This window comes from Gluconobacter thailandicus F149-1 = NBRC 100600 (assembly GCF_000964465.1).
In the GTDB taxonomy this organism is placed as follows: Bacteria; Pseudomonadota; Alphaproteobacteria; order Acetobacterales; family Acetobacteraceae; genus Gluconobacter; species Gluconobacter thailandicus.
In genome coordinates this window covers 1-45806 of the sequence record NZ_BANH01000001.1, presented here as the reverse complement: position 1 = coordinate 45806, position 45806 = coordinate 1, and the positions used below count along the sequence as shown (strand labels likewise).

43 protein-coding genes and 2 tRNA genes are annotated in these 45806 nt (G+C 56.8%); 14 read left to right on the top strand and 31 right to left on the bottom strand.

The window, feature by feature from the left end:
- Positions 1 to 832: 832 nt before the first annotated feature.
- Positions 833 to 907: transfer RNA gene (locus B7444_RS00230), tRNA-Val, on the bottom strand.
- A 77-nt stretch (positions 908 to 984) separates the two neighbouring features.
- Between B7444_RS00230 and B7444_RS00225 the strand changes: the two genes are divergently transcribed.
- From B7444_RS00225 to B7444_RS00215, 3 genes are all read left to right on the top strand, one after another.
- Positions 985 to 1866 carry an N-formylglutamate amidohydrolase gene (locus B7444_RS00225; RefSeq protein WP_007281940.1) on the top strand — a complete coding sequence of 294 codons (882 nt, stop codon included), beginning with the start codon at positions 985 to 987 and terminating at the stop codon, positions 1864 to 1866.
- A 111-nt stretch (positions 1867 to 1977) separates the two neighbouring features.
- Positions 1978 to 3438 (top strand): xylulokinase, encoded by a 1461-nt coding sequence (xylB, locus tag B7444_RS00220; RefSeq protein WP_007281939.1) that lies wholly within the window; start codon positions 1978 to 1980, stop codon positions 3436 to 3438.
- Positions 3439 to 3503: 65 nt separating this feature from the next.
- Complete coding sequence (locus tag B7444_RS00215; protein WP_007281938.1) at positions 3504 to 4103, top strand: nucleoside 2-deoxyribosyltransferase; 600 nt, start codon at positions 3504 to 3506, stop codon at positions 4101 to 4103.
- A 325-nt stretch (positions 4104 to 4428) separates the two neighbouring features.
- On the opposite strand, the gene B7444_RS00205 is transcribed toward B7444_RS00215, so the two are convergent.
- Positions 4429 to 5901 carry an MFS transporter gene (locus B7444_RS00205; RefSeq protein ID WP_007281936.1) on the bottom strand — a complete coding sequence of 491 codons (1473 nt, stop codon included), beginning with the start codon at positions 5899 to 5901 and terminating at the stop codon, positions 4429 to 4431.
- A 384-nt stretch (positions 5902 to 6285) separates the two neighbouring features.
- Here B7444_RS00205 and B7444_RS00200 point away from each other — a divergent pair, with 384 nt between their 5' ends.
- Positions 6286 to 7731, top strand: a complete 1446-nt coding sequence (locus B7444_RS00200) for a sensor domain-containing diguanylate cyclase (protein WP_007281935.1) — start codon at positions 6286 to 6288, stop codon at positions 7729 to 7731.
- A 17-nt stretch (positions 7732 to 7748) separates the two neighbouring features.
- On the opposite strand, the gene B7444_RS00195 is transcribed toward B7444_RS00200, so the two are convergent.
- The 3 genes from B7444_RS00195 to B7444_RS00185 form a co-directional block, all read right to left on the bottom strand.
- Positions 7749 to 8363: a YitT family protein gene (locus tag B7444_RS00195; RefSeq protein ID WP_007281934.1), complete on the bottom strand. Its 615-nt coding sequence runs from the start codon at positions 8361 to 8363 to the stop codon at positions 7749 to 7751.
- Positions 8364 to 8638: 275 nt separating this feature from the next.
- Positions 8639 to 8860 (bottom strand): hypothetical protein, encoded by a 222-nt coding sequence (locus B7444_RS00190; RefSeq protein WP_224777792.1) that lies wholly within the window; start codon positions 8858 to 8860, stop codon positions 8639 to 8641.
- Between the two features lie 257 nt (positions 8861 to 9117).
- A tRNA-Val gene (locus B7444_RS00185) sits at positions 9118 to 9192 on the bottom strand.
- 122 nt (positions 9193 to 9314) lie between these two features.
- Here B7444_RS00185 and B7444_RS00180 point away from each other — a divergent pair.
- The gene (locus B7444_RS00180) at positions 9315 to 10439 is read left to right on the top strand and encodes an acyltransferase family protein (RefSeq protein WP_231502972.1); all 1125 of its coding nucleotides are present in this window, start codon (positions 9315 to 9317) and stop codon (positions 10437 to 10439) included.
- Here B7444_RS00180 and B7444_RS00175 read toward each other — a convergent pair.
- Together B7444_RS00175 and B7444_RS00170 are read right to left on the bottom strand one after the other, a co-directional pair.
- Positions 10421 to 12295, bottom strand: coding sequence for a hypothetical protein (locus tag B7444_RS00175; RefSeq protein ID WP_007281931.1), 1875 nt, complete (start codon positions 12293 to 12295; stop codon positions 10421 to 10423). The two genes, B7444_RS00180 and B7444_RS00175, sit on opposite strands and share 19 nt — an antisense overlap.
- A gap of 11 nt (positions 12296 to 12306) precedes the next feature.
- Positions 12307 to 13239: a mitochondrial fission ELM1 family protein gene (locus B7444_RS00170; RefSeq protein WP_007281930.1), complete on the bottom strand. Its 933-nt coding sequence runs from the start codon at positions 13237 to 13239 to the stop codon at positions 12307 to 12309.
- On the opposite strand from B7444_RS00170, the gene B7444_RS00165 reads away from it, so the two are divergent.
- A complete protein-coding gene (locus B7444_RS00165; protein WP_007281929.1) occupies positions 13223 to 14476 on the top strand; it encodes a DEAD/DEAH box helicase in 1254 nt (417 codons plus the stop codon). The two genes, B7444_RS00170 and B7444_RS00165, sit on opposite strands and share 17 nt — an antisense overlap.
- Here the strand turns inward: B7444_RS00165 and B7444_RS00160 are convergent.
- Positions 14473 to 15540: a glycosyltransferase gene (locus B7444_RS00160; RefSeq protein ID WP_007281928.1), complete on the bottom strand. Its 1068-nt coding sequence runs from the start codon at positions 15538 to 15540 to the stop codon at positions 14473 to 14475. The two genes, B7444_RS00165 and B7444_RS00160, sit on opposite strands and share 4 nt — an antisense overlap.
- Positions 15531 to 16775: a glycosyltransferase family 4 protein gene (locus tag B7444_RS00155; RefSeq protein ID WP_007281927.1), complete on the bottom strand. Its 1245-nt coding sequence runs from the start codon at positions 16773 to 16775 to the stop codon at positions 15531 to 15533. Before B7444_RS00155 ends, B7444_RS00160 begins: the two co-directional genes overlap by 10 nt.
- A 129-nt stretch (positions 16776 to 16904) precedes the next feature.
- Here B7444_RS00155 and argE point away from each other — a divergent pair, with 129 nt between their 5' ends.
- Positions 16905 to 18080 (top strand): acetylornithine deacetylase, encoded by a 1176-nt coding sequence (argE, locus tag B7444_RS00150; protein ID WP_007281926.1) that lies wholly within the window; start codon positions 16905 to 16907, stop codon positions 18078 to 18080.
- Positions 18077 to 19126 carry a M14 family metallopeptidase gene (locus B7444_RS00145; protein WP_007281925.1) on the top strand — a complete coding sequence of 350 codons (1050 nt, stop codon included), beginning with the start codon at positions 18077 to 18079 and terminating at the stop codon, positions 19124 to 19126. Before argE ends, B7444_RS00145 begins: the two co-directional genes overlap by 4 nt.
- Here the strand turns inward: B7444_RS00145 and glyA are convergent.
- Positions 19123 to 20427 (bottom strand): serine hydroxymethyltransferase, encoded by a 1305-nt coding sequence (gene glyA / locus B7444_RS00140; RefSeq protein ID WP_007281924.1) that lies wholly within the window; start codon positions 20425 to 20427, stop codon positions 19123 to 19125. The genes B7444_RS00145 and glyA overlap by 4 nt on opposite strands.
- A gap of 92 nt (positions 20428 to 20519) precedes the next feature.
- On the opposite strand from glyA, the gene B7444_RS00135 reads away from it, so the two are divergent.
- From B7444_RS00135 to B7444_RS00125, 3 genes are read left to right on the top strand one after another with little or no spacing between them, the layout of a single operon-like run.
- Positions 20520 to 21962 carry an APC family permease gene (locus B7444_RS00135; protein ID WP_007281923.1) on the top strand — a complete coding sequence of 481 codons (1443 nt, stop codon included), beginning with the start codon at positions 20520 to 20522 and terminating at the stop codon, positions 21960 to 21962.
- Positions 21963 to 21978: 16 nt separating this feature from the next.
- Positions 21979 to 22977 (top strand): porphobilinogen synthase, encoded by a 999-nt coding sequence (gene hemB, locus B7444_RS00130; protein ID WP_035730466.1) that lies wholly within the window; start codon positions 21979 to 21981, stop codon positions 22975 to 22977.
- Positions 22974 to 23345 (top strand): YraN family protein, encoded by a 372-nt coding sequence (locus B7444_RS00125; RefSeq protein ID WP_081603763.1) that lies wholly within the window; start codon positions 22974 to 22976, stop codon positions 23343 to 23345. Before hemB ends, B7444_RS00125 begins: the two co-directional genes overlap by 4 nt.
- Positions 23346 to 23348: 3 nt before the next feature.
- Here the strand turns inward: B7444_RS00125 and B7444_RS00120 are convergent, their stop codons facing one another.
- From B7444_RS00120 to purB, 9 genes are all read right to left on the bottom strand, one after another.
- The gene (locus tag B7444_RS00120) at positions 23349 to 23648 is read right to left on the bottom strand and encodes a hypothetical protein (protein WP_007281920.1); all 300 of its coding nucleotides are present in this window, start codon (positions 23646 to 23648) and stop codon (positions 23349 to 23351) included.
- Between the two features lie 191 nt (positions 23649 to 23839).
- Positions 23840 to 24175, bottom strand: coding sequence for a Grx4 family monothiol glutaredoxin (grxD, locus tag B7444_RS00115; RefSeq protein ID WP_007281919.1), 336 nt, complete (start codon positions 24173 to 24175; stop codon positions 23840 to 23842).
- A 90-nt stretch (positions 24176 to 24265) separates the two neighbouring features.
- Positions 24266 to 24496 (bottom strand): BolA family protein, encoded by a 231-nt coding sequence (locus B7444_RS00110; protein ID WP_035730452.1) that lies wholly within the window; start codon positions 24494 to 24496, stop codon positions 24266 to 24268.
- 3 nt (positions 24497 to 24499) lie between these two features.
- Positions 24500 to 26704, bottom strand: coding sequence for a phosphoribosylformylglycinamidine synthase subunit PurL (purL, locus tag B7444_RS00105; RefSeq protein ID WP_007281917.1), 2205 nt, complete (start codon positions 26702 to 26704; stop codon positions 24500 to 24502).
- A complete protein-coding gene (gene purQ / locus B7444_RS00100) occupies positions 26701 to 27402 on the bottom strand; it encodes a phosphoribosylformylglycinamidine synthase subunit PurQ (RefSeq protein WP_007281916.1) in 702 nt (233 codons plus the stop codon). Before purQ ends, purL begins: the two co-directional genes overlap by 4 nt.
- Positions 27399 to 27788: a Rap1a/Tai family immunity protein gene (locus tag B7444_RS00095; RefSeq protein WP_007281915.1), complete on the bottom strand. Its 390-nt coding sequence runs from the start codon at positions 27786 to 27788 to the stop codon at positions 27399 to 27401. The genes purQ and B7444_RS00095 overlap by 4 nt, the downstream gene beginning before the upstream one ends.
- Positions 27785 to 28027: a phosphoribosylformylglycinamidine synthase subunit PurS gene (gene purS, locus B7444_RS00090; RefSeq protein ID WP_007281914.1), complete on the bottom strand. Its 243-nt coding sequence runs from the start codon at positions 28025 to 28027 to the stop codon at positions 27785 to 27787. Before purS ends, B7444_RS00095 begins: the two co-directional genes overlap by 4 nt.
- Entirely contained in the window at positions 28024 to 28788 is a 765-nt protein-coding gene (purC, locus tag B7444_RS00085) for a phosphoribosylaminoimidazolesuccinocarboxamide synthase (RefSeq protein WP_007281913.1), read from the bottom strand. The genes purS and purC overlap by 4 nt, the downstream gene beginning before the upstream one ends.
- Before the next feature lie 143 nt (positions 28789 to 28931).
- Complete coding sequence (gene purB / locus B7444_RS00080) at positions 28932 to 30263, bottom strand: adenylosuccinate lyase (RefSeq protein ID WP_007281912.1); 1332 nt, start codon at positions 30261 to 30263, stop codon at positions 28932 to 28934.
- Positions 30264 to 30344: 81 nt separating this feature from the next.
- On the opposite strand from purB, the gene B7444_RS00075 reads away from it, so the two are divergent.
- From B7444_RS00075 to B7444_RS00065, 3 genes are read left to right on the top strand one after another with little or no spacing between them, the layout of a single operon-like run.
- Positions 30345 to 30956, top strand: coding sequence for a YjbE family putative metal transport protein (locus B7444_RS00075; RefSeq protein WP_007281911.1), 612 nt, complete (start codon positions 30345 to 30347; stop codon positions 30954 to 30956).
- Positions 30937 to 32814 carry a lytic transglycosylase domain-containing protein gene (locus B7444_RS00070; RefSeq protein ID WP_035730449.1) on the top strand — a complete coding sequence of 626 codons (1878 nt, stop codon included), beginning with the start codon at positions 30937 to 30939 and terminating at the stop codon, positions 32812 to 32814. Before B7444_RS00075 ends, B7444_RS00070 begins: the two co-directional genes overlap by 20 nt.
- Positions 32801 to 33286, top strand: coding sequence for a CinA family protein (locus B7444_RS00065; protein WP_007281909.1), 486 nt, complete (start codon positions 32801 to 32803; stop codon positions 33284 to 33286). Before B7444_RS00070 ends, B7444_RS00065 begins: the two co-directional genes overlap by 14 nt.
- Positions 33287 to 33346: 60 nt before the next feature.
- On the opposite strand, the gene B7444_RS00060 is transcribed toward B7444_RS00065, so the two are convergent.
- The 12 genes from B7444_RS00060 to B7444_RS00005 form a co-directional block, all read right to left on the bottom strand.
- Positions 33347 to 33667, bottom strand: coding sequence for a hypothetical protein (locus B7444_RS00060; RefSeq protein ID WP_007281908.1), 321 nt, complete (start codon positions 33665 to 33667; stop codon positions 33347 to 33349).
- Positions 33668 to 33749: 82 nt separating this feature from the next.
- On the bottom strand, positions 33750 to 34232 hold the full coding sequence (locus B7444_RS00055; protein WP_007281907.1) for a type II toxin-antitoxin system RatA family toxin: 483 nt from the start codon (positions 34230 to 34232) through the stop codon (positions 33750 to 33752).
- Positions 34232 to 35200: a lipoyl synthase gene (gene lipA / locus B7444_RS00050; RefSeq protein ID WP_007281906.1), complete on the bottom strand. Its 969-nt coding sequence runs from the start codon at positions 35198 to 35200 to the stop codon at positions 34232 to 34234. The genes B7444_RS00055 and lipA overlap by 1 nt, the downstream gene beginning before the upstream one ends.
- Positions 35201 to 35205: 5 nt before the next feature.
- The gene (gene lpdA / locus B7444_RS00045; protein WP_007281905.1) at positions 35206 to 36612 is read right to left on the bottom strand and encodes a dihydrolipoyl dehydrogenase; all 1407 of its coding nucleotides are present in this window, start codon (positions 36610 to 36612) and stop codon (positions 35206 to 35208) included.
- A 3-nt stretch (positions 36613 to 36615) separates the two neighbouring features.
- Entirely contained in the window at positions 36616 to 37848 is a 1233-nt protein-coding gene (locus B7444_RS00040; RefSeq protein ID WP_007281904.1) for a pyruvate dehydrogenase complex dihydrolipoamide acetyltransferase, read from the bottom strand.
- A gap of 6 nt (positions 37849 to 37854) precedes the next feature.
- Positions 37855 to 39222, bottom strand: coding sequence for a pyruvate dehydrogenase complex E1 component subunit beta (locus tag B7444_RS00035; protein ID WP_007281903.1), 1368 nt, complete (start codon positions 39220 to 39222; stop codon positions 37855 to 37857).
- Between the two features lie 5 nt (positions 39223 to 39227).
- Positions 39228 to 40232, bottom strand: a complete 1005-nt coding sequence (gene pdhA / locus B7444_RS00030) for a pyruvate dehydrogenase (acetyl-transferring) E1 component subunit alpha (RefSeq protein WP_035730447.1) — start codon at positions 40230 to 40232, stop codon at positions 39228 to 39230.
- A gap of 171 nt (positions 40233 to 40403) precedes the next feature.
- Positions 40404 to 41327, bottom strand: a complete 924-nt coding sequence (gene trpC / locus B7444_RS00025; RefSeq protein WP_007281900.1) for an indole-3-glycerol phosphate synthase TrpC — start codon at positions 41325 to 41327, stop codon at positions 40404 to 40406.
- The gene (gene trpD, locus B7444_RS00020; protein ID WP_007281899.1) at positions 41324 to 42415 is read right to left on the bottom strand and encodes an anthranilate phosphoribosyltransferase; all 1092 of its coding nucleotides are present in this window, start codon (positions 42413 to 42415) and stop codon (positions 41324 to 41326) included. The genes trpC and trpD overlap by 4 nt, the downstream gene beginning before the upstream one ends.
- Positions 42412 to 43008 (bottom strand): anthranilate synthase component II, encoded by a 597-nt coding sequence (locus B7444_RS00015; RefSeq protein ID WP_007281898.1) that lies wholly within the window; start codon positions 43006 to 43008, stop codon positions 42412 to 42414. Before B7444_RS00015 ends, trpD begins: the two co-directional genes overlap by 4 nt.
- A 48-nt stretch (positions 43009 to 43056) precedes the next feature.
- On the bottom strand, positions 43057 to 44469 hold the full coding sequence (trpE, locus tag B7444_RS00010) for an anthranilate synthase component I (RefSeq protein ID WP_035730444.1): 1413 nt from the start codon (positions 44467 to 44469) through the stop codon (positions 43057 to 43059).
- On the bottom strand, positions 44469 to 45806 hold a 1338-nt coding region (locus tag B7444_RS00005; RefSeq protein ID WP_048855099.1), incomplete at its 5' end, for a peptidyl-prolyl cis-trans isomerase. The genes B7444_RS00005 and trpE, both read right to left, overlap by 1 nt.

The following is a 45806-nucleotide window of genomic DNA, read 5'->3' as shown; positions in this document are numbered from 1 at the left end:
CTTGTGCTTGTGCTTGTGCTTGTGCTTGTGCTTGTGCTTGTGCTGGTCGGGGCCGGATGATAGGTTTGGCCTATGAAGGACAGTGCTGATACAACAGCGCAAAAAGCCTGTCGGTAAGCCGTTTAAGGAACTGCGATACGGTAGAAGTCCAGGCAGCTCTCGTCGGTCTGGCTGGCAATATCGCTTCCCTCGTCACGGTGCTGGAGGGAAAAACCGAAACGGTTGCGACTGCTTGAGCCAGCACGTTTACATCGGCGGGGGCGTCATTGCTCTCACCTTTGTTGGCCTGGCTGATCTGGTTCTCGTACCGGCCCGGAAAAAAACGCGTCCGTAACCATGGCAGAGGCCGCGACTGATAGCGCAAAGGTAATCACTGAGAAGGTCAAAGCGATGGCGCAGGCTCAGGCAAACAAGTCTGCGCCTGAGGATGGCGTGCTGGCGCGGCTTGATGGAACGGATGCAGAAGTGGGTGATTTCTCACCGGCTGCCTTCCCCCTCTCCGCATCCGGCTTTGGGTCAACAGGCATACATCTCTCGCAAGATGCTTGGCCTACTACCTTAATGTTTTAAGGCTTAGGAAGGCACCCCACAGTCGCATCTCCATCCACGCTGTTGCAGCCCAAGAATCCTACGGCACGCATCAAATCCCGTGCAAGCGAGAAACAATTCGGGCAGAACTCAATTTCTGCACGGATTTTACCGGTGAGTCGCGACACTATTCGGTCGAAAACGACACTTAGCGGCAGCCTGCTCACAGCGATGACCGATGATACGCAAGGTCGAAGTCGCTTGATTGACTAAGATTTCTTAGGGAAATTCTGACCGGATCGGGTGGTGGGCGCAACAGGGATTGAACCTGTGACCCCTACCATGTCAAGGTAGTGCTCTACCGCTGAGCTATGCGCCCCCGATCCGGTGAGGCGGTGTTTAGCTGTATCAGCTCGGGGTGACAACCCCCCAAAATGAAAAAAATGCATTGAGGTTATGACGACCCTTTCCCCCTATCCTGCTGTTATCATTAAAAAACCTCAGAAAACCGCCGTCCCGATCGTGGTTTCTTCTCCTCATTCCGGAGAAAAATATTTTCCTGATTTTCTGGAGACGACCCGGCTGTCTTTAAGGGAGCTTCAACAGACGGAAGACAGGTTTGTTGATCGACTGTTTGAGCGCGCTCCCGAAATGGGAGGGACGTTGCTTACAACAGAATTTCCGCGCGTCTGGTGCGATGTGAACAGGGATTGCCGGGAACTGGACTCAGGTATGTTTCGCCCCGCCCTTTTGAATGAAGGGTTATTGCGAAGTGCGAAAGTCAGAGCAGGATTTGGTGTCATTCCGCGATGTGCTTCCCAAAGCCGCCCGATCTATACTCACTGTCTTCCTGCGGAAGAGGTTCATCGGCGGTTGCAGTTGGGATGGCTTCCCTATCATGAAGCCCTCAATCAGTTGTTGGAAGGGTTGAGGCAGCAGTTTGGTGTGGTGATTTTGCTGGAAGCACACTCCATGCCTCGCCTTCCCCAGGCGCGTGCATGCGATATGGTGATTGGAGATGTGCATGGAAAATCCTGCTCTCCGGATCTTACAGAGGCTGTGGAGCATTATCTGCTTCAACTTGGATATGAGGTTCGCCGGAATGTCCCTTATGCAGGTGGTTACATCACAAGTCATTATGGCCATCCAGCAGAAGGGATACATGCCTTTCAACTGGAGATCTGTCGCTCACGCTATCTGAACGCAGCGACCTTACAGCCATCGCGGGGTTTCCAGCAGGTTCAGAACGATATGTCCGGCTTGCTGGAGACACTGGCGTGTTTTGCTGAAGAACGCCTGTATTCCGCGATTTCATCACAGGTCTCATCACTGTCCTGATGGCTTTTTTATGGCCTTTTGTCCGCTGGAATAGTCACTTAAATTTGCGGTGAGTGCTTTTGGGAAATGTGCCCTAAGGTGATGGTTTTGAATCTGAGTTTGGACAAGTGCATGTTTCTGGGAATTGACGTTGGGACATCCGGAATCAAGGCTCTGCTGGTGGATGAAAACCAGCGGGAAGTCGCGTCCCACACGGAAAGCCTTACGGTTAGCCGACCTCATGCGGGATGGAGCGAGCAGGATCCGGAGGACTGGTGGAAAGCAACCTGTCGCGCCATTGACGTGCTGCAAAGTCAGCACCCTGAAGCTGTCGCAGCGATCCGGGGCATTGGTCTCTCTGGCCAGCAGCACGGCGCGGTTCTGGTAGACACGTCGGGGCATGTTCTGCGGCCCTGCATTCTCTGGAATGACACCCGTGCAGAAGCGGAATGCGCGCTTTTTGAAGAGCGGTTTCCGCTCAGTCGCGAAGTGACAGGCAATATTGCCATGCCGGGCTTTACCGCTCCAAAGCTCCTTTGGATTGCCCGGCACGAGCCTGAAATTTTCGCACGGATCAGGCATGTTCTGCTTCCGAAAGCATGGCTACGCTATCGGATGACTGGCGAGATGATCGAGGACATGTCGGACGCATCCGGCACGCTCTGGCTCGATGTCGGAAAACGCGCATGGTCGGCTGAAGCATTGAAGGCGACCGGTCTGACGCTGGCGAACATGCCTGCGCTCTGTGAAGGTACGGCTCCCGCCGGGTATCTGAGTAAAAACCTTACAAACCGTTGGGGCATGGCGTCCCCGCCTGTTTTTGCTGGAAGTGCTGGAGACAACGCGGCCGGAGCAGTGGGGCTGGGGGCAATCCGCAACGGCGATGCCTTTATTTCTCTGGGAACGTCTGGCGTTGTTTGGGTGACGACGAATGAGTTCAGGGCTGAACATCAGTCCGCCATTCATGCTTTTTGCCATGCTGTACCGAAAACCTGGCATCAGATGGGGGTTACGCTTTCTGCAGCAGCATCCCTCGCGTGGTGGGCAAAGGTATGTGGCGTGACAGAGCGTGAACTTTTGGCCGAACTGCCAGAGCGCCCTGCCCGTCCTTCGTCAGTGCTTTTTGCTCCCTATCTGTCGGGTGAAAGAACGCCTCACAATGACGGAACCATTCGGGGCGGATTTATCGGGTTGTCTCACGATACGAGCCGCGCGGAACTGACGCAGGCTGTTCTTGAAGGTGTGGCGTTTTCTTTCCGTGATGCTCTGGAAGGACTGATTGCTTCTGGCTCCTTGATCACGGAGGCGGATGTGATTGGCGGCGGATCGCGTAGTCCGTTCTGGATCTCCGTTCTTGCTTCAGTTCTCGGATTGCGGCTGCATAGTCTTGCGCATGGGGAACATGGAGGTGCGTTTGGTGCCGCACGTTTGGCCCGAATTGCGGCAACGGGTGAAAGCGTGGAGAGCGTGTGCACGGCGCCTGAGCGGATTTCCGCCACTGATCCTGACCCGGAACTGCAGGTTGCCTACAAAAAGGCTTATAGCCGTTATCGTCGTATCTATCCGGCACTCCGTGATATTCAGGATGCTTGAGCGCGAAACTCAGGTTTGAAAGAAGATGTTTTGCCTGCGACGCTGGCATGGTAAGGGCCGGTCTTATGCAGGCAAAACTTCCTTCCGTTTATCTGGCTGGTGATCTGGTCTTTCGCCCGAACGCCTTGGCTCTCTTTGATCGCCTGAAGGTCATTTGTGCTGAGGTCGGGCTTGAGGGGGTTGCTCCATTTGATGGGCAGGCAGAGGCGAAGCTCATGCCGCCAGGGCGTGACACTATTCTGGCGTTCGTTCGTGCAGATCGGGAACTGATGGATCAGTGTGAGGCAGGATTGTTCTGCGTCGACCCTTTCCGCCGTTCGGCTGACATGGACCCCGGCACTGCGGTTGAAATTGGCTACATGCACGGCCTGGGTAAGCCTATGGAGGGCTACACCGTGGATGGACGCCTCTATCCTGAAAAAGTCGAAGCGTATTGGCGCGATGCCTGGCGGGAACCTCTACGGGCCCGGAGTGAAGATGGAGCCCCGGCCTCGGGTAGCATGGAAGACCCGGATGGGATGCTGGCTCACTCCGAAGGTCTGTATCAGAATGGCATGATTGACGGGTTCATTGGATTTTCCGGTGGCGAAATTTCAGTCGATGCCGACTTTTATGAAGCGTTTCGAAAGGCGGCAAAACGTCTCTCCGAGCGTCTGGGCCGTTAAGGCGCCTCATCCATTCTGTTAAAAACAGGTCCTTGCTTTTGCATGGAGGATTTTGGGGTGCGTTCTTACGGTTTGATGCTGGTTGCGATACTGGGTCTGTCTGCCTGTGCGGATCACAAGAGGCCAGACACTCGGGCAGATCTTTTGAGGCCAGTCAAAGGCGATCATTCGGGAGCAAACGATTTCTCGACCCTTTCAAAGAGCGGAAAAGTGCACGGCTCCATGTCGATGAGCTCCGGCTTTGGCGCAGGTTCGGGGGTGAGAAACGGGCTGCGAAATTCGTCTCCAGGCAGCCCGGCCGGAGGATGGTGACAGCCCTCTGTTGTCAGTTTGATCGAAAGCTCGACAGTGGCGGAGCCACTTCTTCAAGGGATTTGTTCTCGGCATCGATGCCAAAGATCCAGGCGACAATACTTGCGCCGAGCATGAGAACCGCTGCAAACGCATAACCTGCCACGACGGAATCAATGTTGCCCGTCTCGATCAGGTATCCAAAGAGGACTGGTGCCGCCGCTCCTCCGAAGAGTGTACCCAAGGCATAGAAAACGGCGATAGCGAAAGCGCGCATTTCCAGCGGGAAAAGCTCGCTGGCAGTCAGGTAGGCAGAAGACGCTGCGGCTGAGGCGAAAAAGAACACTGCACTCCAGCCCAGTGTTTGGGTTAGCGCAGTCAGCATATGGGCGTGCATGGCCAAGGCGACGACAATCATGAGCACCCCCGAGATTGCGTAGCTGGTTCCAATCATGCGACGGCGCCCGATCGTGTCGAACCAGCGTGCCAGGAGGAAGGGCCCCAGAAGGTTTCCAAGCGCCAGAGGCAGGATATACCAGCCGACATGCCCCGTAGGTACGGAGAGGTAGTTGGTCAGAACCATGCCATAGGTGAAGAAGACCGCATTATAGAGAAACGCCTGCGCGATCATCAGGACGAGAACATAAAACGTTCTGCCCCGATAATCCTGTAGCATGATCCGGATCATATCCAACGGCATGAAAACACCTGCCGGATAGATGAGGACTTTCGGAAGTACGCTGTTGCTCTCCAGCCCTGGGGAATGGGCCTCCATTCTCGAAACGATAGCGTTTGCCTCCTGTATGCGACCATGTGTCATCAGCCAGCGGGGACTTTCAGGAACAAATGCCCGCAGGAAAAGAATGACAATACCCAGCATGGCTCCGATGGCGAAGGATACCCGCCACGCTATGGAAACAGGAAGAAGGCTGTTGTTCAGAAGAGCAATAGACCCTAAAGCCCCGAGGGCGGCTCCTGCCCAGAATGTTCCATTGACCATGAGATCCACGCGGCCACGTAGACGCGCGGGTACAAGCTCATCAATGGCAGAGTTGATCGCAGCATATTCTCCCCCGATGCCAAGGCCAGTCACCATACGGGACAGAGCAAAACTGACTGTACCCCACGCACAGGCAGACGCACCCACACCGAGCACATACAATCCAAGGGTAAGGAAGAAGATCTGTTTGCGTCCCAGGCGATCAGTCATCCACCCGAAGACAAGAGCACCGAGTACGGCGCCTGTCACATAGGCAGAAGATGCAAGACCTACTCCTTCTGCGCTGAGGTGAAGAGTATCTGCTCTTTGGAGTGAGGGTCCGAGTGAGCCAACAACGGTTACTTCAAGCCCGTCAAGGACCCAGGTGATGCCCAGAGCAATGACGATGAGCATATGGAACCGGGACCAGGGTAGTCGGTCCAGTCGTGCAGAAATATCCGTTTCCAGTGGTTTCCCATCCTGGAATGCCCGGATGGAAGAATGGAAGTCCTGGACATGTTTCTGCAAGGCCGTCTCCTTTTTGCCCGTTTTGAGCTTTAGAGGTGCTGTAGGAAACGCAGGGAGTTTGACGTTGCCGTGGCAAAAACAGGTTTACGACGCTCACATTTTCTTGATTACATTTGGAGTGATATGTATCCGTTCAGTCAGCTCCTGATTAGGTGGAGCAAAAGAAAACGGAATATGTCTTTGCATCTGGCTATACAGGCCTTATGAAATTATGCACTGTTTGTTACGATTTACTTCTTAGGTCTTTGTTTCGTCTTGAATTACCATAAAGCACGAGAGAATCCTTATTCAGGATTTGTTAATATTTTAAGGTTTTAGAGCAAGTTACTGAGGCAGATTTTACTGGGTCTGTTACTCGCCATCCCAGGAATAATCCGGAATCATATGTTTTCCCGTATCGCAAAAAATTACTTTCCTGCACTTGTCGTTGCGGGGGTTGTGTTTTTTGCAGCAGTAACAGGCATTTATTCCAGACACTTTGGTCAGCTTGCGCAGATATGGCCTGCTAATGCCCTGCTTCTCTGGCTCATGATTACCTATTCCCGATTTGCCAGAGCGTCTGGCTGGCTTGGGGCCTGTACCGGCTATTTTCTGGCAGGCTGGGTGATGAATGACACCCTTATAATCAATGTCTGGCTTGGAGCTGCCAATCTGGCGGGTGTGGGTGTCGGCTATATACTCTTCAAGGCTTTGAAGCGGGACAATGAAGGGCTTATCGGTCCTAAGTCTGTTCTTTACCTTCTGCTTATCTGTAGTGGTGCGGCGGGAGCATCTGCCTTGGTCGGAACGGGTCTTTCCAAGCCCATTCCCGGGAGTACGGCGTGGAGCCGCTTCATCCTGTGGTTCAGCAGTGAACTCAATCGACATCTTGTTCTTCTGCCTGTGTGTTTTGCCGGCTGGGAATGGTTTTCCAAACAGCGTCTCTCTCACTGGCGCAGTATTTTTAATATCTGGAAGGTGAATATTGCCCCTGCAGGCAGCCTGGCCGCCTCAGTGGGCCTTGCCGCCATTACGGGTGGTCCTGGCGCCATAGCGTTTCCGGTTCCTGCACTTTTGTGGTGTGCCTTGAGCTATACGGTTCTGCCGCTTTGTCTCATTGTGCTTGTTTTCAATGCAACAGTCATGGGTATGGTCGAAACGGGAATTCTGCATTTTGACCAGATGAACCAGCGGACAGGCGTGATTGTCTCTTTTCGCCTGGGGTTATCTTTTCTGGTTCTGGGACCATTGACCGTAACCGCCATTATGACAACGCAGCGAGCTCTTGTAGAGCGTCTTAACCAGTCAGTTACATGGGATAGTCTGACGAAAGTTCTGAGCCGGCAGGCGTATCTGGAGCAGAGCCTGTCTTTTATTGAGAATGGAAAACAGGGTCATACGCCAAGTATTGCCATTCTCATGCTGGATATTGATCACTTCAAAAGGATCAATGACACGTACGGGCATTTTATTGGTGACAGTGCTCTGGTGGCGGTTGCAGAGGCGATGTCTAGCCTCCTCTCGGAGGGGCAGATCTGTGGGCGTCTTGGAGGAGAAGAGTTTGCTCTCACCCTATCGGGTCTGACCTTGGAAGAGGCGGTTTGTTTTGCTGAAAAGATCAGGCTCGCTGTCGAGAAAATATCCATTCCGCTGAATGAAGACATTTTCATTCAGATGACGGTTAGCATCGGTTTGGCATACCATCCGTTTGCGGATGATGTGAGACTTCGTGTTCTTTTGGCGCAGGCGGACGCGGCTCTCTATCAGGCAAAGGCTAACGGACGAAATCGGGTTGAACTTTCGCCATTCTTGTCCGGGCAAGGCAAAATGAATCCGTCCGCAGTCCTTTAAGGACGATTGTTTCCGGCCTAGTGCCCAATATAACGGCCCGGCCTGTGAAACACCATCAGAACGCTGCTCATGGCCAAAGCGCTAAGGGCGGAGAGCAATGCTTTTTCCCAGGGAAGGAAGAAAGCAGATGTTGCCACAATGGCAGCATCAATCATGATCTGGACCCGTCCTGCATTGATCCCCCGACTTTTCTGGAGCCAGAGGGTCATGACGCCCGTTCCACCTACGCCTGCCTGATGACGTGCCAGAGACAGAATGCCCATGCCGATGACTGTCCCTCCGAACAGGGCCGCAAAGAGCGGCTCAACGTATGACAGGTTCATAACGCTTGGAAGCACGCTGGCGAATGCCGTGATGCCGAAGCTCGCAATGGTTGTCTTGAGCGCGAACTGCGGTCCCATCGCTCTGATGGCAAACAGAAGAAATGGAATGTTGATGAGTGTGAAAAGATTTCCGGGCGTCAGGGGCACCAGGTAAGACAGCAGCAGGGCAATGCCCGCCACGCCCCCTGTGACCAGGCCTGCTTTGTGAAGACACATCAGGCCCATGACAATCAGGGAACAGCCGATCAGAAAGGCGTAGACATCTTCTGCGTGAGAATGGCGCAGGCCAGGCCCGTATGGCGAAGTCATATTCGGAAAATCCAGCCGTTCATCAGAAAATTCCCGTCTGTCGCAGTGGAGCAGATTTATGGGAATTCGAGCCAGATAGTTCAGCTAGGTCTCACTGCCCAGCCTCTTTCATCAGAGGAAAATATTGTTTCAAGAATGCCATCTCAGCCTTGCTTGAAGCTGCTTTTGACATGCCGCGATCGGGTGTTTGAGAAGGCGTGACTACGCAAGCTACGATTCTCGGAACCGCTTACTGGCAAGGCAAAAGAAAACCCGGCCTGAGCCGGGTTCCCAAATCACATTCTCCCTCCAGGGCCGCCGTTGCCCATGCCGCCCATATTGCCGCCTGGGCCGCCGCCTCTGCCACCACCTTGGCTATAACCGCCTGGGCCACCCTGGCCACCACCATGATGACCGTGATGTCCACCGCGCCCCATACCATCGGGACCAGGCCCCCAGCATGCGGACAGAGCGAGGGCCAGACTGATGCCTGTGCCAATTTTAATGATTTTGTTCATATATCCCTCCTGCTGTTCGTAACGCAGGATTGAAACAGTAAGATCATGGCAATATTGAAACAAAAAGAAACGAGCTCGTAGAGACGCAGAAAAATACCTAAAAAGAGCCCTCTGTGCGGGCGTCTGCAAATATATGTAATAATGCAGCCCACAGACATTTCTGTATCTATAGCAACTTAAGGCCTGAAGTTTTCTATTGATACAGCTCGGAAATTGGGATTTCTGGAAGAGTGCTGTAGATTTTCAGGAAGATCGAATGGTGGGCACGACAGGGATTGAACCTGTGACCCCTCCCGTGTGAAGGGAGTGCTCTACCGCTGAGCTACGCGCCCATTCGATGGACGGGCTTTTATCAGTGGGCCAACTCCCTGACAAGACGCTTTTTTCGCCATCCCCTCGCCTTTCTTTGAACTCATTGCGTCTTCAGAAACACTTTGTCTGACAGGGGATGGCAATGAAACGGAATGCGGCTCTGGATTGTATGCGCGGTGCTGCAATCCTTCTCGTGCTTGGCAACCATCTCGGGATCCGTATTCCCCTTGCTCATACGGTACTAGGGAATGTTCTGCCGCACTGGCTTTTGGTCGGCATGAATTATAATGGTGGTGAGGCTGTCAGCATCTTTTTTGTGCTGTCGGGCTTCCTTATTGCATCGCGCGTCATTCAGAGATTTGGGTCGCTGGATCAGATCCAGCCCCTGCCCTTTATTGCTCATCGAGCCGCACGTATTCTGCCATGCCTTGTGGCGCTGGTCACAGTGTTGGGGCTGCTTGATTATATCGGTTTCGAGGACTATCGCTTCGTTAAGCCGGGTCAGACCTTTTCCGGTGCGGCAATGGCTGCGTTCGGTCTGTACTTTAATGTCTGGCAGGCACGGCATGGCTGGAGCGTGGCAGGCTGGACCGTGCTTTGGTCGCTCTCGATTGAAGAGTTGTTCTATCTGTTCTTCCCGTTCTTCTGTCGCCTGAACAGTCGCATTCGGGTGGGGCTCCTTGTTGCTCTCGCCATTACCGCGCCGATCTACCGTGCAACATTGCATGGTAACGAAATCTGGCGAGAACAGGCGACGTTGACTGGCGTCGGAACCATTGCAATGGGTGTGCTCATGGCAATCGTCGCTGCCAACTATCGGCCTCGAGGGCACTGGCCGGTTGTCATGGGGGCTGTCGGCTTACTGATGATGTTGGCGGAGATGGGGGGCCCGATGTCCTTGTGGCACCTGCTGCCGAATGGTCTGATCGCCATCTTCTACGCCGGCATCGCCATGCTGGTTCTGGCCTGCGGCTGGCGGTCTTTTGAAGGAGGCTCAGGAAGCTGGTGGGTCCGCCGGATAGGGCAGTTGTCCTATGAAATCTATCTGACCCACATGTTCGTTGTCATGGCCGCTGTGCGGATCTGGAAACACAACCATTGGCCACAAAGCATGGGCTGGATCGTCTATCCGATCTGTCTGGTGCTGATCTGGGGGCTGGGAGAAGTCGTGTCCCGTTTCTTCTCCCGCCCGGTTGCCTTCCTGCTGGACCGGGAAGTGGCCTCCCGGTTCCGGCGGACGGTGCTGGTTCAGAACCCGAACATGTGATCGAGGGAGAAGCCGCCCTCGTCGTTTTCGAGACCGTGATAGCCGAACAATCTGCACGTCAGATCGCGGATCAGAACATATCCGCCAACACCGGCCTGCTCCAGATGCGCGCCTTCGAAAAGTTCGTGTGGACGCACCATGAAGGAGCCTGATGGCTGGATGTGAATGGTGGTCTCAGCGATGAGATGCCCATCTGCGGCATAGAGCAGCAATACCGTCTCGGATGGGCTTGTGCCTTCGATGGAGGCTGGATGAATCAGGCAGCAGAAACTCCGCAGTGCATCATGGCCGAGCTTGAGGAACAGTCGGGTCGTCAGGCCCGGCGGTGGCCCGGAATAGGACTGTGGCTCGGAACGCCACGTCATTAGTGTGTTGAAGATGTGGGCGCCAAAGCTGGTTTCGGCGGCATGATCCGTATTGCGGTTGCGATAGCGCATCAGGGCGTGAAGCCAGCCGTCAGCCTCCCCGCCATCACGGAAATCATAGACAAGATCTGCGTGGCCTGGACGATCGGTCAGGTCATGAAGGGCAATCGCCGTAGAATGATCGCGGGGTAGATTGCCGAGGAAATGCGAGCCGACGGGCTGACCGGTTTCGTCGAAAATATCCAGCCGGACAGGCAGTGTTTCCAGAGCTTCGGACATTGGGTTGGGTTGAACGAAGCTCTCGAACTTTGCCGGGTCCAGAATGGGGAATGGTAGAAGGAATCCCCGGCCCAGCGATGGGGCGAAGTTCCGGATAGCCGGGTCTGGGCGAATATTGTCCCGCTCAACGTTCAGATGAGCAATACGCGTCCGGCCACGCTGCTCAATTTCATAGCGAGGCCGTACCAGATGACGGCCTGAACGCATTTCAAGCTGGGATGGCCAAGCCAGATCCGGGAAAAGGGCTCCGACATTGACGGCCACTGTCTCAAATGGCCCGATCGCATGATCTACGCTCCGATGATCGTCCACGCCCATTGGATTGAACGTAATGGCACCCGCCGGAATGGTCGTGGCGTGGCTGTTCTGAACCCAGACCGTCAGGGTTTCATCGGCTTCGGGAGCAGGAAGTGTCGCATACCGCACGGATGGCCAGGCGTTGGCATCATGTGTGACGGAGAGGCTCGGATCGCCGTTCTTGCCCCACATGTCGAGCGCATATTTCACGACGTCATGTCCGCGGGCACCGATGACGTGAATGAATAGCTGCCCCATGAAAGCAGGCAAACCGAAGCGCTTGCGGACATCCGCACTGTCGATGGTGATGCCAGCGCCTGCATGTTCAACCGGCTGTTCCCACTGGGCGATGATCTGACCTGTTCCGTCATAGAGACGCAGCCAGTATCGCAGGTTCTGTGTCCCATAATTGGACCAGTAGTTTGCTGTCACGATCCGCGTGGAAAAGCGGTCGTCATCGCGGAAAAATGCGAAATTTGTCGCGAAATTGAGCTTGTCGAGATATGGCCGGCCACGAACGATCATGTCGTCCGGCAGGCGTGCGGGAGCGAGGGTATAAAGGTCACGACCGTTTAGAAGCGACGCTAGGCGGCCCCGCATTTTTGCGTCGTCGAAAGACAGCGCAAGGATAATGTCCGCATCCACATGTGGCAGGTCCACGAGGGCTTTCCGCTCACCGCCAAACCCGTCCGGCTGGCCGACCTGTTCCGTATCGTGAACCAGAACGACGGAGGGGCGCAGGCCGGGATAAAGGGCCACCAGCGTCCGGACCGTATCTTCCGGATCATAAAGAGCGATACTCTGCCCGGCGAAGTCCTGCTCCATACGCGTCAGCGCTTCGGCGGCAAGCGGGTGGGCCAGCGCCTTGTAGAGCACATTGCCACCCTGTGGACCGAACGTGCGGATATCGAGCATAGAGGGCCCTTTCAGAGCTTCAGTCGTTGGCGCATTTCTCTCGCCGCAGTAGGGGTGTCGTCAAGCGGGTGGACGGACCAGGGTTCAAGGTCGAGGCTGAAGGGCCGGATACGCCCGGCGTCCTGAAGGGTTTCGACAAACCTGCCAATCCGGGTGGACTTTCCGGGAAGCGGCAGGATCATGACCGGTGCGGTCGTGGCCGCAGCTTCCGAAATCATCGAAACACTATCTGTCGTGACCGCAATGACGTCCGCACAGGCCAGCATCCCGAGATAAGGGTTATCGCTGCCCTGCCCTTCAAGAATCCGTATTCCGGCCGGGATCAGCTTTTCCTTCAGGACAGCAAGCGCGGCGGCATCCGTCCTGCGGGATGGCGTCAGCACCGCCTGCATACCATTGCGGCTGGCAAAAGCGATCAGTCCATCAGCCATTTCTGCTGCTTCGGCGGCTCCAAGAGAAAAACGTCCATTCGTTCCGCCGATCAGGATGGACAGCAAGGGTCTGTCATCCTGTTTCAGGCGGCCTTCCCACGTGGCGCGTGCGACATCCAGTTTCTGCGGCGTTACGGGATGCAGCGCATTGCGAGAAATCAAAACATTCTCGCCGGTGATGCCATCATGGGTATTTGCGATCACGAGATCGAACTTTGACAGTGCTGTTCTGGGGTTCTGGATCTGGACGACCGGTAGCCCTTCCCGTCTGGCAACTGCCGCGCCGGCAACCCCGCCCGTTCCGCCAATGCTGATGATGAGCCGGCTGTCGGGCGAAATGCTGATTGGCGCGATGCGCTTTAGAGGAGACGGCCAGTAGCGGGCAGGAAAATGGTTCCAGGGTTTGCGGATCAGGACGGGGCGGAACTCCCACTCAAGACCAGCCTTTTCGGCAAGGCCTGCCCCCTGTGCTCGCATGCCGGCGAAGTCTTCTGCGATGATTGTCGCCTTCATGGCGGGCCTCCTTAAAAAAGAGCTATTTCCCGAAACGGAAGAAATTTGGCAAGAAGCGCATATGACGATGCCTGAAACACCCTCGACTGACACACCTTCGACCGACGCTCCTAACGGCTTTGCCGCATTTGGTCTGATCTCTCCTCTTCTGGCTACGCTGGAACAGGTGGGACACAAGCGGCCCAGCACGATTCAGGTTCAGGCAATTCCGCCTTTGCTGAAGGGTCGGGATGTTCTTGTCGCATCCCAGACGGGAAGCGGCAAAACGGCTGCTTTTGTTCTCCCCATGCTTCAGATCCTGTCCAAGGGTGAGAGTGTCCATGGCCCGCGTGCCCTGATTCTGGAGCCGACCCGTGAACTGGCTGCCCAGACAGCTGCGGTCTGCCGCCAGCTCGGCCGTCGCCTCTCCCTGAAGACACGTGTGATCTGTGGCGGAACATCACGTGAGCAGCAGGTCCGTTCCATTGTCGATGGCGTTGATATCGTTGTCGCAACGCATGGTCGTTTGCTGGACCTCGTCACGCAGGGCGAACTGGTTCTTGAATATCTGACATATCTTGTTCTGGATGAGGCTGACCGTCTTCTGGATGAAGATTTTTCGGAGAGCATGACTGCTCTGACGCCTTACTTCCCGGACGTTCCGCCCCAGACGGTTTTCTGCTCCGCTACGCTCCCTGAGCCAGTTATGGATCTGGCCAAGCGTGTGACGCGTGATCCTGTTCGCGTCGAAGTGGCTGCGGAGACTTTTACGCCCAAGAAGATCCGCCAGCGTGCGATGTTCGTGGAAAAGGAAGACAAGCCTGAGACTGTTGCACGTATCCTGCAACGCTTTCCCGGCCGCAGTATGGTGTTCACCCGTACGAAGGCAAATGTCGATTTGCTGGCGAGGATCCTGCGCAAGCACAATATCAGGTCTGAGACTCTGCATGGTGACCGTACTCAGGGCGCGCGGAACAAGGCGCTTGATCTGTTCCGTCAGGGACGCGTGCCGGTTCTGGTTACGACGGACATTGCGTCCCGCGGGCTGGATATTTCCGATGTGGATCTCGTGATCAACATGGATATGCCTGAGACACCCGAAGCTTACGTGCACCGCATTGGACGGACGGCTCGTGCGGGTAAGAAAGGGGCTGCTTTCTCGCTCATCAATATCGATGAGCGTCTGTCCCTTCGCGATATTGAGAAGCATATTGGTTACCGGATCCGCATTGCGACGGAAGACGCTCTCGATACCTAATTGCTTGCTGCATTCAGGATTTTCTGCCCCAGTTCCTGCCATGCCCCGGCGCTGTCAGGAGCCGGAGCAATGGGTGGCGGGGAGTTCAGAAGCTGGATGATGGCTATCGCGATTGAGCGTGCGTCTGGCTCGCAGAGCACAGCCTGAGGATTGGCGGAAAACTGCTCAGACAGTCCGCCGACAGTGGTTGCCACCACATATCGCCCCCCTGCGGCTGCCATTGCGCCTACACCGCTCTGGGATGCTTCCCGGTAAGGCAGGAGCAGCACATCTGCCCAGGCGATCAGCCGCGACAGTTCGTCTTCCGGCACCCATCTGTTTTCGACGGTTACATCCCGTATTTCGGAAAGGCGAAGCAGTTCCGGGCTTTGCGGCCCTTTGCCGATGATCCTGCAATCGATCGCAAATTCCAGCTGAGGAAGGGCATCTGCCAGTAGATCGAGCCCCTTGTAGGGGAGCAGTCGCCCGAACATCAGCAGTCTTGGTTTCCCTCCATGGCTGAAAGGTGGCGGCGCTTCCGTCCCTACAAAAGGCGGATGCGAAAGAGAAAGAACCGATTTCCCCCGACAGATGGCGTCTCCTGACAACACATTGGCGACGTGCTGGCTGAACGTCACCAGAAGGGATGACTGACTGATGAGTGCTTTCTGCAGGAGCATCTGAAACGGATAGCCGTCTCCCGGATGTGCTCGGGCATCATGAACAATTGTCACGACCTTTACGCCTGCCCGCCGCAGGGCATGGGCCATCAGAACATCAAGCGGGGCCGGCATTGCACAGATTGCGACGTCTGGCCTGTTACGGAGCATCGACAGGAACAGCTGCGTGATGATCAGCGGAGCCTGTAGAAACCTGCCAAACAGCCCCAGGGCAGACTTGTAGGTTTTGAACACCAGAGCATCTTGCGGTGCGTGGTGGCTGTGAAGAATTTCAGCCTCTTCCGAAAGCGAAAGCCGTACACAGACATCCGGTAAGGATGCCAGCCCATTCGCGAGATCAACCGCTATGCGCGGCCCTGCCCCTCTTTTTCCCCATTGCCAGACGAGGACAGTCTTTACCGCCACGTTTCAACTCCTGCGGCGTTAATGGCGTTCAGAAGGCTCGCCCCGTGAAGATGTTCTGCAATGCGGTCCTGACCGGCTTTGCCCAACCGTTTCCGAAGATCAGGATTGTCTGCTGCCAGACGAAGGACCTGCACGGCTGCGTGCCTGTCCGGAAGCGCCCAGCATGTCTGGGGCATTTCCAGAACGCCTCTCGGGTCATGAGCAGGCACGAGGCTATAAGCAACAGGGAGCCCGCAGGTGCTGTCCATGAATTCGGCTGTGGCAGACCAGTTGGTCGCGATCACACATCGCCCCAGAGCCATCGCCTCGGCCACAACAAGGCCAAATCCCTCGCTGCGATGCAGGGACAGCACGATGTCGCAGCAGCCCATCAGGGCCAGTCGATCGGCACCGCTGTAATGGTGCATATCTATGCGGATATTGGTGGCATTTCCAACGGTGTCCCGGATGGCAACCATGTCTTCGGGATAATTTTCCGTATGGCCGATCTTCAGAAGCAAAAGGCGGTCCTCGCTGTCACCAAACGCTTCGCGGAATGCCAGAATCGTATCGATCGGGTTTTTGCGCACCATGCTCGATGCCAGATTGAAAGAGACCAGAACAATGACAGCCTTTTCTGGGAGTCCGAAAGACGTACGATCGCGCGCGGATGGGGTCTGGTCTGCCAGTCCGACGGGGTGTTCCACGACGCGTACGGGACGTCCCAAGGGGATCAGAGCATCAGCAGTAAAGCGGGACGGCGCCCAGATTTCATGAACATGCCGTCGTGCATGTCTCCATGTGTCTGGCACAACCGGGAGTTCCCAGGCCCAGTAGCCGATGACTTTCCGTTCGATTTTGAGCGTACGCGGCATTCTGAGCAATGCAGCGGGAAGCATGGGCGCGTTGACATGCATGATCAGTGGTGCGCCCGGACCGACAGCCTCTCCGTCCAGGCGGCATGTATCAATGTCCCATGTGGCACACAGGATGCCGAGCTTGCGAAGGGCCGCCACCATAAGGCGTGCACCTTCCCCCATGCCGGAGCCTCGGCTGAACTCGCCCGCAACAATAACGCCGGACGCATGTCGGGGGTAACTTGATCGGACGCCGGGCGTTATGCCTGCTGTAGCCCAGGCAAAGAAGCAGCGTCTCTGTTGCTGGGGAAATTTTCGCCACACCTTGTGAAAAAACGATAGGCCCGTACTGCGCTTCACAGAAATTCCTTCAAGGCGTCTTTTGGAACAGACGAACACTGTCAGAAATTAAAACCACAATTTTCGTGTCTTATTTTTTACAACATGTTGCAGGCGGACACATTGCTACGCTGCTATCCTTCAAAGTCTCTATGATCAGGGGCGCGGAACGTGCTTACAGTGCAATCTATGACGGATCAGCGCCCTATTCCCCTCAGTGCAGAAACGATTCTTTCGGTATTGATATCGTTTGATACAACGAGCAGCCGATCCAACCTGCCGATCATCGAATGGATTGAATCCTACCTCGCGTCCCAAGAGGTCTTTTTCGTTCGCTATCCGGGGGGAGATAACGGGAAATGGAACTTGCATGCCATTATCGGCCCTCAGACTGCCGGTGGCATAGCATTCGCCGGGCATGTGGATTGTGTTCCGGTCGATGGGCAGGACTGGTCATCTGATCCCTTCGTTCTGCGTGAAGAAAATGGTCTTCTTTACGGGCGTGGCGCAGCGGACATGAAAGGTTATGTAGCCTGTATGTTGGCAGCCATCCCTGACTTCAAGGCCATGGAACTTCCCAAGCCAGTTCATCTTCTTTTCACCTGTGACGAGGAAATCACCTGCGATGGCGCGCGGTCTCTGATTGCAGATATTCGTCGTGCGGATCTGTTGCCGGAGCTGTGCATTGTCGGTGAGCCGACCATGATGAGCCCGGTGATTGCTCACAAGGGGCGTTTTGCCGTGCGGGTTCGGCTGACCGGGAAACCCGGCCACTCCTCCCTTCCTGAAGGTGGCCGAAACGCGCTGCATGCCATGGGGCGTGCCATTGCATTATGCGCTGATGAAGCAGACCGGTTTGCTCGTGAGGGCCGCCGGATCGAAGGTTTCACGCCTCCCTACACCACCATGCAGGTCGGGCTGGCGTCAGGGGGAAGTATTCTCAATATCATTCCCGAGCATGCGCAGTTTGATGTGGAATGGCGGAACGTGCCGGGAGATGAAGGCGCTGAAGAGTTTGAGAAACTCAAGGAAACTCTTGCGCCTTTGGACAAGGATCTCAAAAAGGATAATCCCGAGGGCGGGATCAGTTATCTCCAACTTGTAGATCTTCCGCCGCTCGCTTTGCCTATGGATCATCCGCTGACAGATCTGACCTGTCAGATCACTGGCCGAAACACGACAGGCATGGTTTCATACGGCACTGAAGCTGGCATCTATCAACGGGGCGGTATGAACAGCATCGTCTGCGGACCGGGCGACATCGCGCAGGCGCATCGTCCCGATGAGTTTGTTGCCAGGGAGCAACTGGAGCGTTGTGAAAAGGCGCTTCGGGACTTTGCACGGAGGGTGAGCGGGACGGCATGAGTTGCAAGGCTGGTCAGAGACATCATCCGATCAGGATTCGCCAGCCTCGCCTGACGGAAGACCTGCCCGGATGTGGTCGTCCGGCTTATCCTTTGAATGTTTGCCTGGACCCTCCCGACCTTTCCGCCTGGCGTAATCCTCCGTCAGGCATTCCCGGCGTCCAGATTTTTGACTCTGGTCAGAGCGGGCCGGATCTCGTGATTACGGGTATGGTGCATGGCAACGAGTATGCTGGTGGCCATGCTCTGGAAATTCTGCGCCAAAGTCATCCCGTCCCCCTTACCGGGCGGCTCACACTGATCCTTGCCAATCTGGAGGCTTTCGATCGCTTTGATCGGACGGCTCCGATGACGTCCCGCTACCTGACCGAGGATCTGAATCGCCTGTGGCATTCGTCACGACTGAAAAGTGATGAACACTCCAGTGAACTGGATCGGGCCCGTGAAATTCTTCCTTTTCTTGAGCGAGCGGACCTGCTGCTGGATCTTCACTCCACGCTCTGGCCGTCCGATTCTGTTTTTATCGTTCCGCCACGTCGACGTTCCAGCGACTTTGCCTGTATCCTGGCCTCGGAAGAGGATCCGGCCGCGCTGGTTCTGACAGATCTCGGACATCATGGCGGTTCACGGCTGATTGAGCATTCCCGGTTCATGGCGATTGGTGGAACCGGCCGAGCCTGTCTTCTGGAAGCCGGTCTGCACTGGCAGCCAGAGACCGTGGACATGATGGTCAGGATTTCCGAGCGTTTTCTGAAAGACGCGATGCGAATTCATTTTCAGGGGCGTGGAACGGACACAAAGCAGCCAGCGGAAATGGCTGTCGTGACGGATAACGTCATGGCGCGGAGTGCAGATTTCAGATTTGTGGAGCCATGGATTGGCAATACCTGCATTCCAAATGCGGGAACCGTTATTGCCCGGGACGGGCATGATCTGATCTGTACACCTTATGACAAGTGTTTGCTGATCGTCCCGAATTTGTGCCCCAGACAGGGGCAGCTTGCGGTGCGTCTGGCCAGACGCACCGCAGTCCACCTCAACTCTTAGGCCGAAGCGCGATCATAGATCGGGAAGCGACGGCAGAGCGCCTTCACTTCTTCATGGACACGTGTGGTCGTGTCATTGACGTCGCCCTCTTCCAGAGCCGCCGTCAGAACTTCGTCCATCATGCGGGCAATGGTGCGGAATTCTTCTTCGCCGAACCCACGTGCCGTTGCAGCAGGGCTGCCCAGACGAATGCCAGACGTGACGAACGGCTTTTCCGGATCAAACGGGATGGCGTTCTTGTTAGCCGTGATGCCGGCGCGCTCCAGAATTTCTTCCGCAAGCTTACCCGTCACTTTCTTGGGGCGCAGATCCACGAGAACGAGATGGCTGTCCGTGCCACCTGTCACAATGTCGAAGCCACGCAGTTGAAGTTCGTCGGCCAGCGCCTTCGCATTGGCCACAACGCGCTTCTGGTAGTCGCGGAAGTCTTCCTTCAGCGCCTCACCAAAAGCAACGGCCTTGCCTGCAATGACGTGCATCAGCGGGCCGCCCTGAAGGCCTGGGAACACGGCAGAGTTGACCTTCTTTGCCAGCTCGGCGCTGTTCGTCAGGATGATGCCACCGCGCGGGCCGCGAAGGGTCTTGTGCGTCGTGGACGTCACGATATCAGCGTATGGCAGCGGGCTCGGATACAGGCCAGCCGCGACCAGACCGGCAAAATGTGCCATGTCCACCATCAGATAAGCGCCAACTTCGTCAGCAATCTTCCGGAAGCGTGGGAAGTCGATTACGCGTGGATAGGCGGAGCTGCCTGCGACAATGATCTTTGGCTTGTGCTCACGGGCCAGCTCTTCCATCTGATCGTAATCGATCAGGCCGTCCTGCGCGCGTACGCCATACTGAACGGCGTTGAACCACTTGCCGGAATAGTTCGGAGCGGCACCGTGGGTCAGATGTCCGCCAGCCGCGAGGCTCAGACCCAGAATGGTGTCACCTGGCTTTGCCATCGCCATGAAGGCGGCCTGATTGGCATTGGCGCCGGAATGCGGCTGCACGTTTGCAAATTCGGCGCCAAACAGCTTTTTAAGGCGCTCGATGGCGAGGGTTTCAACGCGATCCACGTCCACGCAGCCACCATAGTAGCGCTTGCCCGGAAGACCTTCAGCGTACTTGTTGGTCAGAACAGAGCCCTGCGCTTCCATCACGGCAAAAGATGCCATGTTTTCGGACGCGATCAGCTCGATACCATCCTGCTGACGGGTCAGTTCGTCGTTCAGGATGGAGGCAACTTCGGCATCAGCCTCTTTCAGAGGCGCGTGGAAAAAAGGATTCAGCGTGGACTGGCTGGCGTGTTCCGACATCGTGGTCCATTCTCCAGGGTGAGTTCGCCCCGTCACTACCGCAGAATGCGCGCGGCGGCAAAAACAATCCGTGTTTCCAACGAGGATCTTTCATGACCAATCCGCTCTGGCGGACCAAGCCTGTGTCTTCCGCTGCGTCTGACAATACAGGCCTGAAACGTGTTCTTGGCCCCTGGCACCTGATCGCACTCGGGGTCGGCGTCACCATCGGTGCCGGCCTGTTCTCGCTGACAGGCGTTGCGGCTGGCCAGAATGCAGGCCCTGCCGTCACGCTGTCCTATCTTATTGCCGCCCTCGCCTGCGGATTTGCTGGCCTCTGTTACGGCGAACTGGCTGGCATGATCCCGTCTGGCGGGTCTGCCTATTCCTACGCTTATGCGTCTATGGGCGAGCTGATCGCATGGATTATTGGCTGGGATCTTGTGCTGGAATATACGGTGGGGGCGGCCGCTGTAGCTTCAAGCTGGTCGGGCTATGTATCATCCCTGCTGTCAGGGTGGGGCATTACGATTGATCCGCGGCTCCTAGCGACACCCATGACACCCGTGACCCTTGCTGACGGGTCAGTCGTCACTGCCTGGTTTAATTTCCCGGCTGTTCTGGCCATCTGGATCGTGACGGCGCTGCTGATGCGGGGTGTCAGTCAGTCCGCCGCAGTGAATAATGCCATCGTGGTGGTAAAGCTGGCAGTCATCGCGTTGGTGCTGGTGTTCTGCATCCCGCATATCAAGCTGGCCAATTATCATCCCTATATTCCGCCGAATGACGGCACCTTCGGGCATTTCGGCTTTTCTGGCGTGATGCGTGCCGCGGGGATGGCATTCTTTGCCTATCTGGGATTCGATATCGTCTCCACAACCGCGCAGGACAGCAAAAATCCGGCCCGGGATATTCCCGTGGGCATTATCGGAAGTCTGCTGATCTGTGGTGTCGTCTATGCTGTGTTCTCGGCGGTTTTGACGGGGGTTGTGAACTATAAAGGCATGGCGAATGATCCAAGCCCGGTTGCAACGGCGATTGATGCTGCTGGTGCGCCCTGGCTCGCCAGCCTTGTGAAGCTGGGGATTACGGTAGGGTATGTCTCTGTCCTGTTCGGGCTTCTTTTGGGTCAGGCGCGCGTATTTCTGGCCATGTCGCATGACGGGCTGCTCCCGAAAGTCTTCGCGAAGCTGAACACGCGCACGCATACACCCTGGACGTCCCATCTCTGCTTTGCTGCCCTGACAAGCGTTCTGACCGCAGTGCTGCCCATCGGTGAGCTGGGCAACATGACATCCATCGGAACCCTGCTTGCGTTCATCATTGTCTGCGTTGGCGTTCCGCTCTTACGGATGCGGGAGCCTCAGGCGCCACGTCTCTTCCGTGTGCCCGGTGGGCCGATCATTCCGGTTCTGGGCGTGCTGTCCTGCGGTGCGGTCATGGTGTCTCTGGACCTGCTGACCTGGGTTCGGCTGGTAGTATGGCTCGTGATCGGGCTGGGGATCTATTTCTGTTACGGAGTACGTCACAGCCTGCTTTCCAGACAGAAAATATAGGCGCATGATTGGGGGCATGACGAACGCATCATTCCCCCTCTTCCGCCCGCGGCGTAATCGCCACGATGCCTTTACACGTCGGCTGGTTCAGGAAAATCGCCTGCACGTCGATGACCTGATCTGGCCGATTTTCGTTTGTGAAGGCGAAAACCAGCGGCAGAAAGTCTCCTCCATGCCCGGTGTTGAGCGCGTCAGCCTCGACAACCTCGTGGAACATGTCCGCCCGGCTGTTGAACTTGGCATCCTGGCTGTTGCCATTTTCCCGATCACGCCAGTCGAACTGCGTGATGCCACAGGGACTGAAGCCCTGAATCCGGACAATCTGATGTGCCGCGCGTCCCGCGTCATCAAGGAGGCCTTTCCTGAGCTTGGTGTCATTGGTGACGTGGCGCTCGATCCTTACACGGATCATGGCCATGACGGCGTTATCAAGGATGGTCGTATCCTTAATGACGAGTCCGTCGAAATCCTGCGTCAGCAGGCGCTCAATCAGGCACGTGCCGGAAACGACATTATTGCGCCGTCCGACATGATGGACGGGCGTGTGCAGGCAATTCGCGAGACGCTTGATGCCAACGGCTTCGAGACTGTTCGCATTATGGCTTACACCGCAAAGTATGCTTCTGCCTTCTACGGCCCATTTCGTGATGCGCTGGGATCAGGTGGCCTTCTGACCGGGGACAAGAAAACCTACCAGATGGATCCGGCCAATTCGGACGAAGCTCTGCGTGAGGTTGAGCAGGATATTCGTGAGGGTGCGGACATGATCATGGTCAAGCCCGGCATGCCGTATCTGGATATCATCCGCCGTATTCGTGACCGTTTCTCTGTCCCGACCTTCGCTTATCAGGTGTCTGGTGAGTATGCGATGCTGGCCGGTGCCATCCAGAATGGCTGGCTGGATCGGGATCGCACCATCATGGAAAGCCTGATTGCTTTCAAGCGCGCAGGCTGTAACGGCATCCTGACGTATTTTGCGATTGATGCTGCCCGTCTTCTGAAAGAAGAGCGCTGATTAACCGTCGGGCGAAAGGCGTCCAGGCTTATTACGGAGGCCTGAACGCCGAAGAGATCGCTAAGCGCCATATGGTGGAGGCAGGGCTGGACATTCTGGCTCAGAGGCTCAGGACACCCTATGGCGAAATTGATCTGCTTGTCGCGGATGAAAACTGGATTATTGGGGTAGAAGTCAAAAGCCGCGCTACGCTTCGGGACGGCGCAGACGCTCTTGCTCCTCGTCAGGCAGAACGCCTGATGGCGTCATTCGGTTATGTTCTGGAAACCAAACCCGAATGGTGCCGTCCTAACACGAGGTTCGACGTTATTGTCGTCGATCGCGAAGGACAGGCGCGACGCATCATGGATGCGCTACGCCTAACATAGAAATCAGGTGCGGCGGCTGCGTGTGTGACGATGAGCCGTCGTCGCAACAGAGGCGTGCGGACGGTAAGCCACGTTGCGGATCACGGCGCGATGTCCGCTCCATGCCATGGAATGGCTTGCAGGATGGCGTGCAAAGTGAACGACAGGGCGATGGTAGACTGGTGTTGCAGTCAGCGCGTCGAATGTCAGCTTGCTGGCTTCAAAATCAGTAATTGCTGCACGGGCATGAGCTTTTCCGGCCCCCATGCAAAGACCAATTCCCATAATGCCGAGAGCAATTCGGCCAGCCCACTGTCGCGCCATTGACGTGATCCCATCCCTGTTCTGATGGGTTTACCGTATGACGTAAACGCAGAGTTCGACAACCCCGTTTGGGTAAGTTTTAGAAAAAATCAAGGTCTTGCCATTTTTGGGCACAACATGGCTGAATTGTGGCAGTCGCAGACCTTGTAAAAAGTTGAATTCCGGCCATTTTACAGGCCGGAATTAACAAATCAGGCGTTCGCCGTAGCGATTCCCTTTTCGGTCAGCAGCGTCTCAAGTTCACCGCTCTGGTACATGTCCGTGACGATATCGCAGCCGCCAACGAACTCACCCTTGACGTAGAGCTGAGGAACGGTCGGCCACTGGGAGAAATCCTTGATGCCCTGACGGAGTTCAGCGCTTTCAAGAATGTTGCAGGTCTCGAACGGAACACCAAGATGCGTCAGGATCTGCACGACACGCGCAGAAAAGCCGCATTGTGGGAAGAGCTTGTCACCCTTCATGAACAGCATGACCGGGTTTGCGTCGATCAGGTTCTGGATGTGCTGGAACACGGTCTCGGACATTGGGTTTTTCCTCTTATGGGCAGAAGAGAGAGGTCACACCTCTCTCCCACTGTCGGCGGTCACTTCAGAAGGGAATGATTTCCCCGGAGTTCAAGGGGTCAGGGTTTTGAGAGCCATTGCGTGCAGCTCTGTTCCCATTCGATTTCCGAATGCATCATAAACCAGTTTGTGCTGGCGTACACGGGAAAGCCCCTGAAAGGCTTCACTGATAACCGTGCAGGCGTAATGATCGCCATCTCCGGCAAGATCCTGGATTGTAATTTCAGCATCCGGGATCGCAGCAAGAATCGTACGTTCGATTTCAGCGGCACTCATTGGCATAACTCAGGCCTCCTCACCCATGAATTTCGGGAAAAAGGCAGCGTTGATCTTGCGCAGCCTGCTGGCCTCCAAGGAAATCCTGTCAGCAAGGTTCAATGCTGTACCGCCCGAACGGCCCAGCTTGCGTGCTGGAACATGAGCTTTTTCAGCCGCAGCGAGAAGCTTCTGGGAATCTGGCGTTGCGACAACGTAGCAGGCCTGATCTTCACCAAACCAGAACGCATGCAGCGGAAGATTGGATGGAGGCGGATTCAGCGTGCAGCCGACATTCCCTGCCATCACCATCTCGGCAATCGTGACCAGAAGTCCACCGTCCGCGATGTCATGACAGGCCGTTACGGCTCCTGCTTCGATCTGACCACGGACGAAATCGCCATTCCGGCGTTCGGCCACGAGATCAACATGCGGTGGTGCGCCCTCTTCCCGATGGCAGATTTCACGCAGCCACAGGGACTGCCCCAGTTCGCCACGGATTTCACCAATCAGGACAAGGCCGTGTGCATCAGGCATCGCAAGCCCGATCGAACGTGAGGCATCTGCCAATACGCCAAGGGCACCAATGGCCGGCGTCGGAAGAATAGCTTGTGCCAGACCCGTCGGGGAGCGCGTCTCGTTATAAAGCGATACGTTGCCACTCACGACCGGGAAGTCGAGCGCGCGGCAGGCATCACCCATACCTTTGATGGCTTCTGCGAACTGCGCCATGATTTCCGGGCGTTCCGGGTTGCCGAAGTTCAGGTTATCCGTCACGGCAAGCGGCTTGGCGCCTGTTGCCGTGATGTTGCGCCATGCTTCAGCAACAGCCTGTGCGCCACCTACTTTCGGGTCAGCCTGACAATATCGTGGTGTGCAGTCCGTCGTCAGAGCCAGACCCAGACGGGACCCTTCCACGCGAACAACCGCAGCATCGGCTGCACCAGGGCGACGCGCTGTGTTGCCACCCACGGAACCGTCATACTGGTTCCACACCCATGCACGAGAGGCCAGGTCAGGGCAGCCGATCAGCGTCAGAAGGGCATGCTCTACCCCTACAGGATCAGCCGGAGGCTGAATGTAGCGTGGCTTTTCGAGAGGCACGGTCGGACGATTGTAGATCGGAGCCTCATCGGCCAGCGGTGCCAGCTCGATGTCAGCTTCGATCACGCCCTTGTGCTTGACCGTGATGCGTCCGGTATCGGTCAGATGCCCGACAACAGCGAAATCCAGCTCCCACTTCTCGAAGATGGCGCGGGCCTGTTCGGTGCTTTCCGGCTTGAGGACCATGAGCATCCGCTCCTGGCTCTCGGACAGCATCATCTCATAGGCGGACATGTTGGGTTCGCGTTGCGGGACCGCATCAAGATCCATCTCGATGCCAACGCCACCCTTGCCTGCCATTTCCACGGCGGAAGACGTCAGGCCAGCAGCGCCCATGTCCTGAATGGCGACGATTGCATCGGTTGCCATCAGTTCGAGGCAGGCTTCAATCAGAAGTTTCTCGATGAACGGGTCCCCAACCTGCACGGTCGGACGCTTGGACGCGGCCTCTTCGTCAAACTCCGCGGACGACATGGTGGCGCCATGAATGCCATCACGGCCCGTCTTGGACCCGACATACACGACCGGATTGCCCACACCCGCAGCAGCAGACAGGAAGATCTTGTCCTGCTTGGCCACGCCAACCGTCATGGCATTGACGAGCGGATTGCCGTCATAGGCCTTGTGGAAGTTGACTTCGCCACCCACAGTCGGAACGCCAACGCAGTTGCCGTAGCCACCCACGCCGCGAACCACACCGTCAACAATCCGGCGCGTTCCCGGTGTTTTCGGATCACCGAAACGCAGGGCATTCAGGTTGGCAACCGGACGGGCGCCCATGGTGAACACGTCACGCAGAATACCGCCTACGCCTGTTGCAGCGCCCTGATAAGGCTCGATGAAAGACGGATGGTTGTGGCTTTCCATCTTGAAGACGGCTGCCAGACCTTCGCCGATATCCACCACGCCCGCGTTCTCACCAGGCCCATGGATGACCCATGGTGCCTTGGTTGGCAGCGTCTTGAGGTGGATGCGGGACGATTTATAGGAGCAGTGCTCCGACCACATCACCGAGAAAATTCCCAGCTCCGTAAAGCTTGGCGTCCGGCCCATAATGGTCAGGACCTTCTCATATTCCTCGACCGTCAGACCAAAGGACTGAGCCAGTTTGGCGTCGATTGTCACACTCATCCGACGAGAGCCTCCACAAGGCCTTTGAAGAGCGGCACACCATCAGTGTCACCGATTTCCGGGTCAGTCAGGTTTTCCGGATGCGGCATCAGGCCACAGACACGGCCGTTTTCGCTTAAAATACCAGCGATAGAGCGAGCGCTGCCATTGGGGTTCACATGACGGTCATCATGCGAAACCTCACCTTTGGCGCCACAGTAGCGAAAGGCTACCCGGCCCTCGCCTTCAAGGCGCGCAAGCGTCTCGTCAGAGGCTGTATAATTGCCGTCACCATGCGCCAGGGGTGCACGGAAGACATCACCGGAAGACCAGCCCTGAGTGAAAGGGGAAGACGCGTTTTCGACCTTCAGATGGCAGTCCTGCGACAGGAAGCGAAGACCGGCATTCCGAAGCAGTGCACCCGGCAGAAGATGGGATTCCGCCAGGATCTGGAAACCGTTGCAGACACCCAGAACGTGACCGCCCTTCTCTGCGAAGGCTTTGACTTCGCGCATGATGGGTGAATGAGCGGCCATGGCGCCACTGCGCAGGTAGTCCCCGAAGCTGAAGCCACCCGGTAGAACCACGAGATCCAGATCACCGAGAGAGGTCTCACGATGCCAGATCATTTTCGGGGCCTGACCGGAAACCAGCTTCAGGGCATGCACCATGTCGCGCTCCCGGTTCGTGCCGGGAAATACGACGATACCTGCCTTCATTTCTGGCCCTCCGAAGCAGCGTGGCACGGATAAGCCTCGTGCAGCGCGCGATAAACGGCCTTGCCACCCGGCTGCGTCAGAGCATCAGTGTGAGCGTGCAGCCATGAAATCAGTTTGCCGCGAACCTGCGTAGTGGTCTCACCCGTCGGAACGCAGAACGCGACTGGAGCACCAGCATCATCCGCGTAGCTGTCGTATTTCTTGGCCCAGACTTCGCTGTCCATCACCCCAGCGAGGTAAGCATCGCACAGAGCGGTGGACTTGCTGGCCGAGCACATATTGCCGAGGGCCTTGCCGGAGACCTTGGAGACGCGTTGCGCGTGAGCAGGAACGGCAGTCGCGGCCAGAAGACCGGTTGCCAGAAGGGCTGCGGAGAAGAGCTTCATGCTGCCACCTCGACGCTGAAATCCTCGATCACTTCGTTGGCCAGCAGTGCGCGGGCCATGTCTTCGCCCTGCTTGACAGCTGCGGCCTTGTCCGTTGCAGGAACGTCCAGCTCGACAACGCGGTTCACGCGGACTTCACCAACACCTTTGAAGCCAAGAGACTCAAGCGCATGGCCAACAGCCTTGCCCTGTGGATCAAGAACGCCGTCCTTCAGGGAAACAAAAACGCGGATCTTCACTGTACTGCCTCCGGACCCTTGAGGTCTCCATTGCTGGCTTCGGGAAGAATCCCGAGACGCCGTGCGACTTCCTGATAAGCTTCCTCGACGCGGCCCATGTCCCTGCGGAACCGGTCCTTGTCCATCTTCTCGCTGGTTTTGGCGTCCCACAGGCGGCAGTTGTCCGGAGAGATCTCGTCAGCGACGATGATCCGCATCTCCTCGCCTTCCCACAGACGGCCGAATTCCAGTTTGAAATCAACGAGCGTAATGCCGACACCCATGAAAACTCCCATCAGGAAATCATTGGTCCTGAGAGCAAGGGTGTTCATGTCATCCAGATCCTGCGGAGAGGCCCAGTCGAATGCGGCGATATGCTCCTCCGAGACCATCGGGTCTCCAAGGGAATCATTCTTGTAATAATATTCGATGATGGTGCGTGGCAGGCGCGTTCCCTCGGGAATGCCCAGGCGCTTGGCGATGGAGCCAGCTGCCACGTTGCGGACGACAACTTCCAGCGGGATAATCTCGACTTCCCGGATCAGCTGCTCGCGCATGTTAAGACGGCGAATGAAGTGCGTGGGGATGTTGATGTCATGCAGCTTCATCATCAGATGTTCGCTGATACGGTTATTCAGCACACCCTTCCCGGTGATGATACCACTTTTCGCGCCGTTTCCGGCGGTGGCGTCATCCTTGAAATACTGCACGAGCGTTCCGGGCTCTGGTCCTTCAAAAAGAACCTTGGCTTTGCCTTCGTAAAGCTGGCGGCGGCGGGCCATGAGCAATCCTTACTGCGTTGCGCCGTCCCGGTTCGTAGGGATGCGGAAACGGCTGGTCCAGCGACGGTTTTCCGGTTCCATAGCATTACGGAACCGGAACCGCGAGAGTGCGGGAAAACTATTCCCGCCCAGATTTGTCCAGATTAGCCGAAAACGCGGCTGTAGATACGATCAATCTGCTTGAGATGCTGTGCCGGATCGAATGCGCGGTCCAGAACCTCTGCGCTCACACGACCTGACACTTCCGGGTCGGCCTCCAGATTTTCGCGGAACGTGCGGAAGCCCGGCTTACCCAGCTTCGTCCATGTCTCCATGGCGTTGCGCTGCACAATCCGGTAGGCGTCTTCACGGGAAATGCCGGCACGGGCCAGAACCAGCAGAACTTCGCCGGAATGCACCACGCCACCGAGGCTTTCCATGTTGGCAATCATCTGATCCGGATAGATCACCAGCTTTTCCATCATGCCAGCCAGACGGATCAGGGCGAAATCAAGCCCGATTGTTCCGTCCGGGCAGATGTTCCGCTCTACGGAAGAGTGGCTGATGTCCCGCTCGTGCCACAGCGCCACGTTCTCAAGCGCCGGAACGACATGCGAGCGGATCAGACGGGCAAGGCCGGTCAGGTTTTCGGAAAGAACCGGATTCCGCTTGTGCGGCATCGCGGAACTGCCCTTCTGGCCCTTGTGGAAGAACTCTTCCGCTTCCCGGACTTCCGAGCGCTGGAGGTGACGCACTTCGACGGCCAGACGCTCAATGCCGCTTGCAATGACGCCGAGCGTGCAGAAGAAAGCAGCGTGGCGGTCACGCGGGATGACCTGCGTGGAAACGCTCTCGGCAACAAGCCCGAGCTTGTCAGCAACATACTCTTCAACAGCCGGGTCGATATGCGCGTAGGTACCCACGGCGCCGGAAATGGCACAGACGGCGATTTCCTTGCGTGCCTGCAGCAGACGCTCCTTGTTACGGGCAAACTCAGCGTAGTGGCCAGCCAGTTTCAGGCCAAAGCTCGTCGGTTCAGCATGAATGGCGTGGCTGCGGCCGATCGTGACAGTCAGCTTGTGCTCATAGGCGCGTGTCTTGAGGGCGTCCAGAACGCGATCCAGATCTTCAAGCAGAAGGTCGGCGGCCTGTGTCATCTGAACGGACAGGCAGGTGTCAAGCACGTCGGAAGACGTCATGCCCAGATGCACGAAGCGGCTGTCCGGACCGACCTTTTCTGCAAGCCAGGTCAGGAACGCAATCACGTCATGGCGCGTTTCGGCCTCGATCTCGTCAATCCGGGCCAGATCAGCATCGGAGAACGCAGCCATTGCGGCGTCTCCCTTTTCGCGGATCGTTTTGGCTGATTCGGCAGGCATGGCGCCCTGCTGAGCCATGGCTTCACAGGCCAGGGCTTCGATTTCGAACCAGATCCGGTAGCGGTTGGCGGGCGACCAGATTGCGGTCATCTGGGGGCGGCTGTAACGCGGAACCATGAGAACTCCGGGAGCGAGTGGGGCTTTACGGAGGCTGCTTAGACCAAATACGAAGAGATTGCACGGACCCCTTTTGGAAGAATGACAACCTTGTTCCCAGATAACTTCACGCATGCCCTGATCGCTCTGGCGCAGGTTACGCTCATTGATATCACTCTCGCCGGAGACAACGCGGTTGTCATCGGGATGGCCGTTCGGCGCCTTCAGGGGCAGCAGAGGCGTCTGGCCATTCTTATTGGGACCGCATTCGCAGCACTGCTGCGTATCGCTCTGGCCCTTGTCGCAGCCCGCCTTCTTGCAATTGTGGGACTGACACTCGCCGGTGGCTGTCTTCTTTTGTGGGTGTGCTGGAAGATGTACCGGGAATTGCGGTATAGCCAAGGGGAAGCCGAGGTTGATGCCCCTGCCCGGCTTGGTCCTGCCATTCTCAAGATTATCATTGCCGATCTCTCCATGAGCCTTGACAATGTTCTGGCCGTCGCGGGAGCGGCTGTGGGTCATCCGTGGATTCTTATGGGCGGTCTGTCATTCTCGGTGCTGCTGATGGGTGTTGCAGCGTCTTTCATTGCGGGGCTTCTCGCCCGTTACCGCTGGATCGCGTGGTGTGGTCTGCTTGTTGTACTGGCCGTGGCGATAGAACTCATCATCCGCGGTGGAGGAGAAATCTGGCATCATGTTGTGCTGCCGAGCTAAACGCCCCGTTCTTCTTGCTGTTGCCCTGTGTCTGGGCGCAGCAGCTCCGCCTCCGAACCTCGCACCACCTGTTCGGGAGAGGCTCGTTCAATGGTTGCAACTGGTGGCTCCCGGTGCGAGTAATCTTCCTGCTGAGAGCTACGAATCCTTTCTGATCCAGACGCCTGTATGGCCGCAGCGGACGAAAATCATGTGGCGGTATCAGGCCGCCCTTTCCCACACGTCTGATTCGGGCACGCTGGACCAGCTCTGTCCGACATTGCCGCTGACAATGGTTTCAGCGTTCCTTGCTTGTGCGGATCACCTGCCTGATGCTGCGGCAATGGCTCGTAACCTTTGGATTTCAGGGGTTGGTAATGCGCAGGAAGAAGCCACGCTACTGGGCCTCTACGGCACGGCCTTCACGCCGGATGACCAGTGGCGTCGATATGAGCGTCTTGAAAGCTCGGGTCAGATCTCGGCAGCGAGCCGGCAGATTGATCGCCTTCCCGCTGATCGTCAGCCTTTGGCGGAAGCCCGACTTGCCGAGCGCGCTGCATCTCCGGACGCTGATATGGCTTTTAATGCCTTGTCCGCTACGGAGCGGTCGGACCCCACGCTGATACGCTATCGTTTGAAAGCGCTGCGTCGTGGCGATCGTCTGGATGAGGCGTTGGCCCTATGGACGTCCGCGGGTTATGCCCTTCAATCAAATGCACCGTCTCACGACTGGTCGAGTGAGCGTGCCAGTCTTGCCCGAGCCTTTCTTCTGGCGGGCCGCGTGCAAGACGCCTACGCACTTGCTCAGGATATGACGCTCCCCCTCACCGAGATTGATCGTCAGGAAGCACAGAACCTGTCTGGCTTCATTGCTTTGCGGCTGCTTGATAATCCCCAGAAAGCCGAACAGTTTTTTGTCCCGTTACAGCAGGCGACGTCCCTCTCCATGCAGGCGCGTGGCTGCTACTGGGTCGGGCGTTCCCGTCAGGCTGCGGGCGATGCAAGTGGTGCACAGGCTGCCTTCCAGCAGGCAATACGCTTTCCCACGACTTTTCATGGTCAACTTGCTCAGGCAGCGCTGACCGGAGAACAGTCTTTTCTTGTCTCTGGCGCGTCTTCACCAGATTTCGATCATGCTCTTCAAAAGGACCTGCAGGGTCTTCCGTCTCTTTCAACCGGCACCTTGCAACGTCAGGATCTTGTCGAAGCCGCCACAGACCTTGCTCAGTCCGGTGATCTGGAGCACGCAAAGGACTTTCTTCTTTTGCTTCAAATCGCCAATCCTTCTGCGGAAGGTCAGAAAGCTGTGGCTGATCTGGGGGGATACCTGAATGTTCCTGCGGCTGAAGTCTTCGCAGCACATGCTTTGTCCCGAAAAGGTGTAGCACTTTATCCTCAGGGGTTCCCAGATCCCTGGCCTGAGGCATCTACCGTGCCGGACGGCCTTCTTCCTGCTGTTATTCGGCAGGAAAGTGGATTTGATCCAGCTGCGATCAGCAGTGCGCATGCGGTTGGATTGCTACAAATTTTGCCCGCTGCGGCAAAGGATGTTGTCCGTCGTGCACATATGGGTAGCATGAACGTCTCGGCTGCCGCTTTGCTTGATCCGCATATCAATCTGACTGTTGGGAATGCCTATGTGTCTCAGCTTCTGGAGCGGTTCGAAAATACCATTCCATACGCCTTGGCCGCCTATAATGCCGGTCCGCATAGAGTTGACCTCTGGCTTAAAGCCAACCCTCCCGCGAATCCGATGACGAAAGACGGACTACTGGACTGGATTGAACGCCTGCCTTATCGGGAAACGCGAATGTATATCGAAAATATTGAAGCCAATATGATGGTCTATCGCGTGAGTGCAGCCAATGTCAGGAACTGATTTCCGAACACTGTCGGAAAAAGTGCTGAAGCATCTTTCTGACCGGGGCATGCGTCTCATCACGGTTGAGAGTTGCACAGGCGGGATGATCTGCGCCGCGCTGACAGACATTCCGGGCTCATCGAATGTCATTGAAGGCGGCCTAATCACCTATTCCAATGCCCTGAAGATGAGCGCTGCTGGCGTCTCTGAAGAGATCCTGGCCGGTTGTGGGGCTGTCAGTGAAGAGACCGCGCAAGCCATGGCTGAGGGAGCATTATGGCACGCAGCGGATGCGACAATCGCCATAGCAGTTACCGGAATAGCGGGCCCTGATGGGGGGACGGCTGGCAAACCAGTCGGGACGGTCTGTTTTGGAATATCAGTTTTTCAGGGTGCAAGCCGTACAGAGCGGCATGTCTTTCCAGGGGGCAGGTCTGACGTGCGAAATGCAACAGTCAGGCACGCTCTGGAGATGATCCTGAAAGTTTGAAACGAAAAAAGCCCCTGCTGATTGGCAGGGGCTTTTTTATTTGGCCAAGAGACTGAGAGCTTATTGGCCGTCGTTTGGTGCCGTCGCTGGCATTGTGGATGCCGGAGGGGCTGGCGGAACAGGTGCCGTCGGAACAGCAGCGGATGTCGGAGCTGTTGCAACTGGCATCGGGGCTGCTGGAGCCTGTGCCTGAACCGGGGTCTGGGCCTGCTGAAGAGAACGGGCGTTCAGCGCATCCGTGGCAGAAGCTTCATCAGACTTCTGGGCGTGTTCACCAGACTTCTTGTGATGATGATGCCCATGATGGTCTGCCGCCAGGGCGGGAGATGCAGCAGCGATCAGAGCCGAGAGGGCAAATGCGCCGAAGGAAAGCTTCTTCATTGCGTAATCCTTTCATAACACCATTCGGTGGTTGGGCCTGAAACGGTCCGTACGCCGAATGGTTCATAACATATTACGAAATTTATCTTTCGATCAGGATAATCCGGGTTGGGGTGTACGGCTTCTGAGCAGTCTGCACGCCATAAATGTCCCGGGCCCGCTTGATGAAAGCGGAGACCATCAGGCGAACACCCTCATTGAACACCACACCCATTGCATTTTGCAGCAGACGGGATCGAAACTCGAAGTCCACGAAGAAATCTACAAGGCAACCCCGCGGATCCGGCGTGAACGTCCAGACATTGTTCAGATACCGAAAAGGCCCCTTCTCGTAGCGCACTCTAATGCGTGATGGACGCTCAAGTGTGACACGGCTGGTGAAGGTTTCCCGAAAAGGACCGAACCCAATGGTCAATTCTGCCACAAGTTCCTGCTCTGTCTGGGACTTGATGGTCGCCTTGACACACCATGGCAGGAACTGCGGATATTTCTCCACATCTGCTACCAGATCAAAAAGCTGTTCCGGCGTATAAGCGATCAACCGTTGCTCGGCATGTGTCGGCATCAGAGACTTTCTTTCAGACGGCTGGTCCGCGCAGCCTGGAGCTTCGCGAAATCGCTGTCCGCGTGATAGGAGGATCGTGTCAGAGGGCTTGCGCTGACCTGAAGAAATCCTTTTGAACGGGCAGCACCAGCATAGCCGTCAAACTCTTCAGGGGTAACAAACTTTTCGACCGCCGCATGCTTCACGCTCGGCTGAAGGTACTGTCCCAACGTCAGAAAATCGACGTCGGCGACCCTGAAATCATCCATGACCTGCCATACTTCCAACTTCTCTTCACCCAGGCCAAGCATTAGGCCAGACTTGGTGAAAATGGATGGATCGAGCCTCTTCACACCGTCCAGTAGACGCAATGACTGATAGTATCGCGCACCGGGACGGATTGTGGGATAGAGACGGGGCACGGTCTCGATATTGTGATTGAAAACGTCTGGCCGTGCTTCAACCACGATCTCAAGTGCACCCGGTTTCCGAAGAAAATCAGGCGTCAGGATCTCGATGGTCGTTTCCGGAGACGCTGATCGTATGGCCTGAATGACCTGTGCGAAATGGCGTGCTCCGCCATCCGCAAGGTCATCACGGTCAACAGATGTGATGACAACATGTTTGAGGCCGAGCTTTGCTACGGCTTCTCCCACGCGTCGTGGTTCATCTGCATCCAGGGCTTTTGGCAGGCCAGTGGTCACGTTGCAGAAAGAACAGGCCCGTGTGCAGATTTCGCCCATGATCATCATTGTCGCGTGACGCTGGGACCAGCACTCCCCGATATTCGGGCAGGCTGCTTCCTCGCAGACCGTGACCAGATTGGCCTCCCGCATCAGCGCCCGTGTCTCATGATACACGGGATGATTGGGCGCCTTTACCCGAATCCAGGATGGTTTGCGCTGGATCGGGTTGTCGGGACGATGTGCCTTCTCCGGGTGGCGGAGAGCGGACATCTCACGATGATCTATGGTGATGCGCTGGGACATGGTGCTCAGATATGGAGCGGACCGTCGAAGGCCGCCAGAGTCGCTTCATGCATCGTCTCGGAAATTGTCGGATGCGGGAAAACCGTCTCGATCAGTTCTGCTTCCGTCAGTTCACCTGTCCGGGCAATGACATAGCCCTGAATCATTTCCGTAACTTCCGCGCCGATCATGTGAGCACCCAGCAACTCCCCGGTTGTGGCATCAAACACGGTCTTGACCATGCCTTCCGTCTCACCCATCGCCACGGCTTTGCCGTTGGCAATGAATGGGAAGCGTCCAACACGAACCTTGTGCCCCGCAGCGATAGCCTTTTCCTCGCTCAGACCAACCGAAGCGATCTGCGGACGGGAGTAGGTGCAGCCCGGAATGTTCAGTGCATGAAGAGGCTGCGGCGAACGACCAGCAATCTTTTCAACGCAGAGAATGCCCTCGTGACTTGCCTTATGGGCCAGCCATGGAGCGCCCGCAACGTCACCGATAGCGTAGATACCTGGTTCTGCCGTGCGGCAGAAGCCATCCGTAACTATATGGGTGCGATCAACCTGAACCTTGGTCCCTTCCAGACCGAGATCTTCAACGTTTCCGACAATGCCGACAGCGCAGATCACGCGGTCCACAGTCAGATCGATCGTACCGGACGCACTTTCAATGGTGGTGGAAACCTCGTTTTCACCCTTCTGAAGCGGGCCAACCTTCGCACCGGTGATGATCTTCATCCCCTGCTTTTCGAAGGCCTTGCGGGCCGCTGCACTGATTTCCGGATCTTCAGCGATCAGGATGCGGTCCGCCACTTCGGCAATCGTTACTTCGCTGCCCATGTTGCGATAGAAGGACGCAAATTCGATACCGATGGCACCAGAACCGATGACCAGCAGGCGCTTCGGCAGTTCGGTTGGGGTCATCGCTTCGCGTGCCCCCCAGATCAGCTTGCCATCTGTCTCCAGACCCGGAAGCTGACGGCCGCGTGCACCGGTAGCAAGAATGACGTTAGGCGACTTGATGACCGCCACTTCGGCACCATCCTTGGTGATGGAAACCTTGTGGGCTTCCCCTGCCCGGCCAGCCAGTTTCGCCCGACCGTCAAAGGTCGTGACCTTGGCCTTCTTGAGCAGATGGGCAATGCCGCCGCCCATGCGGCGGGCAATGCCACGGGATCTGGCCACAATCTTGGTCAGATCGAAGGACACGTTCTCGGCCGAGAAGCCGAATGTATTCAGATCATGCAAAAGATGATGAATTTCGGAGGAGCGCAGCAGCGCTTTGGTCGGGATACAGCCCCAGTTGAGGCAGACGCCACCAAAATGCGTGCTCTCCACGATGGCAACGCTCATGCCAAGCTGGCTGGCCCGAAGCGCTGCAACGTAGCCGCCAGGACCGCCACCAACAACGATCAGATCGAAAGTATCGGACATGGATCAGACCACCAGAGTGTAAGGGTTCTGTACGATATCGCGCAGGGCATTCAGCCACTGTGCCCCAAGTGCGCCATCAACGGCACGATGATCAACAGAAAGTGTCGCGGTCATGACAGTTGCAATTGCAAGCTGGTCTCCCCGAACCACGGCACGTTTCTCTCCGGACGCAATGGCCAGAATTCCGGCCTGCGGCGGATTGATGATCGCGGCAAAATCCCGGACGCCAAACATTCCCATATTCGAAATGGAGAACGTACCGCCCTGGAATTCTTCCGGCTTCAGCTTGCCCGCACGCGCACGCTTGGCCAGATCCTTGGCTTCACGGCTGATTTCGCGCAGGGACTTCTGGTCCGCATTCCGGATGATCGGCGTGATCAGGCCATCCGGGATGGATACAGCCATTGAGATGTCCACATTCTCGAAATGCAGCGTCTCGGAATCCGTGAACTGAACGTTCAGACCCGGTACCTTTTTCAGTGCCAGCCCGACAGCCTTGATCATCATGTCATTGACCGAGAGCTTGAAGCTGTTCTCCTCGGCGGTCGCATTCAGCTTTGAGCGAAGTGCGAGCAGAGCATCAAGTTCGATGTCCACTGAGACATAGAAATGCGGAACCTGCGTCTTCGATTCCGTCAAACGCCGCGCAATGACCTTGCGCATCGTGGAATTCGGAACGCGCTTTACGTCACCTTCAACGGCAACCGGCGTTACAGGTGCAGCTTTCGGTGCGGCTGGAGCAGCGTTACCGCCCTTCTCAACGTCCCGTTTCAGAATACGGCCATTCGGGCCTGTTCCGTTCAGAGAGCCAAGAGCGATGCCCCGCTCTTTGGCCATACGCTTTGCCAGCGGCGAGACAAAAATACGCTCACTGCTCTCCTCTTTCGAGGCGGCTTTGGCGCTTGGCGCAGGTGCACTTGCAGCAGCAACAGGCTCAGCGGCCGAAGCCGCGATAGCAGACGTCTGCCCGGAAGACGCTACTGGCACCTCTTCGCCTTCCTCTACAAGGATGGCGATTGGCGTGTTAACCGCAACGCCTTCCGCGCCTTCCTGAACAAGAATGCGGCCGAGTATGCCCTCGTCCACCGCTTCGACTTCCATCGTGGCCTTGTCGGTCTCGATTTCGGCGATCACATCACCGGCTGAAACTGTATCGCCTTCATTTTTGAGCCAGCGGGCCAGTTTGCCCTCGGTCATTGTCGGCGACAGAGCCGGCATCAGGATATCGGTTGCCATTGTCGGTCAGTCCCCGAACTGCTTGCGGACTGCTTCCACAACCCATTCGGGTTTCGGAAGTGCCAGTTTTTCAAGATTGGATGCGTAAGGCAGCGGCAGGTCAAGACCGCATACACGTGCCGGGGGGGCATCCAGCCAGTCGAACGCCTGCTCAACGGCAACCGTGCAGATTTCTGCACCGATACCTGCAACAGGCCAGCCTTCCTCAACGGACACAATCCGGTTCGTCTTCTTGACGCTCTTGATGATGGTCTCGGTATCCAGCGGGCGCAGGGTGCGCAGGTTGATGACTTCGGCGTCAATACCTTCCTCGGCCAGCTTGGCCGCAGCATCCAGAGCCACGCCTACCATGATGGAGAACGCCACCAGGGTTACGTCTTTGCCTTCACGCTCGATTTTGGCTTTCCCGATCGGCAGGATGAAGTCTTCATCCGTAGGGCATGGGAATTTCTGGCCGTACAGGATCTCGTTTTCCAGCACCACAACCGGGTTCGGATCACGAATAGCCGCGCGCAACAGACCCTTCGCATCAGCAGCAGACCACGGAGCGACTACCTTCAGGCCTGGGATATGGGCATACCAGCTTGCAAAGCACTGAGAGTGTTGAGCACCAACACGGGCTGCTGCGCCATTAGGGCCGCGGAACACGATCGGACAGCCCATCTGGCCGCCAGACATGTAAAGTGTCTTGGCTGCGGAATTAATAATATGGTCAATGGCTTGCAGGGAGAAGTTCATGGTCATGAACTCAACGATCGGCTTCAGTCCCGTCAGGGCTGCGCCGACTGCCATGCCGGTAAAACCATGCTCGGTGATGGGCATGTCGATGACGCGCTTTTCACCAAATTCGTCCAGCAGGCCCTGGCTGATCTTGTAAGCACCCTGATACTGGGCGACTTCTTCGCCCATCAGGAACACGTCTTCATCACGCCGGAGTTCTGCAGCCATTGCATCGCGCAGTGCTTCACGAACGGTGATGTTTTTTGTCTCGCCCCAGTCTTTTTCTTCTTCTGCCTGCTTGATGGCGGGAGCCTCAACGATCGCAGGAGCGGATGGGGTTTCAATTGCGACTGGTGCGTCAGCAGCCGGGTCAGCGGAACGTGTTACGCTCTCTGCGGCATCCGCATCCTCACCCTCTTCAAGCAGAACGGCGATAGGTGTGTTGACGGCAACGCTTTCGCTGCCTTCGGGAACCAGAACCTTGCCTAATACGCCGTCTTCAACAGCCTCGACTTCCATCGTGGCTTTGTCGGTCTCGATTTCGGCGATCACGTCGCCGGACTTTACGGTCTCGCCCGGCTGACGGAGCCAGCGCGCAATCGTACCTTCGGTCATGGTCGGCGACAGGGCCGGCATCAGAATCAGAGATGCCATGGAACTCAGGCCTCCACCAGAATGTCAGTCCAGAGTTCGGATGCATCCGGCTCCGGGCAAGTCTGTGCAAATTCAGCAGCGTCCGCCACGACAGCTTTCACTTCAGATTCAATAGCTTTGAAAGCTTCTTCTTCAATGCCGTTGCGCAGCATTTCCGCCTTCAGGCTTTCGATAGGGTCACGCGTCCGGCGCATTTCTTCGACTTCGGTCCGCTGACGGTACTTGGCGGGATCGGACATGGAGTGTCCACGGTAGCGGTAGGTTTCCATTTCCAGAAGGAATGGTCCCTTGCCCGCGCGGCAATGCTCCATGGCCTCCTGTGCAGCCTGGTGCACAGCAAATACATCCATGCCATCAACCTTGCGGCTCGGGATACCCCAAGGCTCTGCATTGCGGGACAGATCCTTGGACGCAGATGCGCGCTCGATGGATGTGCCCATGCCGTAACGGTTGTTCTCGATCACATAAATGCAGGGAAGTTTGTGCAGGGCGGCGAGATTGAAGCTCTCGTAGACCTGTCCCTGTGCAGAAGCACCTTCGCCAAAATAGACGATCGAGACTTCATCCGTACCGCGATAATGGTTGGCAAAGGCCAGCCCTGTACCGAGCGCAACCTGCGCGCCCACGATACCATGGCCACCGTAGAACTCTTTCTCACGAGAGAACATGTGCATTGAGCCGCCCTTACCGCGGGAATAGCCACCGGAGCGTCCCGTCAGTTCAGCCATTACGCCGCGGGCCGTCATGCCAGCAACCAGCATCTGACCATGATCACGGTATGAGGTGATAGATTTGTCGCCCTGCTTCATGTTCAGGCCGATGCCGACCACAACGGCTTCCTGCCCGATATACAGATGGCAGAAGCCTCCGATGAGCCCCATTCCGTAGAGCTGCCCGGCCTTTTCCTCAAAACGTCGGACCAGCAGCATGTCCTTGTAGGCACGCTTCATTGTCTCCGGCGAAAGGGCCGGACCGTTGCTCCGGTTGGAAGCGGACGTTGTCTCGTCCATGGCGGTCTCCTGGAAATGCACAAATCTGGGGAAGCTCTTACCGATACTCGGCCTGGAAGACCAGAGTGACCCCAGTTACATTTCCGAAAGGAAAAGCAGGGTCCGGAAGCTTGATAGAAAACGGCCTGTTGAAGAGATGCACGCAGGCGACCTCTTCAACAGGAGCCAATGTCAGTTGAAGCCCAGGAGACGGCGAGCCGCCGCTCCTGGATCATCTTCACGAAGCAAACTCTCACCGACGAGGACGGCGCTTGCACCAACTTCACCGACCTTCAACATGTCGTCCTGCGTCTTGATGCCACTTTCGGAGACAACAAGGCGGTCTGGTGGAACCATCGGCGCCAGATTCAAAGTGGTCTGGATGTCCGTCTTCAAAGTGCGAAGATTGCGGTTGTTGATGCCGATCAGCGACGTATCAAGAGCCAGCGCGCGATTCAGCTCGTCGGCGTCGTGAACTTCTACAAGGACATCCATGTCCAGACCACGGGCGATACCGATGAGTTCGGACGCTTGGGTTTCCGTGAGAGCGGCCATGATGAGCAGAATGCAATCCGCACCGATCAGGCGGCTTTCATGAACCTGCCATGGCTCCAGAATGAAGTCCTTGCGTAGGATTGGCAGGCTGCAGGCTTCGCGAACAGCACGAATATCATCCGTGCTGCCATGGAAACACGACCCTTCCGTCAGAACGGACAGGCAGGTCGCACCTGCTGCCTGATAGGCCTGGGCAATACCAACAGGATCATATGTCGGGCGGAGGACGCCTGCTGACGGAGAGGCTTTTTTGATCTCGGCAATCAGCCCGACCTGCCGGTCCGCGGTCAGATGCTGAAGAGCCTGCCCGAAGCCGCGTGTTGGCGTCGTGACTTCACGGGCCCGGAGCGTAATGTCCTTGAGCGACATGATCTGGGATCGCTGCTCCACGTCCACGCGGGTGCGGGCGCAGATACGGGCCAGAACGTCGCTCCGGTCCGTTGTTTCGACGGAAGGGTCCTTGATGGGCGGCGTGGTCGTTTCCGGAACTTCCGGGTCAGGAAACTGCTCTACCCCTTCAGGTGCATAGGTCATCGCTGGTCGCTGATGCATGAAGGTCATGATAGTCCTGCGTTTGTCTTGGTAAGGGAGGCCATGGCGTTACGCGCCCGTGTCAGAGCCATGCGTGCGTGCCCATCGTCAATGGAACGGGCTGCCAGTGCCATATTGTTACGGAACGCCTCAGCGTCAATCGTGCCATTATGCACGACATTCCCGCGTCCAGCCACATGAAGCGCGGCTGCGGAATTCAAAAGAACGGTATCACGGTAAGGTCCGCGTGCTCCATCAAGAAGCGCGGTCAAAGCCTGTGCGTTCGCATCGGAATCTCCGCCACGGATGGCAGAAATGGGAGCTGACGTAACGCCTGCCATATCAGGGTCGAAGGACAACCGGCTGATCGTTCCATTTTCAAGGCTTACGATTTCAGCAGGGCCAGCTAGTGTAAGTTCATCGCTACCGCCCTCGTCCGTCGTACCATGAATGGCCCAGACATGCGTGCTGCCAAGGCTGCCAAGGGTCCGGGCGACCGGCTCACACCACCGAACGTCAAAAACACCAATAAGCTGACGTTGAACCTGAGCTGGATTGCAAAGAGGTCCAAGCAGATTGAAAAGCGTTCGGAATCCCAAGGCTTTACGGACGGGAGCTGCGTGACGCATGGCTGGGTGATGGAACGGTGCTGCAAGGAACGCCAGGTGATTGTCCCGCAACTGCTCGCTCTGGAAGGCAGGATCGTCGATCGGCGGAACACCAAGCTTTTCCAGAACATCGGTCGCGCCAGACCGAGAAGAAAGTGCGCGGTTGCCATGTTTGGCGACTGAAACGCCCAGTCCCGCCAGAACGAAAGCAACGGCGGTCGAAACATTGAGTGTGCCAAGGCCGTCCCCGCCCGTTCCACAGACGTCCAGCGTATCTGCCGGAACATCTGGCAGAACCGTCATGTAGCGGCGGACGGCCTGCACCGCCCCTGTCAATTCATCAGCAGCTTCACCGCGCATCTTGAGCGCCGTGAGAAAGGCCGCGAGTTGGGCAGGCTCCACATCTCCTGCCATGATAGCCGAAAATGCTTTCTCGGCATCGTCGGCAGTCAGAACGGCACCATCAGCAACGCGGCGCAGAAGGGCCGAAAAGTCAGCTTCTGCCGTCATGCCGTCTCTACGGCTTTATGCGGAATGCCAGCGATCGTCAGGAAATTCGCGAGCAGTTCGCGGCCCGCTGTCGAGGCGATGCTTTCCGGGTGGAACTGAACGCCATGCACATCGTGGTCCCGGTGGCGGACGCCCATGATAATACCGTCCTTCGTGGACGCATTGACGATCAGTTCTGGCGGAATGCTCGCCGGCTCCAGCGTCAGGCTATGATAGCGCACAACGTTCACAGGGTTGGGGAGACCTGCGAAAACGCCCGTGCCGTCATGGTCAACCGCGCTGATCTTGCCGTGCATCGGAACAGGGGCACGGACGACTTTCGCGCCAAAAACTTGTCCGATCGCCTGATGGCCGAGGCAGACACCGAAGACTGGTACTTTCCCCGCGGCTTCCCGGATCAAATCACAGCAGATCCCTGCACCATCGGGTGCGCAGGGGCCAGGGGAAATCACAATGGCGGAGGGCTTGAGAGCAAGAGCCTCCTCGACACTCAGGGCATCATTGCGCCGTACGTCACACTCAACACCCAGTGCACCCAGATGATGCACGATGTTGAATGTGAAGCTGTCGTAGTTGTCGATGAGCAGGATCATGGCAACAGGATGGCCTTCACGTTTCGTTACGTCAAATGCAACATTGTTTCAGGATTTTGCAGCGTTGGAGACAGCGACTTCCGCAGCCCGGAAAAGTGCTCTCGCCTTCGCCTGCGTTTCGCGGAATTCCGAGTTCGGATCACTGTCCGCGACAACGCCACAGCCTGCCTGAACATACATCTGACCATTCTTCAGAACGGCCATTCGAAGCCCGATGCAGGTATCCATTTCTCCATCCGCACCGAAATATCCGACGCAGCCGGAGTACGGTCCGCGGCGGGTCGGCTCCAGCTCATCAATAATTTCCATGGCACGGATTTTTGGCGCGCCTGTTAGGGTTCCGGCCGGGAATGCAGCAACGAGCGCGTCCATGGCGGTTTTTCCAGCCTTGATCTGTCCTGTAACCGTCGAGGAAATGTGCATGACGTGGCTGTAGCGCTCGATTACGAACTGATCAGGAACCTGCACCGTCCCCAGTTCCGAGACACGGCCTACATCATTCCGTCCCAGATCAATGAGCATGAGATGCTCGGCGAGTTCCTTCTGATCCGCGAGCAATTCTTTCTCAAGCTCCAGATCATGCGCCCGGTCGTTGCCGCGAGGACGGGTGCCAGCGAGGGGGCGAACCGTGACTTCCCCTGCCCGGAGACGGACCAGAATTTCCGGTGAAGACCCAACCAGTGCGTAATCTTCCAGCTCCATCAGGAACAGGAACGGCGCCGGGTTGATGCGACGCAGGCTCCGGTACAGCGCAAGCGGAGACAGCGGGAATGGTGTTGTGAATCGCTGACTTGGGACGATCTGGAACGCATCTCCGGCCGCGATGTAATCCTGTGCGGTTCTGACATTCGCCTCGAACTGTTCCTGCGTCATGTTGGAGGATGGGGGAGCGAGCTCGGTGTCGGCAGGCAGAGTTTCCGTCGCATCTTCCAGAGGCGCAGCCAGCGCAGCCCGTGCCCGATCCAGCAGGGCATGAGCTTCTGCCGTCGTCATGGCGCCGCGGACCGGCACAGCCAGCGTCAACTCATCACGGACCGAATCAAATACGGCAAAGAGTTGAGGACGGATCATGATGCCTTCCGGCAGATCCACGTCATTGACCGGGGCGTTCGGTAGGAACTCCATCTGGCGGACCATATCGTAGCCCAGCACGCCGAACACACCGCCGATCATTGGCGGCATATCAACCGGAAGGTTCATCTGGCTTTGGTCGATGATGTCCTTCAGCGTGTCCAGTGGTTTGCCCTGAAGTGGCGTTCCATCAAGGGTCACTTCCCCGTTCCGGCACTTCCAGACCAGATCAGGCAGAAGGGCGATGACGGAATACCGCCCCCTCGCCGCTCCGCCTTCCACGCTTTCCAGCAGCATCCTGTAAGGATCATCGGAAAGACGGGACAGGCGCAGATAGGCTGAGACCGGGGTCAGGAGGTCAGCGGCTTCAATACTGTGAACAATTGGCATCACTGCGCTCCGTTAGCGGCCGCCGGAGATGTCGAGGCGACAACCTGATTGAACAGGTTCATGTTCATGTGTGAGACGGGAACGGTCTTTTCCAGCGCTGCGTCCAGAGCCATCGGAATGTCAGCCTGGAGGGACTGAACATACTGAGCGTCCAGATCGTGGCGCAGGGATTGACTATCCCCGGCATCGCCTGGCTTCTGCGCGGTCACGTTGACCAGCCAGAAAGCATCCGGACCTTCATACATGCCTGTGGTGCCGACCTTCAGGCCAAAGGCAGCCCGCAGGACGTTCTGCGGCAGGGACTGGTCGGGATGGATGCGGGAAACGGCAACATCCTTGCGCAGATTGGCGGATTCCGGCTGGTTTTCCAGAGCCTTGGCCAGAGTGCTCTTTTTCGCTTCCGTGAACAGGGCTGTGACGCGTGCGTCGGCGGCATGGCGTTGCTGGTCTGCGGTCCAGGCCTGAACGACCTGATCGCGCACTTCCGTGAAGGGGCGCAGGGTGCCAGGGTGAATTTCGTCAACGGCAACCGCAAAGGCAGATCCGTCCGGACCATTCACAACGACCGGTTGTGCATCCTTTTTCTGGGAAAAGATATGCTGAATGATAGACTGGCGCAGGCCTGCATCGCCCGGGATCGGAGCAGGTATGCCGTCCTGAGTCATGCCATGGGCATCAAGGGAGCCTGCTGCCGGCACCGCACCAAGATTGGACGGAATTTTTTCAAGTGTTGTCGAGCCCGCAATCGCGTCCTGAAACTGCGTGAGTCGAGCCTGCAGGGCCTGTGAGGCTTCCTGCTTCTGAACCTGATCGCGCAGATCGTTCTTGGCCTGCTCGAAGCTTGTCTGATGCGGTGCGACAACATCCATGATGTTGAACACCACCCAGCCAGCTGCCGTCTTCGTCGGGCCGCTGATCTGATTGGCGGGTGCAGCAAAAGCCAGCTTGGCGAGTTCCGGGTTCGGGATGTCGCTCTGGCGTACATGCGGAAGAGCAACGGCTGCGGCGTCCGGAGAGGCCTTCTGGATAGTGTCCCACGCGTTCGTGTTGCGCCATGCTGTTGCGGCTGCGTTGGCTTTTGCCTCGTCCTGGAAGGTCAGAACCTGAAGTGTCCGTGTTTCAGGAACGTTGTAGGTGCGGGCCTGGAAATCATACAGCTTGTGCAAAACGTCGTCCGGAACTTCGATTGTCTTGGCGACGCTGTCTGCCGTCATGACGACCATCTTGGCATGACGGTATTCCGTGGTGCGGAAATCCTGCGGATGGTTGTCATAATAGTGGTGAAGCTGTTCGTCTGTCGGTGCGGCGGCAACTGTACCCGCCGTGAACGGCAGGGG

What these genes read in the sequence shown, in the direction of transcription:
- B7444_RS00145 (WP_007281925.1), top strand. Translation starts at nt 18,077, where the DNA reads ATGAGTTGCAAGGCTGGTCAGAGACATCATCCGATCAGGATTCGCCAG.
- B7444_RS00170 (WP_007281930.1), bottom strand. Translation starts at nt 13,239, where the DNA reads ATGAAGGCGACAATCATCGCAGAAGACTTCGCCGGCATGCGAGCACAG.
- pdhA (WP_035730447.1), bottom strand. Translation starts at nt 40,232, where the DNA reads ATGGACGAGACAACGTCCGCTTCCAACCGGAGCAACGGTCCGGCCCTT.
- B7444_RS00135 (WP_007281923.1), top strand. Translation starts at nt 20,520, where the DNA reads ATGACCAATCCGCTCTGGCGGACCAAGCCTGTGTCTTCCGCTGCGTCT.
- trpD (WP_007281899.1), bottom strand. Translation starts at nt 42,415, where the DNA reads ATGACGGCAGAAGCTGACTTTTCGGCCCTTCTGCGCCGCGTTGCTGAT.
- purQ (WP_007281916.1), bottom strand. Translation starts at nt 27,402, where the DNA reads ATGAAGGCAGGTATCGTCGTATTTCCCGGCACGAACCGGGAGCGCGAC.
- trpC (WP_007281900.1), bottom strand. Translation starts at nt 41,327, where the DNA reads ATGACCTTCATGCATCAGCGACCAGCGATGACCTATGCACCTGAAGGG.
- argE (WP_007281926.1), top strand. Translation starts at nt 16,905, where the DNA reads ATGACGGATCAGCGCCCTATTCCCCTCAGTGCAGAAACGATTCTTTCG.
- B7444_RS00040 (WP_007281904.1), bottom strand. Translation starts at nt 37,848, where the DNA reads ATGGCAACCGATATCCTGATGCCGGCTCTGTCGCCGACAATGACCGAG.
- B7444_RS00195 (WP_007281934.1), bottom strand. Translation starts at nt 8,363, where the DNA reads ATGACTTCGCCATACGGGCCTGGCCTGCGCCATTCTCACGCAGAAGAT.
- B7444_RS00200 (WP_007281935.1), top strand. Translation starts at nt 6,286, where the DNA reads ATGTTTTCCCGTATCGCAAAAAATTACTTTCCTGCACTTGTCGTTGCG.
- hemB (WP_035730466.1), top strand. Translation starts at nt 21,979, where the DNA reads ATGACGAACGCATCATTCCCCCTCTTCCGCCCGCGGCGTAATCGCCAC.
- purL (WP_007281917.1), bottom strand. Translation starts at nt 26,704, where the DNA reads ATGAGTGTGACAATCGACGCCAAACTGGCTCAGTCCTTTGGTCTGACG.
- purB (WP_007281912.1), bottom strand. Translation starts at nt 30,263, where the DNA reads ATGGTTCCGCGTTACAGCCGCCCCCAGATGACCGCAATCTGGTCGCCC.
- B7444_RS00190 (WP_224777792.1), bottom strand. Translation starts at nt 8,860, where the DNA reads ATGAACAAAATCATTAAAATTGGCACAGGCATCAGTCTGGCCCTCGCT.
- B7444_RS00035 (WP_007281903.1), bottom strand. Translation starts at nt 39,222, where the DNA reads ATGGCATCTCTGATTCTGATGCCGGCCCTGTCGCCGACCATGACCGAA.
- trpE (WP_035730444.1), bottom strand. Translation starts at nt 44,469, where the DNA reads ATGCCAATTGTTCACAGTATTGAAGCCGCTGACCTCCTGACCCCGGTC.
- B7444_RS00015 (WP_007281898.1), bottom strand. Translation starts at nt 43,008, where the DNA reads ATGATCCTGCTCATCGACAACTACGACAGCTTCACATTCAACATCGTG.
- B7444_RS00060 (WP_007281908.1), bottom strand. Translation starts at nt 33,667, where the DNA reads ATGAAGAAGCTTTCCTTCGGCGCATTTGCCCTCTCGGCTCTGATCGCT.
- B7444_RS00055 (WP_007281907.1), bottom strand. Translation starts at nt 34,232, where the DNA reads ATGCCGACACATGCCGAGCAACGGTTGATCGCTTATACGCCGGAACAG.
- B7444_RS00120 (WP_007281920.1), bottom strand. Translation starts at nt 23,648, where the DNA reads ATGGCGCGACAGTGGGCTGGCCGAATTGCTCTCGGCATTATGGGAATT.
- lipA (WP_007281906.1), bottom strand. Translation starts at nt 35,200, where the DNA reads ATGTCCCAGCGCATCACCATAGATCATCGTGAGATGTCCGCTCTCCGC.
- B7444_RS00110 (WP_035730452.1), bottom strand. Translation starts at nt 24,496, where the DNA reads ATGCCAATGAGTGCCGCTGAAATCGAACGTACGATTCTTGCTGCGATC.
- B7444_RS00065 (WP_007281909.1), top strand. Translation starts at nt 32,801, where the DNA reads ATGTCAGGAACTGATTTCCGAACACTGTCGGAAAAAGTGCTGAAGCAT.
- B7444_RS00165 (WP_007281929.1), top strand. Translation starts at nt 13,223, where the DNA reads ATGATTGTCGCCTTCATGGCGGGCCTCCTTAAAAAAGAGCTATTTCCC.
- purC (WP_007281913.1), bottom strand. Translation starts at nt 28,788, where the DNA reads ATGGCCCGCCGCCGCCAGCTTTACGAAGGCAAAGCCAAGGTTCTTTTT.
- xylB (WP_007281939.1), top strand. Translation starts at nt 1,978, where the DNA reads ATGTTTCTGGGAATTGACGTTGGGACATCCGGAATCAAGGCTCTGCTG.
- B7444_RS00175 (WP_007281931.1), bottom strand. Translation starts at nt 12,295, where the DNA reads ATGCTCGATATCCGCACGTTCGGTCCACAGGGTGGCAATGTGCTCTAC.
- grxD (WP_007281919.1), bottom strand. Translation starts at nt 24,175, where the DNA reads ATGTCCGAGACCGTGTTCCAGCACATCCAGAACCTGATCGACGCAAAC.
- B7444_RS00075 (WP_007281911.1), top strand. Translation starts at nt 30,345, where the DNA reads ATGACAACCTTGTTCCCAGATAACTTCACGCATGCCCTGATCGCTCTG.
- B7444_RS00215 (WP_007281938.1), top strand. Translation starts at nt 3,504, where the DNA reads ATGCAGGCAAAACTTCCTTCCGTTTATCTGGCTGGTGATCTGGTCTTT.
- B7444_RS00225 (WP_007281940.1), top strand. Translation starts at nt 985, where the DNA reads ATGACGACCCTTTCCCCCTATCCTGCTGTTATCATTAAAAAACCTCAG.
- B7444_RS00180 (WP_231502972.1), top strand. Translation starts at nt 9,315, where the DNA reads ATGAAACGGAATGCGGCTCTGGATTGTATGCGCGGTGCTGCAATCCTT.
- B7444_RS00095 (WP_007281915.1), bottom strand. Translation starts at nt 27,788, where the DNA reads ATGAAGCTCTTCTCCGCAGCCCTTCTGGCAACCGGTCTTCTGGCCGCG.
- B7444_RS00070 (WP_035730449.1), top strand. Translation starts at nt 30,937, where the DNA reads ATGTTGTGCTGCCGAGCTAAACGCCCCGTTCTTCTTGCTGTTGCCCTG.
- glyA (WP_007281924.1), bottom strand. Translation starts at nt 20,427, where the DNA reads ATGTCGGAACACGCCAGCCAGTCCACGCTGAATCCTTTTTTCCACGCG.
- lpdA (WP_007281905.1), bottom strand. Translation starts at nt 36,612, where the DNA reads ATGTCCGATACTTTCGATCTGATCGTTGTTGGTGGCGGTCCTGGCGGC.